Consider the following 57,671-nt stretch of genomic DNA (forward strand, 5'->3'; position numbering starts at 1 on the left):
GGTACGACCGTGGCTGGTGGCGCCGGTACGGCGGTTGGCGGGCCGACCGTGGGCGGTACGACCGTGGCTGGTGGCGCTGGTACCGGTGGTACGGCGGTTGGCGGGCCGACCGTGGGCGGTACGACCGTGGCTGGTACCGGTGGTACGGCGGTGGGTGGGCCGACCGTGGGCGGTACGACCGTGGCCGATGGCGGCGGCGGTACCGCGGTTGGCGGGGCGACTGTGGGTGGTACGACTGTCGCCGGCTGAAAATCGCGTGGATGATTGAGACCGCGCTGACCAACGGCCCTCCCTCCGCCTCTGCCGGCGTCAAGCAGGCAGTGGGCGGGGGAGGGCCCGTCGGCGTGATGCGGGCTCGGCATCAGCCGTCGGGGTGCCCCTGAGAGACACCGCGCGCCGACGTTTTTCGCGGCCAACGCCGATCTTCTGGGGACTGGTGAAGAAGTCGAACTGAAAACCGATCCTTGTCAGGGTTGCCGCGCAGCTAAACATGAGACCGTACGTCGAGGGAAACCCGGGGGGGTCGGCGTGCGGAACTATAGATACCTGGCTGCGGATGAGCAGACAATTGTTCAGATTCGACTGCACTGGGTGGTAATCGCCCGGTTGGTTCTCGGCACGGCGGCCATCCTCGTCGGTGTCCTGGCCCTCTCCATCTACTCGAGGGCCCATGGCACGGGTGCCGGTTTCCTGCTCACGCTGCTGTGGTGGGTCGCGCTGGCCGCGGTCGTACGACTGCTGTGGCGCCTGCTCGACTGGCACCGCACCAACCTGCTGATCACGAGCTCGCGGATGATCAAAGTTTCCGGGATCATCTCCTTGCGGGTCCAGAGCATCCCGCTGTCGAAGATCACGGACATCTCGTACACCCTGGATCCCAACGGCCGGGTGCTTGGCTACGGCAAGTTCGCGATGGAGACCGAAGGGGACCACGCGAGCGAGCTGGAGAAAATCGATCACGTTCCCCGGCCCGACCGGTTTTACCTGCTGCTCTGCAACAGCATTTTCGGGGGTTCCCCCGAGCCGGCCGCGGGCGACTGACCGTCCGGCCATCGGCTCCTGTCGGCCCCGGGCCCGGGGTGGAATCGGCGGCAGGCGGCACGGAGCACGGCGTAGCCTCGCACGGTGTCCCTGATCCCGCCGTTTCGGCTGGTGGCAGCCCTGTCCGCGAACCCGGCCGTCGAGCGGCGCACCGCCGTGACGCTGGCGAGCCGCGCGCCGCGCCGGTGCGCGACGTCCGACCTGGTGTCTGGCGGCGGACGTCGATGACCGAACGCAAGCCCGACTTCGCGGACCTGCTGATGTTGGAGTCCGTGGACCGCGACATCTTCCGTGGTCTGTGCCATGACGGGGCGCCGATGCGCGCGTTCGGCGGGCAGGTCGCGGCGCAGGCCCAGGTGGCCGCCGGCCGGACCGTCGAGCCCGACCGGCGGATGCATTCGCTGCACGGCTATTTCCTCCGCCCCGGCCGCACCGACGCACCGATCGTGTATCTCGTCGAGCGCATCCGGGACGGTCGGTCGTTCACGACGCGCCGCGTCAGCGCGGTGCAGGACGGGGAGACCATCTTCTCGATGTCCGCGTCGTTCCAGCGACCGCGCGAAGCCGACGAGACGCACCGGCTGCGTGCTCCGGACGTGCCCGGGCCGGAGACGTTGCCCCGGTGGTGGGGGCCGATCGAGGAGGCCCCCGAGTATCGGCCGTTCCTGCTGATCGACGTCCGCTCGACGACGGGCCCTCTCGGGGGCGCCGAAGCCCGGCAGGCCGCCGCCGCGGCAGGATCGGTCGACGGGATGCCACGGCAGAGTGTCTGGGTACGGGTCGACCAGGTGCTGCCGGACGATCCGCTGCTGCACGTCTGCGCGCTGACGTACCTCTCCGACCTGACCCTGGCCAGCACTGCGCGCCTGCCCTACAACGGCCTGCCGGGGCGGCTCGACATCGTCTCCCTCGACCACGTGATGTGGTTCCACCGGCCGTTCCGCGCGGACGACTGGCTGCTGTTCGCGCAGGACAGCCCGAGCGCCGACAGCGGGAGAGGCCTCTCCCGGGGCATGTTCTTCACCCGGGACGGCCTGCTCGTCGCCTCCGCCATCCAGGAGGCCGGCCTGTTCCGCCGCTGAGGCCCGCCCGCCGCCGGTGGGCGCCGGGTCAGCGGACGACCTCGAACACCTGCTTCTGGACACCGTTCGGGTAGGCGTCGCATTCGACCAGTTTCAGCATGGTCTTGTCCTTGTCGGCCTCGCTGAACAGCCGCTTTCCCGCGCCGAGCAGCACCGGGAACACCAGCAGGTGGTAACGGTCGACCAGCCCTGCGTCGGCGAGGCTCTTTCCCAGCGTCGCGCTGCCGTGCACCGCGATCGGGCCGCCTTCGGTCTCCTTCAGCTTCGCGACGTCGTCGACGGAACGCAGGATCGTCGCCGGCCACCGCGAGTCGTCCTCGGTGAGCGTGCTGGACACGACGTACCGCGGCATCGCGTTGTAGCCGGCGAAGTCGTCCATCGTCGGCCAGACCGGGGCGAAGGCCTCGTAGCTGGTCCGTCCCAGGAGCAGTGCCGTGGTCTCCTCCTGCTCCCGGCCCTTGATCTCGTAGGCGGCGGGGTCGAAGTCGATGTCCTTGAAGGTCCAGCCGGTGTTGCGGTACTCCGCCTCCCCGCCCGGCGCTTCCATGACTCCGTCGACGGACACGAAAGCGGTCACGATCAGTGTGCGCATCCTGAACTCTCCTCAGCCATGTCGTGGACGTCCCGCTCCGCCTCGCTCGTGGCCGTGCCGTCCACCCCGGTGTGTGCTCTGGTTGGACCGACCCGGCGCACGGAACTCATCGGTGCCGAGCCACAGCATGACGACGGGCGCCCGGGACAACTCCGTCCCGTGGCCGTGGCGGGCGGACCCAGGTTCCCGCGGCCCGCTTTGGACGGAGCCGCACCCGCAACCTTGCCTTCGCTACCCGGAACGCGCCAGACCGGGGCCGGCCCCCTACCGTCAGCGGCCGGTCTGGTGCTGTTGCTCGAGGTAGAACTTCGCGGCCGCGCGGACGGCATCCGGTGTGGGGGACGGATCCCAGCCGAGTTCCCGGGTGGCCTTGCTGTGGTCGAGCGGCGGCATGAAGTGCATGAGACGGGTGCTGACGCTGTTCATCACGACGTCGCGGCGCAGCACGCGGCCCGCCACGTCACCGAGGCGGCCGACGGCCTTCATCACGGGCAGCGGGATCCCGAGGCGCGGCGGCTTCGCGCCGCCCGCCTCGGCCGCCGTCGTGACCAGTTCCTTCCAGGTCATGTACCGTTCGCTGATGATGTACCGCTCGCCGACCCGGCCCTTCTCCGCGGCCAGCAGGAACGCGCGGGCGGCGTCGGAGATGCCCACTACCTCCATCGCCGCGTTGCCGAAGTAGACCGGCAGTCTGCCTTTCGCCGCGTCGGACACCAGGCGGCCGTGCGGGGAGCCGTGGTCGGGTGCGCCATAGGTCGTCGACACGCACATGACGATTCCCGGCAGCCCGCGTTCCCGGCAGTAGTCCAGGACGAGGTTCTCGGCGGCGACGCGTGCCTGGATGTATGGCCCGCCGAGGTGCGCCCAGGTGTGCGGAGCGCTCTCGTTGGCCGGGCGGCCGTCCGGCGAGAGGCCGATCGTGCCGACGGTGCTGCAGAACACGAAGCGCCGCACCTGGGCTTCGAGCGCCGCGTCCAGTGCGTGCCGCAGGCCGTCGACGTTCGTCGCGAACAGCGGCGCCGGATCGCGCAGCCAGGCCCGGGTGTCGACGATGCAGTAGTACACGGTGTCGACGCCGTGCATCGCCTCGCGGATCGCCGCGTCGTCGACCAGCTCGCCATAGCAACGTCGCACCGGTAAGTCGTCGAAAGCCCGCGTGGAGCTGGATCGGCGAATCCACACGCGGACGTCGTCACCGCGCTCCGCGAGCTGCCGTGTGACGTGCGAACCGAGGAAACCGCTCGCTCCCATGACCAGGTGTGTGCCGACCATGAAATGACCACCCTTCCGCATTCCTCGGGCCCATTTCCCCTGGGCCCATTGCCTTTCCTGGGCCCATTGTCGCCGCGGCGCGCTACCGGCGCGCCTGTTGCAGCAGCGGGAGCGCTTCGGTGAGGGCACCGACCTCCGCGATCGAGGTCAGGTCGGCGGGGCGGGGCCGTCCTGACCGGTTGACCCAGATGGTGGGGATGCCCAGCGCGTGGGCGCCGGCGACGTCGGAGGTCAGCGAGTCGCCGATGTGGAGCACGGTGTCCGGGGGCAGCCCGAGTAGTCGCGTCGCGGTCTGGAAGATGGCCGGGTGCGGTTTGTAGCAGCGGGCGTCCTCGCTGGTGACCAGCAGGTCGAACGGCAGCTGGTGATGGTCGATCGCGGTGCGCAGATCCGCCCGGTCGATGTTGGACACGACGCATACCGGCAGGTCGAGCGCGTCCAGGAAGGCCCTGCTGTCGGCGCAGAGTTTCGGCTGGCGCCAGAGGTCGAACTGTGGCGTGCACAGCACGTACGGGTCGGCGGTGGAGCCGAAGTGTCGTAGTACGCGGGCCAGCGACGAAAGGGTGATGTCCCGCTGGGTGCGGAACGCCTCCGCGATGCTTCTGCCCGTCTCCTCCTGGAACACCTGTCGCCAGTGGGCGCCGACCTCCGCGGCGGTCAGGTCAGGTCGTCCGGTGGCGGTGGCACGGACCTGTTCGCAGATGATCTCGATGGTGTGGTCGTCTTCGGCCACGACGGTGCCGTAGAAGTCGAGCAGGATTGCGCGCAGCACGCCCGTATCGTCACGTACGGGCGGCGGCGCGTCTGTCTGTTGGGTACATCGGGCTGTAGGGCACGTTGGGCTGTCGGTCGCGTCGGGCTGCGTGAATCCGGCGCGGCTGTGTCTCGGTCGACGAGCGCGTCAGGCCGTCCTGTGGCCGATGCCGACCCGGATCACGGTGGATTCGGGCTCGTTCGCCCGCCACTGCGTCGCGAGGACGACGCCGGGGTCGAGGAGCTCCCAGCCGTCGAAGAACCGGGTGATCTGATCCGCTGTCCGCGCGTGGAAACTGCCGGTGGACGCCTCCCGCATCAGGGCGTGCGCCGCCGCCAGATCCTCGGCCGGTACGTCGCCGGACGGTGCGTCGGTCGCGGGGATCGGATGGGTGAGGACGAAGTAGCTGCCGGGGGGCATCGCATCCGTCAGGGTGCGCACGATGGCGTACGGATCGTCCTCGTCGGGAATGCAGTGCATGACCGCGATGAGCATCAGGGCGATCGGCTGGGTGAAGTCGAGGGTCTCGGCGGCCTTGGCGAGGATCTCGGCCGGCTGGCGGACATCGCCGTGCACGTAGGCCGTGCGGCCCTCGGGGCTGCTGGTGAGCAGCGCCCGGGCGTGCGCGAGCACGATCGGGTCGTTGTCGGCGTAGACGATCCGGGAGTCCGGAGCGGCGCGCTGGGCCACCTCGTGGGTGTTGTCGGCCGCGGGCAGGCCCGTGCCGATGTCGAGGAACTGGCGGATGCCGTGCTCGGTGGCGAGCAGGTTCACGGCGCGGCGCAGGAAAGAGCGGTTTGCGCGGACGCTCTCGATGACCGTGGGCATCGCGGCCATGACCGCCTCCGCCACTTTCCGGTCGGCCGCGAAGTTGTTCTTCCCGCCGAGCCAGTGGTCGTAGACCCGGGCGATGTGGGCGACGTCGGTGCGCAGGTCGACGGGCTCACCGTTGAAGCCCTGGACCGTGCCGCTGGTCGTGACCGACTTGAAGTCCCACGACCTGTCTCCGGGGAAACCGCTCTCGGCCAATTACTCTCGGTCCTTCCAACATCCGTCGGGGCATCGCGCTGGACACCGCTGATCGGTACTCCGGGCGGGGACGGTGGCGTCAGACAGCCGAATACTACGCATTCGAGACGAACTGGGGCGCATCGTGGCATCCGGCGGCTCGGGTCACCACAAACGCCCAGCTCAGAGGCTCGCGCACCCGCTTCGAGCCCACGGTGCCGGGGCCAGGGTCCTGTAGCGGGGAGCATATCGGGAGCTTGGAGTGGTGTCCTGGTTACTTTCTGGTTTTCTTGACTGGTTCCAGAAAACGGGTGACCATGTGGTGGTGGCCACGGCGGAGGAGTTTCAGCGGATGTTGCGCGGGGCCGCGCTGCGCGTCACCCGTCCGCGGGTGGCGGTGCTGACGGCGGTCTACGCGCATCCGCACGCGGACACCGACTCGATCGTCGGTTCCGTGCGCGAGGAGCTTCCTGAGGTGTCCCACCAGGCGGTGTACGACTCGCTGCGGGTTCTCACGACGGCCGGCCTGGTCCGGCGTATCCAGCCGGCCGGCTCGGTGGCCCGTTACGAGTCGCGGGTGGGGGACAACCACCATCACGTCGTGTGCCGGTCCTGCCGTGCCATCGCCGATGTCGACTGCGCGGTCGGCTCGGCGCCCTGCCTGGCCGCGTCCGACGACCGCGGCTTCTCGATAGACGAGGCCGAGGTCTTCTACTGGGGCCGGTGCCCCGACTGCTCCCCGCCGGCGACGCCTGACCGCCCCCGAGCCGCCCCTGACCCGCCCCTGACTCCTTCCGATCTGTCCCTACCCGCTCCCGATCCGACCCCCATCCCTCCCGACCGTTCCTGATCCGTTCCTGTCCGCTTTCGATCCGCTGCTGATCCGCCAACGACGGAGGATCCTGTGTCCGAGAATCACGAGACAGTTGTTTCCGAACTGAACGAGGAAAGCGGTGGCGGCTGCCCGGTCGCGCATGAGCGGGCCCCGCATCCCACCCAGGGCGGCGGGAACCGCGGTTGGTGGCCGAACCGGCTCAACCTGAAGATCCTCGCCAAGAATCCCGCGGTGGCCAATCCGCTCGGTGAGGAGTTCGACTACGCCGCGGCGTTCCGGACGCTCGACCTCCCCGCCGTCAAGCGGGACATCGCGCAGGTGCTGACGACGTCGCAGGACTGGTGGCCGGCCGACTACGGTCACTACGGCCCGTTCATGATCAGGATGGCGTGGCACAGCGCGGGTACCTACCGCATCAGCGACGGCCGTGGTGGCGGCGGCGCCGGGCAGCAGCGTTTCGCGCCGCTCAACAGCTGGCCGGACAACGGGAACCTGGACAAGGCGCGCCGCCTGCTGTGGCCGGTGAAGAAGAAGTACGGCCAGGCGCTCTCCTGGGCAGACCTGATGATTCTCGCCGGCAACGTCGCCCTGGAATCGATGGGTTTCACGACCTTCGGCTTCGCCGGTGGCCGCGAGGACGTCTGGGAGCCGGACGAGGACGTCTACTGGGGTCCGGAGACCACCTGGCTCGGCGACGAGCGCTACACCGGTGACCGGGAGCTCGAGAATCCGCTCGGGGCGGTCCAGATGGGCCTCATCTACGTCAACCCGGAGGGCCCGAACGGCACCCCGGACCCGCTGGCCGCGGCCCGCGACATCCGCGAGACGTTCCGCCGCATGGCGATGGACGACGAGGAGACGGTGGCGCTCATCGCCGGCGGCCACACGTTCGGCAAGACCCACGGCGCGGGCGACCCGGACAACGTCGGCCCGGAGCCCGAAGGTGCCCCCCTCGAGGCGCAGGGCCTCGGCTGGAAGAACGCCTTCGGCACCGGCAAGGGCGCGGACGCGATCACCAGCGGGCTCGAGGGCGCCTGGACTCCCACCCCGGTGAGCTGGGACAACAGCTTCTTCGAGACGCTTTTCGGCTACGAGTGGGCGCTGACGAAGAGCCCGGCCGGGGCCTACCAGTGGAAGCCGAAGGACGGTGCCGGCGCCGGCACCGTCCCCGATGCCCACGACGCGGCGAAGAGCCACGCCCCGACGATGCTGACGACCGACCTCGCCCTGCGGTTCGACCCGGTCTACGAGCTCATCTCGCGGCGGTTCCTGGAGCACCCGGACCAGCTCGCGGACGCGTTCGCCCGGGCGTGGTTCAAGCTGACCCACCGTGACATGGGGCCGGTCGCGCGCTACCTCGGCCCGGAGGTCCCGGCCGAGACGCTGCTGTGGCAGGACCCGGTGCCGGCGGTGGACCACGAGCTCGTCGACGCCGCGGACGTCGCCGCGCTGAAGGCCCGGGTCCTCGCCTCGGGCCTGTCGGTCTCCCAGCTGGTCGCGACCGCGTGGGCGTCGGCCTCGACGTTCCGTGGCGGTGACAAGCGCGGCGGTGCCAACGGCGCGCGCCTGCGCCTCGAGCCGCAGCGCGGCTGGGAGGTCAACGAGCCGGACCGGCTGGCGGCGGTGCTGGGGACGCTGACCGGCATCCAGGAGGAGTTCAACGCCGGCCGGACCGACGGCAGGCGGGTCTCGCTCGCCGACCTGATCGTGCTCGCCGGTGGTGCCGCCGTCGAGCAGGCCGCCCGCGGCGCCGGGTTCGACGTCGAGGTCCCGTTCACGCCGGGACGGACCGACGCGTCCCAGGAGCTGACCGACGTCGAGTCGTTCGCGGCGCTCGAACCGGCCGCCGACGGGTTCCGTAACTACCTCGGGAAGGGCCAGCGCCTGCCGGCCGAGTACCTGCTCGTCGACCGGGCGAACCTGCTGACCCTGAGCGCCCCGGAGCTGACGGTCCTCGTCGGCGGCCTGCGGGTGCTGGGGGCGAACTTCCGGCAGTCACCGCTGGGGGTCCTCACCGCGACGCCCGGGGTGTTGACCAACGACTTCTTCGCCAACCTGCTCGACCTGGGCACGACGTGGCGCCCGAGCGGCGAGGACGACAACGTCTTCGAGGGCCGCGACGCCGCCACGGGCGAGCTGACCTGGACCGGCAGCCGCGTCGACCTCGTCTTCGGCTCGAACTCCGAGCTGCGTGCGCTCGCGGAGGTGTACGCGAGCGACGACGCGCGGGAGAAGTTCGTACGCGACTTCGTCGCGGCCTGGGTCAAGGTGATGAACCTCGACCGCTACGACCTCGCCTGATCCCACCGCCTGGGTGGCCCCGCCGGGCCACCCGGGCGGCCGTCGAGGCGAGAAGCAACCGATGGTTGCTGGATTTCGCCCTGCCGGGTAACCTGACGAGCAACCAAACGTTGCAGGAGGATGTCATGGAACTCGGCACAATCGAGCGGGAGATCTACGTCGAGGCGGCGCCCGAGATCGTCTTCGAGGTGGTGAGCAGCCCCGACCACCTCAGGCAGTGGTGGCCGGACGACGCCCGCTACGAGCCGACGCCCGGCTCGACGGGGCAGATCGTCTTCGGTGACTGCAATGCCGGCGGGACGGCGGTGGCGTTCACCGTCGTCGACGCCCGACCGCCGCGGACGTTCTCGTTCCGCTGGACGCACCCGGCCGGCGAGGCCGCGGTGGAGGGCAACTCGCTTCTGGTCACCTTCGAGCTGACCCCGTCGGGCGCCGGGACGGTGCTCCGGATGACCGAGACCGGCTTCCGCGAGATGGGCTGGGAGGTCGCCGTCCTCGAGCAGCAGTACCAGGAGCACGTCACCGGCTGGGACTTCTACCTGCCGCGGCTCGCGCCGTACGTCGCGACGCTTCAGCTGCGGCCATGAGAACCGCCGTGGCCGAGAATGTCGACGACGACCTCTGGTCCGCGATCGGGGACCCGACCCGACGCCGGATGCTCGACCTGCTGCTCAGCGAGGGCCACGGCACCGCGACCACGCTGAGCCAGCGGCTGCCGGTCACCCGCCAGGCGGTGGCCAAGCACCTCGTCGTCCTCGACCGGGTCGGCCTCGTCCACGCGACCCCGGCGGGCCGGGAGAAGCAGTATCGGGTGGACGGCGCCCAGCTCGCCCGCGCGGTGGCCCAGCTGTCGTCCGTCGGGTCGGAGTGGGATGCCCGACTACAGCGGATCAGGCACATCGCCGAGTCGATCCAGCGCACCCAACGCGCCGTCGTCTTCGAGGATCATGAGGACGACCCTGCTCACCAGACAGGGGACATGCTCCGTCCGGGCCATGCCAGGGAGGATAACGAGCACCGGTAGCCCGCGGCGGCCGTGAAAGCGGCCGCTCGGGTGCGCCTGATACGCACAATGCAACCATGGGTGTGCTGGAAGTGGTGGCGCCGAGTCTGGCTGAGGTCGTCCGCGGCAACGCGCGGTGGATGATGTGGAACACCCTGCTGGCCTGGGCTCCGGTCGTCCTGGCCTGCGGACTGTTCCTGGGTGGCGCCGACCGGCATCCGCCGCGTTCGCCCCTGTGGTGGGCCGGGCTCGTGCTGTTCGCGCTGTTCCTGCCCAACGCCCCGTATGTTGTGACCGACCTCGTCCATCTACGGGACGATGTGTTGGTGGCGGGCGGCGACGGCCCCGTGGTGACCGCGGTGCTGCCTGTCTACGCGGTGTTCATCGGGTCGGGTTTCCTCGCCTATTACCTGTCACTGGCCGGCCTGCGCCGGTATCTCGGCCGCGTAGGCCGGGCGGAGTGGCAAGGCCGGGTCACCGTGGCGGCACACGCCCTGTGCGCCGTCGGGATCTTCCTGGGGCGGTGGGCCCGGCTGAACAGCTGGGAACCGGTCGTCGACCCGCACGGCGCGTTCGAGCGGATCGTCCTCCAGTTGTCCTGGAACTGGGCGCCGATCCTGATCCTGGCCACCTTTCTGGTGGTCTGGATCGGCCATTTCGTGACCAGGGCGGTGGCCGGAGCCGCCTGGGACGCCGCCCTGCGCGGAGCCCGCCTGCTGCGCGCCCTGTGACCTGTCGGCTGGCGAGACGACGACGCCCGGGCCGGGTGAATCCGGCTCGGGCGTCGTCGATTGTCAGGAAGCGGACCGCCGCGTCGCGCAGGGGGACGCGGCCGTGTATCACGCGTACAGCATTATCCCGATCGCGAGACCGATCACCGTCCCGGCGATCGCCACGATTGTCGCCTGACCGGTCTGGTCAGCCGATGGTTGGCGGGTACGCACCCTGCGGGGCAGCCTGGCCAGTTGGCATTGTGCCTGGCCCGCGGCCCTGGCGTGGACGACCGGCATGCCGTGATCGTGCCGCTCAGCCACGTTCGGCGCAGGGCCTGTTCTGACACCATGAGGGCCGGTGTTCCCGCCGCAGCCTGGCACCCTTCGAGAAGGAGACGACCGAATGGTCAACCCGTCGCGCCCCGTACGTGTCGTTCAGTGGTGCACCGGTCGTATCGGCCAGATCTCCATTCGTCATTTCGCGGCCAACTCCGCGTTCGAGCTGGTCGGTGTCTACACGACTTCCGCGGCGAAGGACGGTGCGGACGCGGGCGATCTCGCCGGGATCGCCCCGCTCGGCGTCACAGCGACCACGGACAAGGGGAAGCTCCTCGCCATCGACGCCGACTGCGTGCACTACGCGCCGTTACGGCCCGACCTTGACGACCTCGAGGCCCTCCTGCGTTCCGGGAAGAACGTCGTCACACCCCTGGGCTTCACGTTCCCGCGACCGAACGACGAGCAGACGATCCGGCTACAGGCGGCCTGCCGGGCGGGCGGGACCAGCTTCCACGCCGGTGGCATCCACCCGGGTTTCGTCGGTGACATCTTCGCGCTCGTCGGTTCCCGGCTGCACAGCCGCCTCGACCAGGTGGTCGTGACCGAGGTGGTCGACTTCAGCGGCGCTCCGGCGAGCGAGATGCTCACAGCCTTCGGGTTCGGGCGGGACCCGGACGAGGCCCATCGGACGCACCGGCTCGCCCTGGACGCGTACAGCCAGTCCATCGGCCTGCTGGCCGCAGGCCTCGGCCTTACGGTCGACCGGTACGAGTGTGGCCTCACGGTTGCCGTCAGCGACGAGGACCTCGTCGTCGCCTCGGGGGTCATCCCGACCGGCAAGGTGGCGGGAATGTGCCGGCGCTGGGAAGCGGTCGTCGACGGGCGTTCCGCGATCGTCTTCCAATCGAAGTGGAAGATGGCGGACGATCTCACTCCGGAGATCGTGAACGGCGCGAGTCGGTACATCGTCGAGTTCTTCGGCGAGCCGGCCACCACGTTCACGATCGAAGCGAATCCGTCCGGCGGGTCGGCCCATCCCGGCCAGACCTGGACCGCGATGTCAGTCGTCAACATGATCCACGACGTCGTCGCGGCCCCACCCGGCATTCAGACGCACCTTGACCTTCCGCTGGGAAGATCGCGCGGCCTGTTCCACTGACAGCTGCCCACCCTGGCGACGAGCCCCGTTCCGGGGCCGTCGCCAGGCGACAGGGGCGTGTCCAGGATCCGGTCAGGCCGACCGGATGCTGGACACGGCACACGGCGATCAGATCGTGAACATCAGTGCACGACGACGGGGGTTCCGCCGCTACTGTCGCCGCGCCGGACCAGGAGGGCCAGCCCGGCCGCGACGAGCGTCGCGATGCCGGCGACGACGAGGGAGACGTGCAGGCCGGTCATGAAGGCCGCGTGGCTGCCCGCGGTCACGGCGGCCTGGACGGATTCCGGCGCGCCGGTCACCTGGGGCGCTACTCCCTGGCTGATGAGCTGCTCCGAGTCGGTCAGCCGGTTGGCGACCTCGACGGGGGTGCCGGCGCCGGTCAGCTTGTCGACCATGACCGATGCCACGCGGCTGCTGAGCACCGAGCCCAGGACGGCCGTCCCGACGACCCCGCCGAGCTGCAACGCCGTGGTCTGCAGGCCACCGGCGACCCCGGCGTCGTCGACCGGGGCGTTGCCGACGATCGCCTCCGCGCTGGCCGTGATGACCAGGCCCATCCCGATGCCGAGCATCAGCAGCGACGGCCACAGCGCGTTGAAGCTGGAGCCGGGCTCGAGCCCGGTCAACAGGAGCAGTGCCGTCCCGGACAGCACCAGACCGATCACCATCGGCGGGCGGGGCCCGAACCGCTCGGTGGCGCTGCCTGCGATCGGTGACATGATCATCATTGCCAGGGTCAGCGGCAGAATGCGGACACCGGTCTCGATCGGCGAGGTGTCCTGGACGTTCTGCAGGAACAGCGTGACGAAGAACAGCACACCGAACAGCGCGAAGAAGTTGATGACGAGAACAGCGCTGCCCACCGAGATCGACCGGTTGCCGAAGAGCCGCATCGGCAGCAGGGGAGCGGCCACCCGGGTCTCGATCACCGTGAACAGCACCAGTACGGCCAGCCCGGCGAAGACGCAGGCGAGCGTCTTCGGGTCTGTCCAGCCCCAGGTTGACGCCTTGATCAGGCCGAACACGAGGCCGACCAGGCCGCCGGACAGGGTGATGATGCCGGGGATGTCGTGGCGCTGCCCGGTGCTCTCGCTGCGGGACTCACGCAGCACCGCCAGGCCCACGGCTAGCGCGATCGCGCCCATCGGCACGTTGATGTAGAAGACCGACTCCCAGCTCACGTGCTCGACCAGCAGGCCACCGATGATCGGTCCGCCGGCGATCGAGATGGACGACGCGCCGCTCCAGATGCCGATCGCCCGGTTCAGCTCCTTGGGTGGGAACGCGCCGCGCAGGATGGCCAGCGTGTTCGGCATCAGCATGGCTCCGAACACGCCCTGGAGCGCCCGGAGCGCGATGATCCCGACGATGTCCCCGACCAGGCCGATGGCCAGTGAGGTGAGCCCGAACCCGACCACGCCGATCAGAAAGATCAGCTTGCGGCCGTACCGGTCGCCGAGCTTGCCGCCGAACACCAGCAGGGCGGCCAGGGCGAGCAGGTAGGAGTTCGTGATCCACTGCAGGTCGGTCAGCGAGGCACCGAGATCCTCGGCGATGCGCGGGTTCGCGATCGAGACGACCGTCCCGTCCAGGCCGACCATGATCACACCGAGGGCGACGCTCGCCAGCGTCCACCAGGGATTACCCCGCCGGCCGCCGGTGCCCTCCGCTGGCGCGGACCGCGTCCGCTGATCGTCGGCGATGACGGGCTGTGACATTGCGGAAATCCTTTCGCCGGGCAAGCGGGCGGTCGTGACGATTGGTGTAAACGGAGGAGATATTCCGGATAACCTTAGCAGGTTAAGTGGAGAGATGCCTCCGTATATAAAGGTAGGCTCGTCACATGGACAGTGCGCGACGCGGCGGAAACCGTGTGGCGACGGCTGGGCGAGCCGGGAAGATAGTCCCCGCGCTGCGGGTCGACGCGGAGCGTAACCGCGAACGCATTCTGCAGGCTGCCGAAGAAGTCTTCGCGGAACGCGGTATCGACGTCGGTCTGGAGGAGATCGCCCGCCGGGCCGGGGTCGGGATCGCCACGCTCTACCGCCGCTTCCCGACCCGCGCCGACCTGCTCGAGGCGAGCTTCGAAGGAAAGATCCGCGAGTACCTGGTGGCCGTGGGCCGGGCGCTGGAAAACCCGAGCGCGTGGGCGGGTTTCCGGCAGCTCGTCGAGTACCTGTGCGGCGCTCAGGCGTCCAACGCGGGCCTGCGCGATCTGATCACCCTGCGGTTCCCGTCGTCCAGCGTGGTCGAGGAACTCAAGGCACAGACACACGCCGGCCTGGAGGAGCTCATCGCGCGGGCCCAGCGGGAGGGCTCGCTACGGCCCGATTTCGTCGCCGCCGACATCGGCATCCTGCTGCTCGCGAACGCCGGCCTGGTCACCGCGACCCATGACGCGGCGCCCGACGCGTGGCGCCGCTTCACCGCCTACCTGCTCGACGCCTTCCGTGCCGAGGGCACGGCGCGAACCGATCCCATACCGGTCGCGCCCACCCCGGATCAGATCGAGCGCTCCGTGCAGAGCATGGTCACGACCGTCCGGCGCGGCTAGGAGGCCCGGCCCGGCCCGGAGCCCTGCCCGGCGTGGCGCGGGCGCGGCTCGGGCGCAGGACGGCTCGAGGGCGGCCTGGGCGTGGCGCGGCGCTCGGGTCAGGCCGCCTGGCGCCAGGCTTCGGCCAGCGCGGCGAAGCTGCCCTGGCGGCGGGCCCGGTCCAGGCTCGGCGTGACGATGACGATCTCGTCGACCTGGGCCTGCTGCTTCATCTCCAGCAGCCGCTCGGCCACGGCCTTCGGCTCGCCGGTCACCATCCGGCCGTCGTCGGGGCGGCGGGCGGCCCGGAACCGCTCCGAACGGGCATAGCCGCGGATGTCCTCCGGCCGCAGCGGCTCGCGCACCCCGCGGCTGATGTTCTGGATGGTGAGGGTCCAGGCCGCCTCGAAGTCGAGCGTGGCCTCCTCGTCCTCACTGGCGAAGGCGAGCACGGACATCGCGGAGTACGGCTGCGTGCCCTCGGCCCGCGGGGTGAACTCGCGCCGGTAGGCCCGCAGCGCGTCGAACGCCAGCTCAGGGCTCATGTGGTGGGCGAACACCGCGCTCATGCCGTTGACGGCGGCGAACCGGGGGCCATACGGGCTCGAACCCAGGACGAACATCTCCGGGCGCTCGTCGATCACCGGCGCGGCCACCAGCTGCGCGTAGGGATGACCGGACGGGAAACCGTCACCGAGGAACGCCAGGAGCTCGCCGACCTGCCCGGGGAACTCCGCGCCCGCGTCGGCGGACGCCCCGCGGCGCAGCACGTGCGCGGTCAGCGGGTCGGTTCCCGGCGCCCGGCCGAGCGCGAGATCGACCCGCCCCGGGTACATCGCCAGCAGTGTCCGGAACGTCTCGGCGACCTTCATCGGCGCGTGATTGGGCAACATGATCCCGGCCGCGCCGACCCTGATCCGGGACGTCCGCGCCCCGACATGCGCGGTCAGCAGCTCGGGGGAGCTGCACGCCAGGCTGGTCATGTTGTGATGTTCGGAGACCCAGTACCGCCGGTACCCGGCCGTCTCGGCGGTGCGGGCGACGTCCACCGCCCCGGCGATCGCCGCGCTCGGACTCTCGCCGTGCTCGATCCCCACGAAGTCGAGCACCGCCAGCGGAAGCGAACCCTCAACGACATCCACCTCAGGGTCAATGTCCCCGCCGTCCACGGGCATTCCCTCGTCAGTCGCGAACGTCGTCAGTCGTGGATGTCGTCAGTCACGGACGCGCCGTCCGCAGGCCCGCCCCCGCGACGAATGATCCCGGCCCGGCCCGGCCGAGTTGACAGGGGCGTGGGCCTGACGGGTCATGGATGCTGGAGACGGCAGGCGCGGTCGTCGGTGAACTGGTTGGCCGGGCAGCGGGGCGGGCACACGACGAACCGGGTGGTGGGTGTGGCATGAAGGCGGCCGGGGGTAGCCGGACAGCCGTGCTGGTCTGTCAGGGCCGGGCGGTCGCGGACGGGCGGATCGCTCCCGGCCGGTTCACCGACCCGGTCGCGGTCTCGCTCCTGCGGGCCGACGAGCGGCGCACGGTCGAGCAGGTGCGGGCTGGCACACCGCCCTCCGGCTGGCTCGAACGTGTCGACTACGAGTCGGTGCGGGCCTGCGCGGAGATCGTCGTCCCGCGCACGATCGCGATCGACGACGCGGTGCGCGAGCGGACCTCCCCGCAGGTCGTGCTCCTCGGCGCCGGCCTGGACGACCGGGCGTGGCGCATGCCGGAACTCGCCGACCGCGTCGTCTTCGAGGTCGACCACCCGGACTCCGCGCGCGACAAGCGTCAGCGGCTCGCCGGGCTGCCGGCGCCGACGCGGCCCGGGGAGCCCGGGGAGCGCGTGCGGTTCGTCTCCGTCGACCTCACCCGCGACCGGCTCGAAGGCGCCCTGGCCGCCGCCGGCCACCGGGCCGACACGCCCACGACCTGGATCTGGGAGGGTGTCGTCCCGTATCTCACCCGCCCGGAGGCCGCCCGGACCGTGGCCGCCGTCGCGACCCTGTCGGCCCCGGGCAGCCGGCTGATCGTCAACTATCAGGCCCCGCAGGCCGCGATCGCGATCGGGCAGCTGATCGCCCGCTCGATGGACGTCCTGGCCCGCCGCCGCGGGATCTGGGCGAACGAGCCGTGGCGGTCACGCTGGACGGCCTCCGCGATGCGGGACCTGCTCGGCCGCAACGGCTTCACCGTGCGCAGCGACGATGACCTGCTCACCATCGCGACCAGGCTGACGACGCCCACGCCGCGTCGCGCCTCGCTGCGCAGCGGTCGGGTCGCCGTCGCCGACCGACCGGCCTGAGCGGACGTCCAACCGGCGGGGCGGAATGTCAGGGGAGCGCCCAGCGCAGGCCGTCGCGCAGCGCGGGCCGCCAGACGCCGAAGTCGTGGCCGCCGGGCCGCGGGCGCAGCACGGTGGTGAATCCGGGCCGTCCGTACAGGGCCAGCGCCATTTTCCTGATGTCGCCGAGCGGCCCGAAGTCCATGAGTCCACAGCTCAGCCAGACCCGGGTCGGTGGATTCGGCGGCAGCGTCGCGGAATAGCTTTCCGGGGTGTTGGCCGCGGTGACGGCGGCGAGGTCCGGACGATTCCCGAAAAGGCCGGTCATTCCGCCGGAATGGGTCGGCCTCGCCAACCCGGAGATGTCCACGATCGTCCCCACGAGATCGCGGTGGCGCAGCCCGAGGTTCAGTGCGCAGAAACCGCCCGCGGATATCCCGGCGAAGACGCGGCCCGACCGGTCGGGAACGGCGCGCAGGAGATTGTCGACGGTCGGGAGAACATCCTCGACGAGGTAGGTCTCGATCCGTTCCCCGGGACGGTCGACGCACTCACTGTCATCGAGCCAGCCATGACCCAGCGGCGGGGCGACGAGGATCGCGGGCCGGCCCGCGCGTGCCAGGGCCGCGCCGGTCTTCGCCGCCTGCCCCGCCCGGTACCAGTCGAGCGGAATTCCCGGGGAGCCGTGGAAAAGATAGACGACCGGGAATCGTGCGTCCGGTTCGGTGAAATACTGCGGCGGGACGTACACCAGTGCGCTGTGGGTACCGAACCCGCTGTGAACGCCGGCGATCGGCAGGTGGACGACCGCGCCGTCGGGATGCGGCCGCGGCGCCGGGCCGACGACCTCGCGCACCGACGCGGTCGGCCAGGAGGTCAGCCCGAGGACATCGGCGGCCCGCGGCAGGTAACCGTAGTGGGCGTTGACGGTGTCCGCCGCCGTCGCCAGCATGAGCAGCGCGGCCAGGAAGCCCAGCCCGACGGCCACGGCCCGCCGTCGGCGGGCCATCCACACGCAGCCCGCCCAGCAGATCGCCGACAGCGCCCCGAGGACCAGCAGGAACCACGTCCCGATGATGACCAGCGAACTCAGTGCCGAGCCCACGACCTCACCTCACCCTGGGCGCCTGAACCCCAGGGTCTGATCCCCGGGCAGCCGAGCCGCCGAGCCTGGATGCCCGGCGGCTGTATCACCGCTAGCCGGATCCCGGGTGTCTGAATTCCCGATGTCCGGCGCCGGTCACCCGGGGTGGGAGAGCCGGGAGCCGGGCCGGGAGAGGCGGGAGCCGGGCCGGGGGAGGCGGGAGCACCAGCGTGGCCGGACGAGGAAGGCCTCAGCCCTGAGCATCGCCAGCGTGATCCGGGGCAGCTCCGCGGACGTCGGATAGCAGACGTAGCGGGGCAGCCACACGGGTTGGAACTTCGCGTTGAACCGGTACAGGCTGTCGATCTGGAACCAGCGGGAGAAGAACATCAGCAGGCCGCGCCAGTGACGGATCACCGGCCCGGCGCCGAGGCGCTCACCGCGTTCGAGCGCGGACCGGAAGAACGCGAAGTTGAGGGACAGCCTCTCGACCCCGAGGTCGCCGGCCTGACGCAGGGCACTGACTATCAGGAACTCGTTCAGCCCGTTGTCCGCCGTCCGGTCACGGATCATCGCATCCAGCGAAAGTCCCGTCCGTCCCCACGGCACGAAGTGCAACAGCGCGCGCAGCCGCGGCTCGGCGCTGTCCGGGTCCGCGCTGTCCGGGTTCGGGCCGTCCGGGTTCGGGCCGTCCGGGTCCGCGGAGAAAGCCATCACGGCGACGCAGTCGCCGTCCGACGCACCGCCGATCCGGCCGAGCGCCATGGAGAATCCCCGCTCGGTCTCGGTGCCCCGCCAGGTCGCGGCCTGTGCCTTGAGACGGTCGACATCCTGCGGCGTCAGGTCGCGAACTCGTCGGATGTCCACCGTGTAGCCGGCGCGTTCGACTCGGGCGACGGCCTGCCGGACGTTACGCATCGTCCGGCCCTCCAGGGTGAAACCGGCCGTTTCGACGACGGCCTCGTCGCCGAACTCGAGAACGGACAGGCCGGCCCTGGTCCAGGCGGTTCCGCCCGCCTCCGAGCAGCCGATCACCGCGGGCGTCCAGGCGTGGTCGGCCGCCTCGCGCAGGAACTCCCTGATGGCGCCCGGCCACGCCTCCCGGTCACCCAGCGGGTCGCCGCTGGCGAGCATCACCCCGGAGACCACGCGGTAGGCCACGCAGGACTTCCCGGTCGGCGACCAGATCACCGACTTGTCGGATCTCAGCGCGAAATACCCGAGCGAATCGGCGCAGCCGTGACCGGCCAGCAGGTCCCGCACCCGGGCCTCGTCCGTGTCGGTCAGTCTCGGCCGTGGCTCGGGCGGGCGAAGCGCCAGATAGGCGGTGGACCCGATGGTCAGTACGCCCATCGTCAGCAGCATCCGGTTGGCCAGGTCGGCGAAGCGGGCGGAGCTGAACCCCAGCGGGCCCGGAATGCCGACCAGCCCCAGGACGATCTGCTCCAGCTCCGCGGACAGTGGATGGGGGCCGGCGATCCGACTGCCGCGCAGGTTCAGCAGCAGCAGGCCGACCCCGATCGAGACGACCGTGAGCAGGAGCCCGACGCCGGCCGCCCGCCAGCGCGTCGCCGGATCGCCCTTGGCCTGGAACTGCCTGTGGGCCAGCAGCAGGGCGACGCACAGCGCGGCCGACCCGGCAGCCTCCTCGTAGTCCAGCCCCCGGGCGAGGTGCAGGATCACGCTCGAGCCGAGGAGTATCACGACGGCTCGCCACGCTCGCCGTTTGCGCCGCCGGAGCCCGGCCGAGAGCAGCACCAGCAGCATTCCGACCACGACGGTGAACGCGGCGGCCTGCCGGGAGGCGGCGGCGGGCAGCAGCTCCCGCAGCGCCTCCAGCCGCGAGTGCCACCCCGGCGTCAGCACGGCCGCGATGTCCACGAGGCCGAGCAGCAGTGTCACCAGCGCGGCGATCCGTGGCCCGCTGGCACACCGTGGGCCTTCGGTACGCCGCGGGCTGTCGGTACGCCGTGGCCCGCGGGTGATCCGTGGGCCGTCGGCCGGCCGAGTGCTGTCGGCGGCCCGCGGCCTGTCGGTGCGCCGGTCATCCCGCCGACCACTACCGCGGGCGCCAGGGCCGTCTGGCTCCCGGCGGTCCGACGTCGTCAACGGGCCCGGCAATGGGCCGGATCTGCTCGCGATGGCCACGACCTCCCTCATCCCCGGCGGGTAGTCGTTCCCTTCCGTGGTGCTGTTCCCCGCGGTCGGGTCGGACGGCACCGCGCCCGCCCTCGGACCTCGTCGGGCGGATCGGCAGCAGGCGGCCTGCCGCCGGCGGATCAGTACTGTACGTCCGCGCCGGTGAAGGACTGGGTGCACCCGCCCGGTTCTCCTGTCCGGGCCGGCGGCGCGGGCCGGATCGATGGGCTCACACCGTTTTCACACGGTCGTGGTGGTGTCGTGAAGGCGCCGCTGCCGCTGACAGAAGGACGTCGATGCCTCCCTCGTCCCACAGCCGGGTCCGGATACGCGAGCCCCTAGCCGCGAAGGTCCCCCTCAGCCCGGTGTCCAGCCGGTGCCGGGCGGGTGTTCCGGGCCGGGCCGGGCGTGAATGCCGGCCCACACACTGTCCCGAGCCCTCGTGATGGCGACGTACAGCTGCCGCCGCTCCAGCTGGACGCGTTCACCGAACGCGTCGGCCGACTCGGACGGCCGCTGCGGCCGCGGGAAGAGATTACGGTCGGGAATGCAGACGTGGGCGAAATCGAGGCTTTTGGCGCGGAAGTACGTCCCGACCTTGACCGCCTCGCAGGTGATTCCGTCGTACTGCATGAGGGAGACCGCGGGGATTCCCCGTTCGGCGAGTACCCGCAGCCATCGCCGCTCCGATTCGTTCGTCGGCACGAGCACCGCCATGTCGCCGTAACGCACGTTCCGGCGCTGCCGGAGCTCGACGAGATGGTCGCAGAGCGCGGTGTCCTGTGCCGCCTCGCCGGACACGGTGACCTCGTGGATCTCGCCGCCGGGGCGCTCGACGTCGACCTCGCGGCGTCCCTGCTCCCGAACGCCGTCGAGATCCTCGAAGCTGTCGTCGGCGAGCACCGCCTGGGCGTAGCGCAGGATCCGCTCGCGGTTGCGGTAGTTCCGCGCCAGCACGGTGGAGCGCCCGACGACGGCGACGCCGGCCTCGGCGAGGGTGAAACCGCCGGGATAGATGGACTGCTGGCCGTCGCCGACCACGAGCAGGCCGTCCGGCCGGTCGCCGACGAAGGCGTGCAGCATCTGCAGGCCGACGCAGGTGAGGTCCTGTACCTCGTCGACGATCACCGCGTCGTACCGGGTGTCGGAGCTTTCCCGCACCAGGTCGCGGGCGCGCAGCAGGACATCGTCGCGGTCGAGGACGCCGCGCTCCACCCGGAGCTGCTCGTACCGCTCGTAGAGGTCCCACACCGCGCGGCGGTGGGTCGGCTGTAAGGGGGTGCTGCGCCCGACCCGAGCCAGCTTCGCGTACTGCGCGAACTCGGTCAGGCCCCGGCCCTTGATGACCGTCGCGATCTCGTCCTTCCAGTACCCCGTCACGAGGCCGAGCCCGGGCAGGGTCGAGTACTGCCCGACCTGACCCCACGCGCGCCAGAAGCAGGTGTCGGCGACGTCCTGCTGGTGCTGGTGCGCCAGGCCGTGCTCGCGCAGGCAGCGGGTGGCGACGGCGTGCACGGTGGCGAACTCGACCCGGTCGACATGGTCGGGGGCCATCCGGGCGAGCAGCGCGCGGTAGACCGGGCCGAGGGTACGCACCAGCGTGGTGAACAGCACCCGTTCCCCACGCGCGGCCAGGTATTTGGCGCGGTGCAGGGCGACGACCGTCTTGCCGGTGCCGGCCGCGCCGCGCACGCGGGCCGGCCCCGACCACTGCCGTCCGGCGAGGCGGGCCTGCTTCGGGTGCAGCCAGGTCATCCAGGTCTCGACGGGCTCGCGGTCCGCGGCGTCGCGGAGCTCGCGCCAGAGGTCCTCGCGGCTCATCAGCGCACCCTGACCCGCCTCGCCGTCCACTGAGACCCTGGACGGTGCCGTGGCGATCGGCGCGACTGGCACGAGGGGCAGAAATGGCGTGACCGGCGTGACCGGCGCGGTTGGTGCGTCCATGGCCGCCGTGACCGCGCGGGGAGTCCCAGAGGCGGACGGCGTCGGCGGGCCCGGCAGCGCCGCCTGCCGAGGCGCCTGCCGCGCGGCCTGGCGGCGGACGGGCCGGGCGGCCGGTGCAGGCGGGTCCGTGGCGTGGGGCATCGGAGGGCAGCCGTCCGCGAGACAGGTCAACAGCCGTTCGACCAGGTCCGGTGCCAGACGCGCGCCGCGGCGGGCCAGGTCGCGGGTCAGGTCGTGCGCGCCGAGAACCGTCACCCGGTCGACCTGTTCGCGCAGGTTGGACCGCCCGGCCATCACCAGCAGCGGCACCACCTCGGTCGGCGGCAGGCCCGCGTCCGCGAGGACGTCCTCGACCGCCACGGTCTGGTCCAGGAGCTTGCGGAGATCGTCGTCCGCGTCGGCGTCGCCGCGGCGCAGACGGCCGTTCTCGATCGCGAACTCCCGCCAGTTCTTCACGTCCAGCACGAAGACCCCGCCGGGCCCGACGACGATCACGTCGATGTTGGCCCGGCGGGTTCCCGGCCACTGCCGGTCCGGCAGCAGGTGCCAGCCGGCGTCGTACATCGAGACCAACGCGCGGGCGACGCTCTGCTCGGCCCGCCCACCGGCCTCCCACCGTCGGACCTCGCGCTCGAGCTGCGCCAGCGTGTCGTTGATGTGCCAGAGCTGCAGCTCGAAGCCGTCGATCACCTGCCGGAGCTCGACGGCTCTCCCGAGGGCTGACGGCGTCGGCAGCGCCGCGCTGGAGATCATGTCACTGTCTCCTCGCTCAGGGTCAATAAGCGGCCTCGGTAATCTTTGTTCGTTTGCCTTCGTTTGTCGATGACGGCGACTTTCGAAGTCCGACAAGGCTTGGATGTCGCCGTAGGTGTCCCTAAGCCTTCGAACGCTGGTTCGAACGCGTGCGCCGGACCTTGCGGACGGAACGGAACTGTCGGACCCCGTCGGCAGAATCGCCGTCGTGTCGAACACCACCAGTCCGCCCGTCGAGCGCGGGCAGGCGCTCGCCCTGGCGCCGGATCAGGCGTCCGTGAAGGCGGGCGAGAGGCTCGCGGTCGCCGGGTCCTGGCCGCTGGCGGGCGGCGACGCCGAGGCGCTGTGGGGCGAGTGCCGGGGCAGCGGAAAGTCGCCCTACCGGGTCGTCGTGGCCCTCGCGGATCATGCCTCGAAGTGCTCGTGCCCGAGCCGGAAGTTCCCCTGCAAGCACGCCCTCGGCCTGATGCTGCTCGCCGCGGCCGGCGGCGTGGCCGGTGCCGGCGGCGAGCGCCCGCAGTGGGCCACGGAATGGCTCGACCGGCGGGCCACGCGCTCCGCCGCGGCGGGCAGCGCGGGCGCGCGGGCTGCCACCGGGCCCGCGGCCGAGCGCTCCGCGGCGGCCGCGGCCCGGCGCGAGGCGAGCCGTGAGGCCAAGGTCGACGCCGGTGTCGCGGAGCTGGCCCGCTGGCTGTCCGACCTGGCGGGGGAGGGGCTCGGAGCCGCCCAGGCCAGGCCGGACGACTGGTGGCGGGCCGCCGCCGCCCGCATGGTCGACGCGCAGGCACCCGGCCTCGCCGAGATGATCCACGAGGCCGCGCAGATCGCCGGGTCGGCGGCCCGGCGGTCTGACTGGCCGTCCCGGCTGGTCGACCGCGTCGGGCTGCTGCACCTGCTGTGCGAGGGCTGGGCCCGCCGCGCCGACCTGCCCGCCGACGTCGTGGCGGTCCTGCGCGACCGGATCGGTTTCACCGTTCCCGTGGCCACTGTGCTCGCCGGCGAGCACATCGTCGGCGAGGTCGACGTGCTGGGGGCGCACGAGTTCGGCGCGGGGCGGGCGCGGGGGCGCCGGCAGTGGCTACGTCTGGTCGAGTCGGGGCGGCTGGCGGTGCTCGTCGACTTCGCGGTGAACGGCCAGGGGATGCCACCGCCGCTGCCCCGGGGCTCGCGGGTCAGGGCCGATCTCGCGCCGTATCCCGGGCGCCGCCCGGCGCGGGTGGCGCCCGGCGCGCCGGGCGGCGCCGCGGCCGTCGTCGGCCCCGGCGACACAGATCTCTTCGCGCCCCCCTGGCGGGCCGCGCTGGCCGGCGTCGCGTCGGCCCTGGCGGTCGACCCGTTCGCGGACGTCGTCGCGCTGACCGTCCGCGGTGTCACGGTGCTGCCGCCGGGCGCCGGGGCCGGTCCGCTGCCCAGGAGCGGTCCGTGGCTGCTGCGGGACTCCGCCGGCGAGGCGCTGCCGCTCGCCGACGAGGCCGTGGCGGAGTGGGGCTGGCACATGCTCGCGGCCGGCGGGGGAGCGGGCCTCGACGTGGTCGTCGAATGGGACTCGTTCACCCTGACACCCCTGGCCGCCACGCCGTCGCGCACCGCGTGGGCGGAGGACATGCCCGGCCGGGCCCCCGTCCCGGTAGTCGCGGCACCGGTCGCCCCGGTGCCGACGCCGGGGTGGACGGACCTCGTCGACGCCGCGGTGATCGGCGTGAGCCGCCGCCCGTCGCCGGTGATTCCCGGGCTCCCTGATCCCGGCGGGCGTCCGGGCGAGGAGGAACGCCTGCTCCGGGTCGCGGCGCTGGCCGCGGTGACCAGGCGGGCCGGTCAGCTGGCCGCCGATGCCTCCGCGGTGCCCGCGCCGGCTCCCGCCGCGGCGGACGATCACCCACCGTGCCCACCGACGGCGGTCGTGCCCGTTCCCACCGAGGTGGGCGCCGCCGAGACAGCCGAGCTCGAGGAGTGGCTGGACCTGCTGGCCGAAGGAGGCTGGCGCCCGCCGGACACCCTGCTTCCCGCGCTGGTCGAGCTCGGCCGGCGGTCGACCGCGCTCCGTCCCCGCCTGCTGCGGGTCCTCGGCCCGCGCGGCCGCTGGTTCGCCGCGCTCCACCCGGACGCCGGCTGGGCGGGGCCCGTCGGCGTCGCGGGCTGGCCGAGCGCGAGCGCGCAGCAGCGCCGATCCCTCATCGCCGCGCTGCGGCACACCGACCCGGCGGCCGCCGCCGAGCTGCTGCGCGGCGACGCGGGCGAACCTCCCTTCGTCCCGTTCCGCCGGGCCGGCGGAGCCGAGCGCCTCGCCTTCGTCCAGGCGCTGCGCACCGGCCTCGGCCCGTACGACGAGGAGCTGTTGGAGGCGGCCCTGGACGACCGCCGGTCCGACGTGCGCGACGCGGCGGTCCAGGTTCTGCTGGAACTTCCCGGTACCCGTTTCGCGGCGCGGGCCGCCGCCCGCACCGAGCGGGCCTTCACGGTGCATCGCGGCACCCTGCGCGTGCACCCGCCGGCGGTGCTCACCGACGAGATGGCGCGGGACGGCGTCTCGCCTGACGGGCCGTCCCGCGCCAGGGCGCAGGCCGACGGGCCGGCCCGGATGCTGCTCGCGGAGATCGCCCGGGTGGACCCGCGGCTGTGGCCGGAGCGGACCGGCCTGTCCCCGCAGAATTTCCTGAGCGCCAGGGCGCTCTGGGAGCCCGCGCCGAGCTTCCCCGCGCTGACCCTGGCGCCCTACCTCGTCGGCCCGGTCGTCCGGCACCGTGACCCGGAATGGGCGCTCGCGCTGATCCCGAAGGTCGAACCGCGCTCGCAGGGGGTGCTGATCGGCTGCCTGCCGGAGCCCGACCGGCTGCGCGCGTTCGACCTCGCCCTGAGCGGGACCGGCCATGCCACGCGGCGCTGGGGCCTGCTCCTCGGCAGATCCGGCGGGCACGGCCTCGGCAACACCGCCCTGGGGAACCTCATCACGCTCCTCGCCGGGATACCCGGGCCCTGGTCGGCGGAGTTCACCCGGGCGGCCGGCCCCGCCATCACGGCCGTCGTCACCGCACCGGTCGACGAACCGGGCTCCGATCCCCAGCAGCGGGCAACGGCCCGCACGCTGCACGCCCGGGTGCGGGCGCTGCTCGCCAACCTCGCCTGGCGGGTGGAGCCGTACGTCGGCATCCCCGACCTGGACCCGTCCACCATGCCGGCCGAGACGGTGTCCGGCTACCAGCGCCTCGCGGCCGTGCTCGCCCAGCGGCGAGCCCGCCGCGACACCCTGCTCTCCCGTTCGAGCTCGAAGAAAGGCTCGTCATGACGACATCGACCCAGCCGCCCGCCGGGATCGCGCCCGAGACCACCGCCGTCCCGGCGCGGCCGGTCGGTGCCGCCCCGCAGGGCTCCGGCGACCAGCTGCTGCGCCCGCACGCGGAGCAGGCGTTCGCCGCCGAGCTGGCCGCGCTCGCCGCGACCGACCGGCGCCGCCGGCCGCCGTCCTGGCGGCTCTCGCCCTGGGCCGTCGTCACCTACGTGCTCGGCGGCACGCTGGACGACGGGACGGTCGTCACGCCGAAGTACATCGGCTCGCGGCGGCTCGTCGAGGTCGCCGTGGCCACCCTCGCGACCGACCGGGCGCTGCTGCTCCTCGGCAGCCCGGGCACGGCGAAGTCGTGGCTGTCCGAGCACCTCGCCGCCGCGATCTCCGGCGACTCGACCCTGGTCGTGCAGGGCACGGCCGGCACCTCCGAGGACGCTGTCCGCTACGGCTGGAACTACGCGCGGCTCATCGCCGAGGGGCCGTCCAAGGACGCGATGGTGCCCTCGCCGGTGATGCGCGCGATGGCCGGGGGCTCGCTCGCCAGGGTCGAGGAGCTCACCCGGATGGGCGCCGAGGTACAGGACGCGCTGATCACCGTGCTGTCGGAGAAGACGCTGCCCGTCGCGGAGCTCGCCAGCGAGGTGCAGGCCGTCGCCGGGTTCAACATCATCGCCACCGCCAACGACCGGGACCGGGGCGTCAACGAGATGTCCTCGGCGCTGCGCCGGCGGTTCAACACCGTCGTGCTGCCGCTGCCGGCCACGGAGGACGTCGAGGTCGAGATCGTCAGCCGCCGCGTCGCCCAGCTGGGCCGCGCGCTGGACCTGCCGGCCGAGCCGCCGGCGGGCGCCGAGGTCCGCCGCGTCGTGCGGATCTTCCGCGAGCTGCGCTCCGGGGTCACCAGCGACGGCCGCACCACGGTGCGGACACCGTCGTCGACCCTGTCCACCGCCGAGGCGATCAGCGTGATCACGGGCGGGCTGACCCTGGCCGCCCACTTCGGCGACGGCAGGCTGTCGGCCGAGGACGTCGCCGCCGGGCTCGTCGGGGCCGTGGTCAAGGATCCCTCCACCGACCCCGTGGTCTGGCGGGAGTACCTCGAGGGCGTCGTGCGGGACCGCGACGGTTGGAAGGACCTGTACCAGGCCTGCTGGGATCTCGACACGGAGGCGCGCGGCAGATGAGCGTCACCGTCCTGGGCATCCGCCACCACGGGCCGGGCTCCGCACGGGCCGTCGAGGCGGCGCTCGCCGAGCTCGACCCGGACCTCGTCCTCGTCGAGGGCCCGGCGGAGGGCGACGCCGCCCTCGCGCACACCGGCTCGCTCACCCCGCCGGTCGCGCTGACGGTCTACGCCCGCGACGAACCGCGCGACGCCGCCTTCTGGCCGTTCGCAGAGTTCTCCCCCGAGTGGCGGGCGCTGCTGCACGGCGCCGCCACAGGCGTCCCGGTGCGTTTCGTCGACCTGCCCTTCGGGCTCTCCCTGGCGCTGCGGCGCCAGGAGCAGGCCGAGGCAGCGGCCAGGGCCGTCGACGCCGATGCCGAGGCCGGCGGCCCGGACGGCGCCGGTTCGCGCAGCGCCGACCCGCCCGGTGCCGGCTCCCCCGGTGATGCCGCTGGCGGTGACGGCGGTGACGGCGCGGGCGGCGCGGGCGGCGCGGGCGGTGAGGGCGGCGAGGGCGAGCCCGCGCACCTGGTCGAGGACGACCCGCTCGGATGGCTGGCACGGGCCGCCGGGCACGACGACCCGGAGCGATTCTGGGAGGACCTCGTCGAACACCGCCGGCTCGCCCGGGCCGGTTCGGGTGAGCCGGGCCGGGACGGCGCCCTCGAGCTGTTCGCCGCGGTCGCCAACGCGATGACCGAGCTGCGCGACGAGGCCGGCCCGGGCGACCGGGTGTCCCCCACGCGGGTGGAGCACCGGCGGCGGGAGGAGATGCGCGAGGCGCACATGCGCCTGGAGATCCGCCGGGCCGGCTCGGGGGCGGACGCGGCCGCGCGGATCGCCGTCGTCTGCGGGGCCTGGCACGTGCCGGCGCTGACCGGGGCGGCGGGGCGGACGTCGGCCACCGCCGACCAGCGCACGCTGCGCGGCGTGCGAGCCGTGCGCACCGACACCACGTGGGTTCCTTGGACGCACGCGCGGCTCGCCGCGGAGTCCGGGTACGGCGCCGGGGTCGTGTCACCCGGTTGGTACCACCATCTGTGGACCTCGCGTGACCAGGTCACGACCCGCTGGGTGACCCGGGTGGCGGGGCTGCTGCGCGCCGCCGACCTGCCCGCGTCCTCCGCCTCGGTGATCGAGACCGTCCGTCTCGCCGAGGCGCTCGCCGCCGTGCGTGAGCGGGCCGTCCCCGGGCTGACCGAGCTGAACGACGCCGTGCTCGCCGGTCTGTGCGGGGGCGACCCGGTTCCGCTGGCGGTGGTGCGCGAGCAGCTCGTCGTCGGGCGGGTGCTCGGCGCCGTCGGCGAGGATGTTCCGACCGTGCCGCTCGCCGCCGACCTCGCGCGCCTGCAGCGCCGGCTGCGGCTGCGGCCCGGGGCCGACGACCAGAAGATCCGGCTGGACCTGCGCAAGGACGTCGACCGGGAGCGCGGCCAGCTGCTGCGCCGGCTGCGCCTGCTCGACGTGCCATGGGGGACGCCCGCGGCGACGTCGGGCACCGGGACCTTCGCCGAGGCGTGGACGCTGCGCTGGGAGCCGGAGTTCTCCGTCGCGGTGGTCGCCGCCGCCCGGTACGGCTCGACAGTCGCCGACGCGGCCACCGCGGTCATCACCGAGCGGACGGAGGCCGCCGCCGACCTGCCGGCCGTCACCGCCCTGCTCGAGGCCGCGGTGCTCGCCGGGCTGCCCGCGGCGATGGCGGTCGTCGCGGCCGGGCTGGAACGCCGCGCCGCCGGCACCGGCGACGTCGCCCACCTGATGGCGGCGCTCGCCCCGCTGGCCCGCATCCACCGGTACGGCGATGTGCGCGCGACCGACACGACGGGCGTCGCCGCCCTCGCCGAGAGCCTCATGGTGCGGATCTGCGCGGGGCTCCCGCCCGCCTGTGTGAGTCTCGACGACGACGCGGCGGACGCGATGGCCGCCGCGATCGACAGCGCCGACGGGGCGTTCCGACTGATCGCCGACCCCGAGCACGTCGAACGCTGGCACGTCGCCGTCCGCGCCGCCGCCGACATCCACGGTGGCAACAGCCTGGTCAACGGCAGGTGCACGCGGATCCTCTCGGACGCGGGTGACATCGACCAGGCCGAGGTGGCCCTCCGCCTCGACCGGGCGCTGTCCGCGGCGGGCGTCGCGCCGGCCGACGCCGCCCGCTGGCTGGAGGGCTTCCTCGGCTCCACCGGATCGGTGCTGGCCCGGGACCCGCGGATGCTCGGGCTCGTCGACGCCTGGCTGGCCTCGCTCACCGCCGACGCGTTCACCGTCGTCCTCGCGCCGTTGCGGCGGGTGTTCGCGGCCTTCACGGCACCGGAGCGCCGCATGATCGCCGAACGGGCCGGGTCGGGGCTGCCGCGGCCGGCCGGTGGCGGCACCGGCCCGACGACATCCACGGGCGGTCCGGCGGCGGGCGGTCCGGCGGCCTGGGACGCCGACCGGGTCGCGCTCGTCCTGCCCGTCGTCGCGTCGCTCCTCACGATCCCCGGCCTGGAAAGGACGGCCACACATGAATGAGCGCACTCCGGCGGGCGAGGGGTCCACCCACGCCGGCACCCACGCCGGTGCCGCCGTCGCCGTCGCCGTCGCCGACGACACGGAGCGGTTGCGGCGCTGGCGCATGGTGCTGGGCGCGCCGGCCGCGCCCGTCCTGGACGGGCGGATCTCCCTGTCCGGCCCCGACGGGGAGATCGACGCGGCGCTCGGTGCCCTCTACGACGCGGACGCGGACGCGGCCGGGGAGGGGCGCCGGCGGCGCTCGGGCGGTCTGGGCGCGTCGGTGCCGTCCGTGGCCCGCTGGCTGGGAGATATCCGGACCTACTTCCCGACCTCGGTCGTGCGCGTGCTGCAACGCGACGCGGTCGCTCGCCTGGGGCTCGGTCAGCTCCTGCTCGAGCCGGAGCTGCTCGCGGCCGCGGAACCGGACGTCCACCTCGTCGGGACGCTGCTGTCGCTGCGCTCCGCGCTGCCCGAACGCACCAGGGAGACCGCCCGCGCCGTGGTCCGGCGCGTCGTCGAGGACATCGAGCGGCGGCTGGAACAGTCGCTGCGCAGCGCCGTCCTGGGCGCCGTGGACCGGACGTCCCGCACCCGCACTCCCCGCCTGCCCGACGTCGACTGGGATCGCACCATCCTCGCGAACCTGCGCAACTACCAGCCTGAGCAGCACACCGTGATCGTCGACCGGCTCATCGGCCACACCAGGGCGCGGCGCACCGCCGCCCTGCGGGACGTCATCCTGCTCATCGACCAGTCCGGGTCGATGGCGTCGTCCGTCGTCTACGCGGGGGTGCTCGGCGCGTCACTGGCGACGCTGCGGGCCGTGTCCACCCGGCTGATCGTCTTCGACACGTCGGTGGTGGACCTGACCGACCAGCTCGACGACCCGGTCGACCTGCTGTTCGGCGTCCGGCTCGGCGGCGGAACCGACATCGACCGTGCCGTCGGCTACGGCGCGTCGCTCGTCACCCGGCCCACCGACACGGTCTTCGTCCTGATCAGCGACCTGATCGAGGGTGGTGACCAGTCGTCGCTGGTGGCCCGGCTGCGGGCGCTCGTCGAGGCCGGGGTGTGCGTCGTCGTTCTGCTCGCCCTGTCCGACGACGGCACCCCCGCCTACGATCACCAGCTCGCCGCCACCTGCGCCGAGCTCGGGGCGCCCGCGTTCGCCTGCACCCCGGACAGGTTCCCCGAGCTGCTGGCCACCGCGCTGCGCCGCGACGACGTCGGCCGCTGGGCCTCCGTCCAGGGGCTGGTGCGCCCGGCCTGACCGGGCCCCGGGGGCCCCGGGGGCGCCGGGGCCGCCCGGATGCCGGGTCCGCGGGTTGGAATCTGTTGTCGGTTGAGCGCCAGATAGCGCCAGATAGCGCCAGTAAGTGCCGTATGGTCGTAGGTGTGAACCTCAAGGAGTGGGCTGTCGTGAACGGGGTCGGGTACTCGACCGCCCGGCAGTGGTTCCTTGACGGCAAGCTGCCGGTGCCGGCTCGCCGCGTCGGGGGGCTGATCCTCGTCGAGGAACCCGCGCCGTCGGCTACCGGCGCGACGGCGGTGTACGCGAGGGTGTCGTCCGCCGAGCAGGAGTCGGACCTGGACCGGCAGGTCGCGCGGGTCGTGACCTGGGCGGCCGGGCAGAACCTGCCCGTCGGCAAGGTGGTCACCGAGGTCGGGTCGGCGTTGGGCGGCGACCGGCGGGAGTTCCTCGCGCTGCTGGGTGACCCGCGGGTGTCCACGATCGTCGTCGAGCACCGCGACCGGTTCGCCTGTTTCGGCGCCGAGTACGTCGAAGCCGCCCTCGCCGCCTCCGGTCGGCGGCTGCTGGTCGTCGATCCGGCGGAGATCGACGATGACCTTGTCCGGGATGTCACCGAGATCCTGACGTCGCTGTGTGCCCGGCTGTACGGGCGCCGCGGCGCTGCGAACAGGGCCCGTCGGGCTGTCGAGGCCGCTACCGGGGCCGTCGAATGAACACGCTGCAGGCGTACCGGTTCGCTCTCGACCCGAACAACACTCAGCTTGCGGACCTGCACCGGCATGCCGGGGCGGCCCGGTTCGTGTTCAACTGGGGTCTGGCCCGGGTGAAGGCCGCCCTGTCGCAGCGGGAGGCGGAGCAGACCTATGGCCTGACCGGGGACATGCTCACCCCCGTGCCATGGACCCTGCCCGCGTTGCGCCTGGAATGGAACAAGGCCAAGCCGAGGGCCGCTCCCTGGTGGGCCGAGTGTTCCAAGGAGGCGTTCTCCGCCGGGCTGGACCGGCTTGCCCAGGGGCTGAAGAACTTCACCGACTCCCGGAAGGGGAAGCGGAAGGGCCGCCGGGTCGGGTTCCCCCGGTTCAAGAAGCGCGGGAAGGCCCGTGACAGCTTCCGGTACACCACCGGTGTCTACGGCCCGGCCGGGGACCGGCATGTGAAGCTGCCCCGGATCGGCCGGGTGAAGGTCAGCGAGGCGATGGGCGCGTTGACCGGCCGGCTTGCTGGTGGCGTGGCCCGGCTGTTGGGTGCGACCGTGTCGAGGACCGCGGGCCGCTGGTTCGTGTCGTTCACGGTGCAGGTCGCCCGGGAGGTTCCCCCCGGCCCGTCGGGGCGACAGCGCACAGCCGGGCCGGTCGGTGTCGACCTCGGGGTCAAGCATCTCGCTGTGCTCTCCACCGGAGAGATGATCGCAAATCCGAAGCATCTGACCGCTTCGCTGCGCCGGCTGCGCACCGCATCGCGGGCCTACGCCCGGTCGAAACCCGGGAGCGCGGGACGGGCGAAGCGGGCCGCCCGGCTCGCTCGTATCCACGCCCGGGTCGCCCACCAGCGCCGTCACGGGCTGCACACGCTCACCACCCGGCTCGCGAAAACCCACGACACGATCGTCGTGGAGGACCTGCATGTGGCCGGGACGGTACGTAACCGTCGGCTGGCCCGTGCCGTCTCCGACACGGGGATGGCCGAGGTCCGCCGCCAGCTCTCCTACAAGACGTCGTGGTACGAGTCGGCACTGGTCGTCGCGGACCGCTGGTACCCGAGTTCGAAGACCTGTTCCGGCTGCGGCTGGCAAGACCCAAACCTGTCGCTGTCGGACCGCACCTTCGCCTGCCAGTCCTGCGGGCTGGTGATCGACCGTGACGTGAACGCCGCGGTCAACCTGCGTCACCTCGTCGCCGCCAGTACGTCGGAGACGGTAAACGCCCGTGGAGCCGACCGTAAGACCCGCGCAGGCGGGCGGGTGGCAGGGAAGCGGGAACCCGGCACCGCGCAAGCGGATCAGACCGGGGGTGCCTCGCCGAGAGGTGAGGCGGCGTGACCGCGTGCTACCCGGCGCTCTCATGCAACGGTGAGAGCGAGCAGATCGTCGGTAAGGCCACCAAGTGCTTCAACCCGATGGGCGGGGACCGCAACCGCCGCGGCGCCTCCCGCCGGTGGATCACGCGCGCCGTCGAGGACAGCCTCCGCCGCCTCGACACCGACTACATCGACCTCTTCCAGATCCACCGGCATGACTGGAACACCGACCTGGAAGAGACCCTCGGCGCGTTGAACGACCTCGTGCACCAGGGCAAGATCCGTTACCTGGGCTCGTCGACGTTTCCCGCGGACTGGATCGTCTGACCCGGCGCCGGCCGTCCGGCCGCGGTCAGGGCGCCGCCGGGGGATCGGTCGCGGGGGGCGTCCCGGGCGCGTCGCCGGACGCCTCCGCGTGCCGCTCGAGGAGCCGGGCGCGGATCTCGTCCGGGGTGTAGGCGCGGCGGGTCCGCTCGGAGCGTGCCAGCACAGCCCCGCCGGCGGCGACCCCGACGACGCCGGCCAGCCCCAGCACCTTCCACCAGCGGCCCGCGCCCGATCCGAAGCTCGGTTTCCACCTCTGCATCCGCCCAGGCTACGGAGACGGGCGCGACCTCCTACGCTGGGGGACATGGGCGGACGTCCGCTGACCCTCGACCAGGCGGTGGAGCTCAGCCGCACCGGTGACGTGTGGATCTTCCGTGGCCGGAGTCCCGCCGACCGGGCGATCCAGATGACGACGAACAGCCCGGTGAACCACGTCGGGATGGCCGTCGTCCTCGACGACCTCCCGCCGCTGATGTGGCACGCGGAGCTCGGTCGGTCGCTTCGTGACGTCTGGTCCGGCAGCCACCACCGCGGAGTGCAGCTGCACGACCTCCGCGAGGCCGTCGTCGTGTGGGGCGCGCGGTACGGCCAGCGGGCCTGGCTGCGCCAGCTCGAGCCGACGGCGGGCCGTGAGGCCGAGGAGGCCGTCCTGCGCACGGTGGCCCGGCTGGACGGCACACCGTTCCCGTCCACGGCCCGGCTCGCCACCCGGTGGCTGGGGGGCCGGCTGCCGGCGCCGCGGACGTTCCGGCGCCGCCGGGCCCGGACCGGTCCGGATTCCACGCCGGCCGCCGGCCCGGAGCCGGCCGCCGGCCCGGAGCCGGCCGCCGGCCCGGAGCCGGCCGCCGGCCCGGAGCCGGCCGCCGGCCCGGAATCCGGTGCCGGTGTCGAGACCGGGGGTGGGCTGGAGTCCGCCTACTGTGCCGAGGTCGTCGCGCTCACCTACGAGGCGATGGGGCTACTGGAGCCGGGCCGGCGGCTGAACTGGTACGACCCGGGCCGGTTCTGGAGCGGCGACGACCTGCGGCTCGCCGGCGGCCACCGCCTCGGGGTCGAGATCGCCGTCGAGCTGCCGGCCCCGCCGAGCCGTGGGTGAACACCGCGAACACCACGAAGTCGAAGCCGACACCGAGCCCGGGGGAACGCGTGCCGCCCCCGAAGCCCGTGGCGGTCCGCCACGGGCTTCCCGCATCACGGACCGGTCAGGAGTTGCCGGCGGGGACGAGCTCGACGACGGGGATGACCCTGGACGTCGCCTCCTGCAGCACCTCGAACTGCGGGTACCGCCGCGCCTGGCGGGCGTACATCGAGCTGCGCTCCGCACCGTGCAGCTCGGTGGCCGTGACCCGGAGGACCTGGCCGTCGACCTCGATCGTGGCGTTCGGGTTCGCCCGCAGCTGTTCCAGCCAGTGCGGATCCTCGTCCGCGCCGTCGTTGGCCGCGAACACGAAGTAGCGGCCGCGTTCGGCGTAGAAGTTCAGCGGGCTCACGTGCGGCGACCCGTCGGCCTCCGGACCACTGTCCAGCAGCAGCAGGGTGGCGCCCTCGAACCTGCCGGCGGGCCGACCGCCGTTGGCCCGGAACTCCTCGATGAACTCCTTGATCTCCTGCGCGCTGTACATCTTCCTGCTCATCGTCCTGCTTCCTTCTCGTTGTGCCAGGGCCTGGCACCTGCTCGCCGTCCCAGGCCCTGAAGCCGTACCGACTCCGCGCGAAGCACTCTGATTACGTCCCGGGCCCGGCCGGCCACTGTGCGACGTCCTTCACGCGACGTGAGCCACGCTGCATCCGGCAGGCCGGTATCCGGCCACGGGGTCACGCGGGGGCGCGTTCGGAGGCCTGGGCCGTGCGCTGTCCGCCCGAAGGTGGCGACACGCGACGCAGTGCTCCAATCCGACCTCGCGCTCCAGGTCAAGATCAGCTAATTACCGTTCGAAGTCGCCGCGCCAGGCGCAGGACTTCGGGAGGAAAAGGTGCGTTTCCGCAGGACGCTGGTCTCGCTGGCGGCCGGAGGGATGCTGTGCTCCGCAACGGCCCCGGCCGCCGCCGACGCGATCTCACCGCCGAAGATCCAGCCCTTCGATGAATGTTCTGCGGCGGACTACCAGAACGATCCCCGACTGGGGCCGGCGAAGCTTCCGTTCTTCGGCGACGTCGGTGATGAGGTCGACGAATACTCGCGGACCGGTGGCCATTCGACCGATCAGTTCCTGGGTACCTGGTGGGACCCGTCCGCCAGTTTCTCGCCGTTCCCGTCCATACCGGGGAACTGGATCTTCCCGCCGGCGGACGGCTATTACATCAACCCGGACGGCTCGCCGATCAGGACCGAGGTTTCGCTGGTTCCGGGCCAGCGGATCGACCGTTTCGGCCTGCCGCGCGGCAGCTTCCTCTCACCTCGGGGAACGGACTACGAGAACAGGTCGATCCCGCCGTCCAACCTCGACGACGCCGCGGATCCGGGCGACTGCAATTACCACACCTACCAGGTGGTCCGGGAGTTCCGGGTGTTCTCCGGGGCGATCCGCCCGTGGTTCGACCAGCCCGGTAACGGCCTGCAGTACCAGGTCGTGTGTTCGCTCGTCCCGGGGGGGACCGCGTCGCCACGGTGCAACCAGACGACGGGAAACCTGCAGGTCCAGTACCTGCTGGACAAAAAGTACCTCGTGGAAGTTCCCACGGACGACCGGATCGTCTGACCCGCCGGCCCGCCTCGGTGAAACGGGCTCGGCCGGCGGGCCCGGTGGGCTACCGGCCGAGCATGGCCTCCAGCGCGATGTTGTCGGCGTCACGGAAGGCGAGGATCCATCCGAACGGAAGCTCCCGGGTGGGGGCGAACACGGCCCCGGCCTTGGCCAGCCTTTCCTCGAGGACGTCGAGATCGGTCATGCTCTCGACGGAGAAGGACAGGTGGTCGAGGCCGGGCCGGGTCTCGTCGAACAGGTCCGCGCCGCCGCCGTCGTGTTCGCGCAGAACGATGCTCAGGCCGCCGGGAAGAACACCGTGGGCGAAGGACGTCGTGTCACCGCGGCCCCGCACCAGCTCCTTCCAGTCGAGAATCTCGGTGTACCAGCGGCAGCTGATGTCCAGGTCCCGCACTGTCAGGCTCACGTGTGACACACCGCTGAGCGGCATTTCCGTCCTCCAGGTCTCGGACAACCGGACCGGCGTGCTTCGGCCTGCGCCGGCCCGCCGGGGTGTTTCGTGCCTCGGCGGCTCATGCGGCCGTCCGGGCAGGCCCGACTGTAGGGAAGGGCGTCAACGGGTGCGCGATCCGAACGGCCTTCCCGTACACCGGGCCGGCCGCGTCCGCGACGGCTGCGCCCGCGACGGCCGGTCTCAGCGCGGGGCGCCGGGGTGCGCGCCGAGTTCCGCGGTGAGCGCGGCGACGAACCGGTCCCGCCGCGGCGCGGGGAGTTCCGGGTAGGCAGGCAGGAACACCAGGCCGTTCAGGACTCGCCGAGCGCCCGGTGGGGCGGGTTCGACGGCGCCTATCTGACTGGTGGTCGGCGCCGCGTCGACGCCCGCCGCCCGCAGCGCCTCGACCACGCGGGCCGGGTCGTCGACGATGACGGGGAACAGCCAGTAGGTGTGGTGTTCCGCGGCACCGCCGGGACGGAACACCTCCGGTGGCAGCGCGCCGGCGAGCGCCTCGCCGGCGGCGGCGCGCCGTCGCAGCCGGTTCGCGGGGAACCGGGCCAGGCGCCGGGTCACCGTGCGGGCGAGGGCCGGGCAGGGCCGGCGCTGCAGCCAGCCGGTGAACCCCCGTTCGTCCCGTGGCACCCGGGAGCGCACCAGTGCCTGCGGGTCCCGCCGTCGCGCACCGCCGAAGAGCAGGCCGTAGGGCCGGGGACGGGACAGCGCCAGCGCGACGACGCATACGACGGCCCGTCTGGCGTACTCGCGCCGGGACTGCGCGGGCCACCGCTCCTGGCGGGCGCGCATGTCGGCGGCGAGGTCGGGTCGGCGGGTCCAGGCGACGGCGCCGCCGAGCGCGGTGGCGGTCTTGAGCAGGCCGAAGCTGAACAGGGACACGTCGGCGCGCGGGTCGCCGCGGTCGGCCGGCCCCTGGATCGACTGGGCGCAGTCCTCGATGAGCAGCAGGCCGTGCGCGCGGGCGGCCCGGGCGGCGGCGTCGAGGCTGGACCGCGCGCCGAACAGGTGGGTGACGACGAGCGCGCGCGTCCGATCGGTGATCGCCGCGTCGAGCGCCGCCTCGTCGACGGCGAGCGTGAGCGGATCGATGTCGACGGGGACGGGGCGCAGGCCGTGCAGCTCGATGATCCTGATCATGTCCGGGTGGGTGACGGCGGAGATCGCGACGTCGCTGCCCGCCGGGAGGCGCGCGGCGCTCAGCAGCAGGTGGAATGCGGACCGCACGGACAGGCACAGGAGGCCGTCGGCGCCGGGGCCTGGGCGGTCGCGGGGGCTGCCGAGGTCTGGATGTGGCCCGTGGCCCCTCCGGCCGATCACGGACGGTGCGCCGCGCCGCCTGACTCCGGCGGTCAGCGCGTACATCGCTCCGGCCACGGTGCAGTCGATGCGGTGCGTGGGGAAGAGGTTCACAGGTAGTACTTACCAGGACATATGGGTTATCCATCGTACGAAGTGCTTGTCGTGGAGCATGCGCGCCCGGCGCCGCGCCGCCCGCGGGCCGACCGCCACCATCCGCGGCGGCGACGGAACAGCGCGGTTGTGGAACATTGCGGACAGGTGGACAGCCGGGCGTCGACTCAATGAGATCCATGGACGCCCCGAGAACAGCGAGCCGGACCAGCCCCAGCCGTCGACTGATCAAGGCCACGCAGAGGCACTGCTAACCGGCCGTATTTGCCCTGGCCGCAGTCGTGATCTTGCGTAGTGGACGGGCGGTCGGGCAGTCACTGGATAACAACGCTGCGGGTAGTCCGGTCCCCGGGTAGCCTCCCCACGTGCATTCCGGCATCTGTGTGCCCAATCTCGGTGAATTCGTGGATCCGCGCCGGGTCATGGATCTGGCTCGGCGAGCCGAGACCGCGGGGTGGGACGGCTTCTTCGTCTGGGACCACGTGGTCTTCCCCTACGGCCCCGCCCAGGAGGTGGCCGACCCCTGGGTGCTGCTGACCACGGTGGCGCTGGCGACCGAGCGGATCAGGTTCGGCCCGCTGGTCACCCCGGTGGCGCGACGGCGTCCCGGGTCGCTGGCCCGCCAGACCACGTCGCTGGACCGGCTCTCCGGGGGGCGGCTGGTGTTCGGCGCGGGGCTCGGCTGGACGCTGCCGGCGGAGTACGGCACCTGGGGTGAACCGGTCGAGCCCCGGGAGGTGGCGCTGCGGCTGGACGAGGGCCTGGCGGTGCTGGCGGGGCTCTGGTCGGGGGAGCGCGTGGACTTCCGCGGCGAGTACCTGACCGCCACCGACGTCACGTTCCTGCCCACCCCGGTGCAGCGCCCGCGGCCGCCGGTCTGGATCGGCTGCAACTGGCCGAACCGGCTTCCGCTGCGTCGCGCGGCCCGGTGGGACGGCATCGCCCCGATGATCATCAACCCGCGGGACGGTTCCGCGGAACCGACGGCTGCCGCGGTGGCCGAGATCGTCGCCACCGTCAGCGAGTACCGGGCCGCCGCCGGGCAGGGCGCCGGCAGTGAACCCGGCAGTCGGCAGCGGGCCGGCGGCGAGGTGTTCGACGTGGTGATCACCGGGCGGACCGGGCCGGATGAGCCGGGCGCGGCGCGGGAGACGGTCGAGTCGATCGCGGCGGCCGGCGCGACCTGGTGGCTGGAGGGCTTCCGCCCGGCGCCCGGGGAGTACGCCGCCGCCCTGCGGAGAATCGAGGCGGGCCCGCCGCTCTAGAACGGGCCAGCCGCGGTGATTCGCTGGCCGTCGGAACGGTTGGCGGATCACCGCGGCTGGGATGACCGGGCGGCGGGCGCTTCGGGCCGGCCGGCACGGAGAGGCAGGCCGGGCCCGAACGGCCTCAGACGCGGTAGAGCTTGGTGGCGTTCTCGCCCATGACCTTGCGCTGTGTCTCCGGGCGCAGCGAGCCGACCTGCTCGGCGACCATCTCGAGCGGGTTCGGGTGCAGGCTGGTCGGGTGCGGGAAGTCCGTCTCGAACATGATGTTGTCCTCGCCGACGGTGTCGACGAGGTGCTGGAGGTCGCCGCGGCCCTTCTCGAACCAGAAGGTCGCGTACCAGTTCGACGCGAAGTACTCCGACGGCCGCTTCTGCAGCTTGTGGAAGTACTCCGGTGCGTTCTCCTCGAGCTCGTAGTCCATCGCCTCGAGCATGAACGGCACCCAGCCGATCCCGCTTTCGACGGAGACCATCTTCAGGTCGGGGTGACGGTCGAACATCCCGGAGTAGGCGCTGTTGAGCAGTACCCGGGAGTTGTTCTGGAACAGCGACGCGCCGCCGATCGCCGGCTTCACGTAGTCGTCCTGGCTCGGCCAGTAGGTCGTGCCGAAGTAGGACAGCGAGGTCTGGCTGGCGCCGATGTGGAAGTGCACCGGCAGGTTCAGCCCGGCACAGACCTCCCAGAACGGGTCCCACGCCGGGTCGCCCAGGTCCGGTGAGCCGGAGTCCTGCGGGTCGGCGGTCATGTTGACCCCGCGGTAGCCCATCTCCGCGCAGCGCTGGGCCTCGCGCACGCAGGCCGCGATGTCCCACGCCGGCATGATCGGCATGGGGAGCAGCCGGTCGCCCGACTCCGCCTGGACCTGCGCCATCGCGTCGTTGTAGAGCTCCACGCAGAGCCGGACGATCGTGGGGTCGGCGACCGCGTTGAACAGGTTCTGGCCGCCGATGCCGATGGCGTTCGGGTAGACCACCTGGGTGTCGATGCCGAGCTCGTCCATCAGGGTGATCCGCCGGCCGGCGTCCCACGCCGCGGGGTGGACGCTCTCGATGCCCCAGTCCCCGCCCTGGGAGTCCTTCCACGGGTGCTTCTTGCCGTCGTGGTCGATCGTGCCACCGGAGCCCGCGCGGCCGAAGGACTTGCCGGCGACGACCCACATGTCCAGGCCGTTGATCCGCTGGACGTGCGGGACCTTGTCCTCGTAGCCCTTGGGGGCCCGCTCGGTGAACAGGTCGTGGCGCTCGGTCATGTGCGAGTCGGCGTCAACTACTCGTAAGCCTTCGACCAACTTGACCACCGCGTGCCTCCTGGTGTCGACGAAGCGCCCCCACCTGTCCGGGCGCTCCAGCCGAACGTAACTCACTACGGCATGACTGGCAATTTCCAATTTTTAATCTACGATCAAGCATGTGAGTCGCCGGGGCTGCGACCATGAGGGCGTGGCCGAACATGCCTTGAAACGAGCCAGGACGAGCCGCGCCGTGGTCGAGTGGGTGCACCGGCAGATCTTCGACGGGCGGCTGCGCCCCGGCGACCGCATCGACGTCGAGAGCATCAGCGCGACCCTCGGCGTCAGCCCCACGCCCGTCCGCGAGGCCCTGGTACTGCTCGAGCGGGACGGCGTCGTCTCCACCCAGGTGCACCGGGCCGCGTTCGTCGAGCACTTCGACGCCCGTACGCTGCGCGCCGACTTCCACGTCTTCGGCCTGCTCAGCGGCGTCACGGTCTCCCGGATCGCGCGTGGCCGTGACCCGGGCGTCCTCGCCGAGATGCAGCGCATCCTCGGCGAGCTGCGGGCCACGCCGGCGGAGGCGCGCACCCGCTGGTACGAGCTCACCACCGAGATGGTCCTGTTCCAGCACCGGGCCGGCGGCACCCCCCGGCTGCGCGCCGACCTGCGCGGCTTCGGTGACTTCCTCGACTGGACGGCCCGCCAGAGCGACCAGCGCGACCACGCCGAGGTCGTCCGGGCGCACGAGCTCGTCATCGACGCCATCGCCGCCGGCGACGAGCACGGCGCCGCCCAGGCCCGTCTCGCGGACGCCCGGGCCGTGGCCGAGGAGGTCATCCGCGAGTTCGTCCGGCGGGGGGTGCTGTCCGCCGAGGCGGGCGCGGTCGGAGCGGGCTGAGACCCGCTGCCGACGGCTGTCGGGAAGCGGCCGCCGGTAGCCGCGCCGCCGGCGGCGCGGCTACCGGACGATGCGGTTACCGGACGACGACCCGGACGCGGGCGAGGTTCTGCACGAGGCCGTAGGGCGCCTTCGGGTCGCCGTTGCGCTCGGAGGTCACCCGTACGACCGGGAAGTAGGTCCCGGGCCTGGTGAAGGTGTGGGCGATGGTCAGCCGGGCCGAACGGTCGATCCTGTCGAGTTCGGAGCGCTCCGGGTAGCGTCCGGTGCCGTCGAAGTCCCACTCCACCCTGATGATCTTCCCGGCGTCCGGCGGTGTCTCCGCCTGTACGGAGAGGGCGACCGGTTGGCCGGTGGCCGCGTCGGCGCGGGCGGCGGGGGTGATGTTCCGGGTCCCGACCCTGCTGACGGCGAGGGTGACGGTCGGCTGCACGCCCCTGCGCTCCGTGGCGGTCGCCGCTGGGTGCAGCTGCGTGTCGCCGTCCACGGTGTACGCGGTGCTGGCCGGTGGCGCGGTCCCGTTCACGACCCACTCGTCGAGGTGGAGCAGGGCCTGCTGGAGTTCGCCGTCGTAGCTGACGAGGTGGGTTTCGGCCGCCGGGTTGAGCGGCTGGGTGTGTCCGGCGTTGTCCATGAGCCACACGCGGTAGCTGTCGTCCAGCTTCGATCCGAGCGTGGCCTTCGCCTGCCTGGCGTACCAGTCCGCGGGCCAGGGGAACGCCTCGACGTCCATCAGTGACGCCAGCATGATCATCTTGCCGTGGAACTTCCCGGTGGGAACCCCGCCGCTCACCGCCTGGGTGAACGTCGGCCCGGCCAGGATCGGCCGCTGCGGATAGATCGGCGCGCCGCCCGCGTCGCGGAACTGGTTCCAGCCGTACAGGTCGCGCGACGGGACCTGGTAGCGCTGGTAGTACTGCAGCGCGAGGAACCACGAGTTGTCGACGCGTACCCGGTCGCCCGGCCTGATCGCGCCGGTCACCGCGGAGTCCGCGTTGTCGCCGAAGGTCACGGTGTCACCGTCCGAGCCTCCCAGCGGGACGGTCCTGCCGGCGGCGGCACCGCTGAGGACGACGATGTCCGCGCCGGTCAGGTCACCGGTCGGTGCGGCGGAGAGCCTCAGCCCGCTGGCCGGGTCGCCGGTGAGTGCGGTGACGTCGGCCTCGAACCGGACCCGAGCCGTCCCGGCCGACGACGCCGGGTCGGTGCCCGCGTAGCCCGGTCTGGTCCAGAAGTCGTCGACGTAGCTCGCGTCGAGGATGCGGACACCCCCGCCCACCGCGGAGAACGCCCCGCCGTCCAGGTTCGCGTAGTTCCACCAGCCACGAAGCGGGAATCCAAGCCGTGTCGCCTCCCGGAGCACCGCCTGCTGCTCCTTGTTCAGGCCGGCATAGGGGTCGCCGCTGCCGCCGGGCTCCATCGCGTCGACGATCTGGGGGAACTTGTCGTGGAGCACCCGTAGCCCCAGCAGTTCCACGGTCATGCTGCTGGGGATCGAGTTCCCGGTCCCGGGCACCATGGGCACTCCGCCGTCCCACACGCCGTCGGTCTTCTCCAGTGCGCCCATCGTCTGGTACGCGCCGCCACTGGCTCCGTAGATGTACCCGCGCGGCCGGGTGGAGTCGCCGTACACCCGCGCCGCGACGACGCGGGAGAACTTCGCCGACGCCGCGTTGACGCGGTACCCCCCGAGCTCACCGGCTCCGGGCAGGCCACCGGCGTTGTTGGTGGCCACGGCGTAGGCGCCGTTCGTGACGGCGAAGGCGATGGTTCCCGGCAGGGCGTCCTCGGTCCCCAGCGTGGGGTAGGTGTACTCGAAGAAGCGCCCCTCGTACCGATCCGGGAAGTAGAAGGCGAACTTGGCCTTCGTGTCCCGGAACCCGCCGTGGACGTAGCGAAAGCTCACCGTGACGTCCGTCGCCGGATCGGTGGCCTTCCGGCGCTCGTCCACATCGACGTACGGCCGGGTCAGCTCGGGGTCGACGCACGACCCGGTCACGATCAGGGGGCCGTCCGGCGCGGCCGGCTCGCAGGACGGGCCCACGAGCGGCCCCGCGTCGATGTCCAACGGGTGCCCGAGGTTGGTCCACACCGGTCGCGGGGCGGGCGCCGCGTCGTCCGATGACGACGAGCAGGAGGCCGTCATCGAGACCGCGCCGGTGATCAGCAGTATCGCGGAGCCCGTCAGCAGCGGCCGGGTGCGACGCCGGCGCGTACCGGCGCCCGAGTCCCCTCGGGAGCCTCGTAAGTCTCCGTCGTCTTCCGTCGTCTTCGGTCGGGCCTGTGCCGCCCGTGTGCCTCTGGTTTCGAGGTACCTGGCCAACGCTGTCACCGCGTTCCCTTCGATCCGGCGCCGCCGATGTCGCCAAAGCGCCAGCCGGCCGGGCGCGCTGGGAAGTGCTGCCGCTGGTCGGACGACCAGGACATGGGCGAGGTCCTCCGTTGGCTGGCAGGCGTTCCCTACGCGCCCCGCGGCGCCTCGGATCCGGGACCAGCCACGGCGAAAAGGATCTTTCCCCCAACAAAAATTGAGCAAAGCATAAAGACAAGGCCCGAACAAGGCCGAGACTCGCCGGTGGGTGGGGTAGGGCGTGTCGATGGGGAGCAAAAGTTAGCTCGAACTCAATGTTGGGATGCGTATCGTCTGGGCATGGCTTCCACGGCCGGTCGCGCACGCGGCCGCTACGCGCGGACGGCCGGGCGTCGGCGGGAGATCGCCCAGGCCGTCCTCGACCTGGTTGAGGAGAAGGGGCACGCGGGGGTGACGACCGCCGAGGTCGCGAGGCGGGCCGGCACCAGCGAGGCCACGGTGCTCTACCACTTCCCGAGCCGGGATCACCTGCTGGTCGCGGCGCTGGAGCGGGACGAGGAACTCACGGTGCTCCAGGCCGAGCGGGATGGCGTGCGGCCGGCCGCCGGCCTCGCGGGACTCGACCTTGACGTCCTCGGTGAGCATGCGCAGGCCGCGGCACGGCGGGAACCGCTGCTGCGGCTGCGCGTCGCCCTCGCCGGTCTTGCCGCGACCCCCGGCCATCCGGCCGCGGACTACTTCGCCCGCCACCGCCAGGTCGCAGTCGAGACCTACGCCGGCCTCGTCGCCGAACGCCAACGGCGCGGCCAGGCGCACCCGAGCCTCGACCCGGTGGAGGTGGCGCGGCAGGTCATGGCCATCTGGGAAGGCCTCAACGCCCAGTGGCTCCTCGCACCGGACTTCGACCTCGGGGCCACCCTCGTCAGCGCGTTCCGCCGACTCTCCGGCCAGAACTGGATGGAGGCCGCCCGCGCGGTGCTGGAGCCCCCCACGGGCATCTGACGGCCGTGCCCGCCTGCCCGCTCCCGTCGGCCCGTGTATGTACCTCGGCGATGTCGCCGCCGCGCAGCGCGATCCGCGGCGGGCGGCCGAGCACTACGCCGCGGCGGCCCGGCTGGCCCGCCGGGCCGCCGCCGTGCACTACGCCGTCCGAGCGGAGGCGTCGCTTCGCGGGTGCGAGACGGGGCCGCCATGAACCGGAGCCGCCATGAACCGGATCATGATTTGGTGCAGGCCTTCGCGACCAGCGGTCACAACCCGCGTCGGATCATCCCCGGCCGTTGCTCAGGACACCGGGCTCCCGGTCCGCGCGAGGTGCTCGTGCAGGAGCCGGATGGCGGTCGCGCCGTCGGCGACGGCTGAGGCGACCCGCCGGACGGCGCCGACGCGGACGTCGCCGACGGCGAACACACCCGGCCTGCTGGTCTCCAGCACCTGGGGTGGCGGGTCTCGGTCGGTCGCCCGTCCGGCGTCGTGGCCGGTGAGGACGAAACCGTCGGCGTCGAGCGCGACGGCGCCCGCGAGCCATCCGGTGTTCGGCCGCGCGCCGGTGAGGATGAACAGCGCCTGGGCAGGGAGCGTGCCCCGCGCCCCGGAGTGGTTCTCCCGGACGACGACCTCCCGCAACGTGCCGTCCCCGACGACCCCCGCGACCTCGGTGTGCGCCAGGACGACGACCCGGGGATGACGGCTGATCCGGTCGACCAGGTAGCGGGACATGCGCTCACCCGGCTCGTCCTCCCGCACCACCAGGTAGACCTCGGTGGCCACGTCGGCGAGCAGGAGGGTGGCCTGCCCCGCCGAGTCGCCGCCGCCGACGACCGCGACCGGACGTCCACCGCACAGCCGGGCCTCCACGAGGGTCGCCGCATAGTGGACGCCGGCGCGCTCGAACCGCTCGATACCCGTGAGATCGGCACCCGTGAGATCGGCACCCGTGGGATCCGTGCCCGTGGCATCGGTGCCCGCGATGTCGAGACCGTTGTACCGGGCGCCGGTGGCGATCACCACCGTCCGGCTGACGATCTCGCGGGGCAGCCCGCCAGGGTCGTAGCGGACGACGTGCAGATCGCCGTCCGGCCGCAGGGCGAGGGCCGTGGCGGGGACGCTGATCTCCGCCCCAAGCCTGTTCGCCTGGACGACGGCCCGGTCGGCGAGCTCCCGGCCGGAGATCCCGTCCGGGAACCCGAGGTGGTTCTCGACGCGGGACGAGTCGCCGGCCTGCCCGCCCGTCCCGACCGCGTCGAGGACCGTGGTGGTCAGCCCCTCCGCGGCCGCGTGGACCGCGGCCGCGAGCCCGGCGGGCCCGGCCCCGACGACCAGCACGTCCCGGATGGGGGCTCCCGGCCGCGCCGCCGGCAGGCCCAGGGCCCGGGCCAGCTCGGAGTTGCTCGGGTTGCGTAGCACCAGCCCGCCGAACCAGATCACCAACGGGGTGTCGCCGGGCGGCACGCCGGCGGCGCGCAGCATCCGCTCGCCGTCCCGGTCCTGTTCCAGGTCGACGAAGCGGTACGGCAGCCGGTTGCGGCAGGCGAACTCGCGCAGCCGGCGGCTGTCCGGGCTGAACCGGGAGCCGATCATCCAGAACCCGGCGTCCAGGCCGACCGGCATCGCCCGGCGCTGGAAGTAGGCGCGCACGATGTCGTCGCCGAGCGGGGCATCGGCCGCGGGCGGCGCCGGATGCGACACGGCGCTCGGTCAGCCGGTGCCGGATGAGTCGGCGGCTCCGAAGGAGCTCTGCCCGAAGGGCGTCGGAGCGTCCGGCAGGCCGCCGCCGGACTCCTCGGCCCGCCGCGCCTTCCCGCCGCCTCCCTTGGACTCGGCTCCCTTCGACCCGGCTCCCGAGCGGCCGCCCCGCGAGGACCCGGCCCGCACGGAACCAGCCTTAGCGGAGTCCGTTCGCGGGGAGTCCGCTCGCGCGGAGTCAGCCTGCGGGGAGTCCGAATCTTCGGAGTCGTCCTGGGAGAGTTCGCCGGCCGAGCTGGCCGAGCTGTCGATGGTGCGGCCCGGCTCGGCCGACGGCGCGGAGATCTCGATACGGCGGGGCTGGCTGCGGCGGGCCTTCGCCAGCCGGACGGTCAACAGGCCGTCGTCGAGGCTGGCGTTCACCTCGTCCGGGTCCACCTCGCCGGGCAGCAGGATGACGTGCTCGAACTGCCCCACCCGGCGGGTCTGGCGGCGCAGCGTGCCGCGGCGCTCCCGTTCCCTGATCTCTCCGGTGACGAACAGCTCGCTGTCCCGGAGGTCGATCGAGAGATCCTCGGCCCGGGCCCCGGGCAGCTCGAGCTCCACGACGAACTCGTCGGCGGTCTCCTCGACGTCCACCGCCGGCGCCAGGCCGGCCAGCACGCCGTAGGGCCGCCGTTCGCCGCCGCCGGTGACGTCGCCGAGCAGGCTGCCCATGCGGGTCCAGGCGTCCTCGATCTCGCGGAGCGGATCCCATCGGATGGTCGGTACCTGGCGGCCGGATCCTGCGCGCACGGGGTTGGTCATGATTCACTCCCTGGCCATTACTCATGTTCCTGGGCGGCCTACCCGTCAATCGTCGGCGGGGTCCGCCCGGTCGGCAAGCCGCCCGGCCGTGACCTGTTCAGGCGGCCATTTCTGATCTCCTGTTCGGGCAACCATTTCTGATCTCCCGGCCCGGTACGTGGTGTTGCGAGGTCCGTCGGGCTGGTCCTACCGTTAGTCGAAAGTGCTTTGTGTAGCCGAAGGTACTTCGCCGCGTCCCCGCCACCTATTTGCCGGAAGAGCTCCCACCGGGAGGACATCGTGGGAAAGGCAGTTGGAATAGACCTGGGGACGACCAATTCGGTCATCGCGGTCGTCGAGGGCGGCCAGCCGACGGTCATCCCCAACGCCGAGGGCTCGCGCACGACGCCGTCGGTGGTCGCGTTCACCGAGGGTGGCGAGCGGCTGGTGGGGGAGCTGGCCCGACGGCAGTCGATCCTGAACCCCAAGGGCACGATCACCTCGGTCAAGCGCTTCGTCGGACGTCGCCACAGCGAGGTTGCCAGCGAGCTGCGGACGGTCACATTCGATCTCACTCCGGGCAAGGACGACGCCGTGCGGATCACGGTGCGCGGGCGGCAGTACGCGCCCGAGGAGATCTCCGCGATGGTGCTGCGCAAGCTCGTCGACGACGCGGCCCGCTTCCTGGGGGAGAAGATCACCGAGGCCGTGATCACCGTCCCGGCCTACTTCAACGACGCCCAGCGCCAGGCGACCAAGGACGCCGGCCGGATCGCCGGCCTGGAGGTGCTGCGGATCATCAACGAGCCGACCGCCGCGGCGCTCGCCTACGGGATGGACAAGCGCTCGCACGAGACCGTCCTGGTTTTCGACCTCGGTGGCGGAACGTTCGACGTGTCCGTTCTCGACGTCGGCGACGGGATTGTCGAGGTGCGGGCGACCGCCGGTGACACCCACCTGGGCGGAAACGACTGGGACCGCCGCCTGGTCGACTTCCTCGCCGACGACTTCAAGAACCAGAACGGCATCGACCTACGTGACGATCCGCAGGCGTTGCAGCGGTTGTTCGAGGCCGCGGAGAAAGCCAAGATCGAGCTTTCCTCGGTGAGTCAGACCCAGGTCAACCTGCCGTTCATCACCGCCGACTCGAACGGCCCGAAGCATCTCAACACCACGGTAACCCGGTCACAGTTCGAAATGAACACGTCCGACCTGCTCGAGCGGTGCATGCCGGCGGTGCGGCGGGCGATGGCCGACGCGAAGATCGCCGAACCGGACGTCGACGAGGTCATCCTGGTCGGCGGTGCCACCCGGATGCCCGCGGTGCAGGCCGCGGTGCGCCGGCTCACCGGCGGCAGGGACCCGAACATGACCGTCAACCCGGACGAGGTCGTCGCCGTCGGCGCCGCCATCCAGGCCGCGGTCCTCAAGGGCGAGGTCTCCGACGTGCTGCTGCTCGACGTCACCCCGCTCTCCCTCGGGGTGGAGACCCTCGGTGGCGTCAGCACGAAGGTGATCGAGCGCAACACGACGATCCCCGCCCGGCGCAGCGAGACGTTCTCCACCGCGGAGGACGACCAGTCCGCGGTGGACATCGTGGTCCTGCAGGGCGAGCGTGAGATGGCCGCGGACAACCGGACCCTCGGCCGGTTCCGGCTGGAGGGCATCCGGCCCGCGCCACGCGGGCAGGCCAAGGTGGACGTCACCTACGACATCGACGCCAACGGCATCCTGAACGTCACCGCGCGCGACACCGACACCGGCGCCGAGCAGCGCATCACCATCTCGGACAACACCAATCTGCCCGCGAACGAGATCGAGCGGATGGTGGCCGACGCCGAGCGTAACCGCGCTGAGGACACCCGGCTGCGAGAGAACGCCGACGCCCAGAACCAGCTCGACACGATCGCCTACCAGGTCCAGCGTCGGCTGTCCGAGTTCGGCGACGACGTTCCGGCGCACGAGCGGGCCCGCGCCGAGCAGCTCGTCGCCCACGCCCGCCGGGCCCTGGCGGAGAACGCCGGCGCGGACCGGGTCCGCCCGATCGTCAACGATCTCCAGCAGGTGCTGTACGCGCTGCCCGCCCCCGGCACGCGTGAGTCGGCGGCCGCGCCGGGCGGCGGTGGACGTTCCGCGGCGGCCGGGCCGGGTACCGGCGGCGCGGGTGGCGCCGGGCCGGGCGCGGGTGGCACCGGTTCGGGCGCGGGTGGCACCGGTTCGGGAGCCGGCGGGCACGGCACCGGCGGGGACGATGTGATCGACGCCGAGTTCACCACCCGCGATGATGACTGACCACCCCACCGGCGCGGACCTGGCGGCCGAGCTGGAGGAGTCGCAGGCCAGACATCTGCGGACGCTGGCCGACTTCGACAACTACCGCCGCCGGACCGGACGGGAGATCAGCGCCGCCACGGCGGCCGAGCGGGACCGCGTCGTCCTCGCCTGGCTGCCGGTGCTCGACCATCTGGAGCTGGCCCTCGCCCACGCGGACGCCGACCCCGACTCCCTCATCGACGGCGTGCGCGGGGTGCGCCAGCTCGCGCTCGACGCGCTGCGGATCTCCGGCGTCGCCCGGCTCGACGACGAGACCGGCCCCTTCGACCCGGCCCGGCACGAGGTCGGCGCCGTCGTCGACAGCGCCTCGACGCCGCAGCCGCCCCCGGCGGGCACCGTCGTCGAGGTCCTGCGCCCCGGCCTCGAGGCCGGCGGGCGGGTGCTGCGGCCGGCGTCGGTAGCGGTGAGCGCCGGCCCGCGGACGGCGACATGAGCGCCGGGACGACGGGACGCGCGAGCCCGGACTTCTACGAGCTGCTCGGCGTGCCGCGTGACGCCGACACCGACGCCATCCAGCGTGCGTACCGCAAGCTCGCCCGCAGGTACCACCCGGACATCAATTCCGACCCGTCCGCCGAGGAGCGGTTCAAGGACCTCTCCGAGGCGTACGACGTGCTGTCCGACCCGGACACCCGCGCACGCTACGACCGGTTCGGCCGCGATTTCCGCCGGGTGCCGGAGGGCGCCGAACGCTGGGCGGACGCCCCACGGGGCGGCTTCGGGCCAGGTGCCGGGCCGGGCGCCGGCGCCGCCGGGACCGCCGGGACCGCCGGGCGCGGCGGGGGCTTCGGCTTCGAGGGGTTCCAGGGCTTCGACTTCGAGGACCTGTTCGGCGGGGTCCGCGGGTTCGCCCGCCGGCGCGGCCGGGTGGGCCCGGTGCCCGGCGCCGACCAGGAGGCGGAGATCGAGATCCTGCTCGCCGAGGCCTACCGCGGCGCGCGGCGACGGATCACGCTGCCCGGGCCACGCGGCCTCCGGGAGGTCGACGTGGCCGTCCCGGCCGGCGTTCGTGACGGCCAGCGGCTGCGCCTCGCCGGGCAGGGTGGGCGCGGCCGGGACGGCGGAAGCCCCGGCGACCTCTACCTCGTGGTGCGCCTGGCTCCCGACCCGCGGTTCCGGGTCGAGGGCCGCGACGTCCACACCGACCTGCCGCTCGCCCCGTGGGAAGCCGCCCTGGGAACGGCGGCCGGGCTGGACACACCGGCCGGTGAGCGGGTGACGGTCACCGTCCCGCCGGCCACCTCCAGCGGCCGCCGGCTCCGCCTGCGCGGCCGGGGCCTGCCGGCGCCTGGCCGGGACGCGGGTCGGGACGCGGGTCGGGACGCGGCCCGGGAGGCCACGGGTGGCAGCGCCGGCGCCGCTGGCGGTGGTGGCGGTCCCGGTGGCGCGGCCGGCGACCTGTACGCGCACGCGCGGATCATGGTGCCGCCCGACCCCGCGGAACGGGAGACCGAGCTGTTCCGCGAACTCGCCCGGGTCTCGTCCTTCAACCCCAGGGAGCGGTCATGACCATGACGCTCGTCCGCACCCGCCCGCGGGACCGCGAGCTGGACCTGGAGTCCTTCTGCGCCGCCGCCCAGCTGCACCCCGACCTCGTCCACAGGCTGGTGACGCTCGGCCTGCTCGACGCCGGGCCCGGCCCCGGCGTCGGTGGCCGCGGTGTCGTGCTCGCGGCGGGCGCGCTGGCGCGCGTCGGGCGTATCGAACGGCTGCGCCGCGACCTCGGGATCACCTACACCGCCACCGGGGTCGTGCTCGACCTGCTCGACCGGATCGACGAGCTCGAGCGGCTGCTGCGGCAACCCCAGCGGGGAAGGTGAGCGCCATGCGCGCAGTCGTCTACCGGAAACCGTTCCAGGTGGCCGTGGCGGACGTCCCCGACCCGCGCGTCGAGCATCCGCAGGACGCGATCGTGCGCGTCTCCTCGACGAGCATCTGCGGTTCCGATCTGCACGTGTACGAGGGACGTACCAGCGCGCGGCCCGGCACGGTCCTCGGCCACGAGAACATGGGCACGGTCGTCGACCGCGGGTCGGCGGTGAGCCGTGTCCAGCTCGGCGACCGGGTCTCTGTTCCCTGCACCGTCTCCTGCGGGACGTGCGCGAACTGCGAGCGGGGCCGGACCGAGTTCTGCCTGCGCACCAACCCCGACCCGCACCGGGCCGGAGCGGCCTACGGCTGCCCGGGCATGGGCCCCTACCCCGGCGGGCAGGCCGAGTACCTCCGGGTGCCGTTCGCCGACTTCAACCTGCTGCGGCTGCCGCCGGGCGACGACCAGGAGCTCGACTTCGCGACCCTCTCCGACGTCTTCCCCACGGGCTTCCACGGCACCGAGCTGGCCGACGTCCAGGCCGGGAACACGGTCGTCGTGTTCGGCGCCGGGCCGGTCGGCCTGCTGGCGGCGTACTCGGCCGCCCTGTGCGGCGCGGCCACCGTGCTGGTGGTCGATCCCGTGCCCTCCCGGCTCCGCCTGTGCGAGCGGATCGGCGCCACCGGGATCGACTCGTCCACCGAGGACGTCGCGGAACGGGTGCGGGAGGAGACCCGTGACCGCGGCGCCGACTGCGGCATCGACGCCGTCGGCTACCAGGCCAGGACGGCGTCCGGCGAGGAGCAGGCCGGCCTCGTCCTGAACCAGCTCGTCGACTGCGTGCGCTGGACGGGCTCGATCGGTGTCCTCGGCGTGTACCCCACCCGCGATCCCGGTGCCGCCGACGAGAGCGGCGCCCGCGGCCGACTCCCGTTCGACATGGGAGCCTTCTTCGCGAAGGGGCTGCGGATGGGCAGCGGGCCGGCCAACGTGAAACGGTACAACCGGTTTCTGCGCGATCTCATCATCACCGGCCGGGCGCAGCCGTCCTGCGTCATGTCCCATCAGCTGCCGCTGGCCGACGCACCCGACGCCTACGCCCACTTCGACCACCGGGACGAAGGCTGGATCAAGATCACCCTCCAGCCCTGACTCCTGGCCCGGCCCGGCGAGCTGTGGCGGGTGAGTGAGCCCTGGGTGTCACTCGCCCGCCACACTTCTCAGCCCAGGGGCTGGCTGGTCACGGGCGCAGGGCGGCCATGACCAGGCCCGCGTAACGGCGCCACTCCTTCGGGTCCCGGATCCCGAGATCGGACAGGACGCGCGCATAGCCCCCGACCAGGATGCGGACGTCCAGGGCGGTGACGTCGGAGCGCAGCGTGCCCTGCTCGCGGGCGGCGTCGACGATGCCGGCGAGCACCCTGCTGACAGGCGCCTCCGCCGTCCGGGAATCCTTCTTGGGCAGGACCTCGGCCAGGAGCACCTGGTCGTCGGCCAGCCGTTCGGAGACGTCGTAGAGGAAGCCGCACAGCGCCGCGTAGGGGTCGCTCTCCTCGGCGGCGGCGGCCAGCCGAGCCTCCACCCAGCGGACCTGGTGCTCGGCGACGGCCCTGATCAGGTCGGCCTTGGTGGGGTAGCTGCGGTAGACCGTCGCCTTGCCCACGCCCGCCCGGGCCGCGACCTCGGGCACGGTGGCACTGAGGCCCTTCTCCGCGAACACCGCGATGGCCGCCGCGATGATCTGCTCGTGGTTGCGCCGGGCGTCCGCGCGGCGCTCGGACCAGTCGGGGCACCCGCGTTCCGCCGTGTCGCCGGACGGGGAGGACATGGCTGTCAGTCTGCCTGATCACCGACGGTGCGGGTGACTGATGCGCCGGGGGCCGGGGCCGGGGCCGCGGCCGGGGCCGGTGACGGGGTTGTGGTTGTGGTTGTGGCCGGGGTCGCGGCCGTCACCGTCGCGGTTGCCGTCACCGTTGCCGCTGCCGTTGCGATCGCCGCCACCGGCGGCGCCGACGGAGTGGCAGGGGCCGATGAAGCGGCAGGGGCGCCGCCCCCGGACCGCCGTGGGATGAACACGGCGGACACCGCCGCGGACACCGCCCCGCCGCCGCCCAGCAGGAAGGCCAGGGTGAAGGCCCCGTCGGTCGGCAGCGGGTGCGTCGCGGTGACGTTCGCGGCCAGCAGGGTCGCCGCGACCTGGGAGCCCACAGCGGAGCCCACGGAGCGCACGAGCGTGTTGACCCCGGTCGCCTGCCCGGTCATCGCGGGCGGCACCGCGCGCACGATGATGTTCGGCACGGCCGCCATGATCATGCCGATGCCGCCGAAGAGGACCACCGACAGCGCGATCACCACGCCTTCTGAGCTGTGTTCGAAGGCGAGCGCGGTCAGGCCGGTGGCGGAGATCAGGAATCCGGTGATGAGCGCGTCTCGCGAGTCGACGCGGAGGGCCAGCCGCCCCGAGACCCCGGCTGTCACGAGCATCGCCCCGCACGCCGGCAGCAGGAGCAGACCGGCCCCGGTGGCGTCCAGCCCGAACCCGTAGCCCGAGGACTCGGGGGTCTGCGAGAGCCGCGGGATCAGCACGAACGCACCGAACGTCCCGAAGCCGACCAGCGCCGTCGCGAAGTTCGTAGCCATGACCTCCGGGCGGCCGAGCAGCCGCATGTCGACCAGAGGTTCGGCGACCCTGCGCTCGTACCATCCGAAGAACACCAGGACGACCAGCCCCGCCGCGATCATGCCCAGCGTGCGCGGACTGCCCCACCCCCACGATGTCGTCCTGGTGATCGCGATGAGTGGAGCGGTGAGCCCGAGCGCGAGCAGGACCGCGCCGGGTAGGTCGATCCGCCCGGGGGTGCGCCCGGCGGAGTCCCGCAGCCGCAGTGCGCCGAGGGCCGCGCCCCCGGACATGATCGCCCCAGCCCAGAAGACCCACTCCCACGAGGCGTGGTCGACCAGGAGACCGCCCATGATCAGGCCGCCGCCGGCGCCGATTCCCGAGATCGCCGAGACCAGCCCGAGCGCGCCGGGCCGGCGCTCCGCGCTGAACGTGTCGTTGATGAGGCCGAAGCACAGTGGGAAGATGCCGCCGCCCGCCCCCTGCACCACCCGCGCCAGGATCAGCAGCCAGACGTTCGGTGCCAGCGCCGCCAGCGCGTTGCCGACGGCGAAGGCCGCGAGGGCGACGACCAGCATCCGCCGCTTGCCGAACATGTCACCGAGCCGGCCGACGATCGGTGTGAGGATCGCGGCCGAGACCAGGTAGGCGCTGAGGACCCACGAGATGTTCTCGGAGGTCGTGTGCAGCGCTTCGGTCAGGGCGCCCAGACCCGGCACGATGGCGGTCTGTGCCAGCGAGAACGCCGCCGACGCCAGCGCGAGCACGGCCAGCGCCCCGCCGCCGGTCGGCGTCTCCGGCCGCGCCTGTCTGCTCCGCATCCCCGCACCCCGCGCTTCCGCCGTAGAAGTGGACCCTAAGGTCCGCTTGCTCGGGGGCATCCTAAGTCAAGCGAACCTTCGGGTCCACTTGGTGGCTTCACGGGCAGGGGGTACTGGGGTGGCCGTCGAGATGCCGCCCGCCGGGGGACGGCCGGCGGGCGTGAACGTCTACGGGCGCCAGGACGCCGGTGGGTGGTGTCAGCGGCGGCTGATGACCTGCGCGGAGGATCTGGCCGGGTGATGGAGCTGGTCGTGGGTGCTGGCCCACGAGTACGCCTCCGCGGCGATCTGGGTGAACGAGGCCGGTCCGAGGCGGCATTCGGCGCAGGAGACGCCGAACATCCGGCTCAGGGTCCGCGCGCTGCGGCTCGGGGCCACCGGGGCCTGCCCCCGGCCGAGCTCGGCGACCGCGCGGCCGCGTTCGGTGGTGGGGCGGCCGTGTTCGGTGCTGGGGCGGCCGCGGTCCGAGGAGGAGCGGCGGCGGAAGAGCCCCATCAGTCGGTCCCCGGTGTCGGCAGCGCGGCGACCGCGGGTGGAAGGCCGTCGCCGTTCACCGCCCCTCCTCCGAAGTGAGGGTGGCCGGCGACGGGAGCCTTGTCGCCGCTCGCGTTACCGGGAGCTGGCAGCGTGGTCGTGCACCGCGGGTTCACCAGCCGATGGTAGGCCGCCGGCGTCCGAGACTCGACCAGAAGTCCTGTGAGGCATGTTGATGACAGGCCCCAGCCGTCGAAGGTCGACGCAGCGTCTCCATGGATGTCGGATTCCCCGATCGAGTCAACCCTGGTTAGCCCGCTTAGGTGGCCTTCGGCCTGCTTCAAACGTCTTGGGCGTGCTTAAGCCCGTTTAGGGCGTGCTCGACCTTGTTTGGCGACGGACGGTCTGGAAGGCCTCGACCTGGACCACCACTTAGGTCTAACTTGTCCAAAATGAGCGGAAAGTCGGATCTCGCGGGTGATGGTGTCAGGGCTTTCGCGGCCATGTGCGCGCGACATCGCTGGATCGTCGTCGCCCTGTGGGTGGCCGGCCTGGCGACGCTTCTCGTCTTTGTGCGGGACTCCGGCGCGCGCTTCAACACCGACGTCGCCGTCCCCGGGACGGACTCCGCGCGGGCCATGGATCTCGTCGGCGAGGTCGTGCCCGGCGGTGGTCTCCCGGACACCGAGTCGATCGTGTTGCACGCCCGCCGCGGGACGGTCGACGACCCGCTGGTTCGCGAGCAGATCGCCGCGATGGCGACGGAGCTCGGCAAGCTGCCCAAGGTGGGCGGGGTCATCGACCCGTTCAACCCGGCCGGCGCGGTCGTCCTCGGCGTCGAGCCGATCAGCGCGAACCGGCGCACCGCGGTCACATCCGTGATCATGAAGGGTTCGGCGCTGAACCCGGACCGGGCCGCCGCGCGGCGCCTCATCGACACGGCGCGGGCCTACGACGGGCCGGACCTCCAGGTCGAGGCCGCCGGCCCGGGCGCGACCGCGCTGAGCGCGACCACGATCTCACCACGACCGATCATCATCGCGCTCGTCGCCGCCCTGCTACTGCTCGGCGTGACCCTGCGCTCCCGCGGCGCGGTCGCCGTCTGCGCCGCGACGTCCGCGGTGGCGACGGTGGCCGCCCTCGGCGCCATCGTCCTGATCTCCCACACGATCACGACCACCGCCTTCGCTCCGCTGCTCGCGGCCGTCGTCGCGGCCGGCACCAGCCTCGGCGGCGCCGTCGTCGTCGTGCACCGGGCCCAGTCCGCGCTGCGCGAGGGAGTCGGCCCGGTCGAGGCCGCGGCCCAGGCCACCGCCCGCGCCGGATCCGCCGTCGCCTACGGTGGCTTCTGTGTCACCCTCGCGATGGACGGGGTGGCACTGCTGGGGCTCAGCTTCTTCGACGGCGTCGCGCTGGGCCCCGCCGCCGCGGGGGCGGCGACCGGCCTGGTGATCCTCACCCTGCTGCCCGCGCTGCTGGCGCTGAGCGGCCCGCGGCTGCTCGGCTGGACCGAACGCCAGCACCTGACGACCAGCGGCCGTGGCCTGCCGCACCGCCCGGGGCTGCGGGCCTGGTGGGCCCGGCAGGTGGACCGCCGCCCGGCCGCCATGGCGCTCGCCGCCGGCCTCGGGTTGGTCCTGCTCGCCGTCCCCGCCGTGACCCTCGACCTCGGCGGCGCCGACGACGGGGCCGAGTCGACGTCCCTGAGTACCCGGCGGGCCTACGACCTGCTCAGCGCCGACTTCTTCCCCGGGCTGAACGGCCCGATGCTCGTCGCGGTCGAGCGGGGCGACGGGCCGTCCGCCGTGCCCGTGGCGGACGTGGTGAGCGCCATCGCGAAGACCCCCGGCGTGGTCAAAGCGGCTGTCAACCTGGAAAAGGCCGACGCCGGGCTCGCCGTGATCCGGATCGCGCCGCGGGAGGGCCCGCGATCGCCGGCGGCCGTCGAGCTGCTGCACCGGCTGCGCGACGACGTCATCCCGCGCGCCGTGGCCGGCACCGGCTCCCGGGTGTACATCGGCGGCTCCACGGCACTGTTCGTCGACATGGCGGCGGACTTCCGCGGCGCGACGACGCTGTTCCTGCTGGTGATCCTGCTCGTGGTCGGGGTCCTCGGCCTGCTGATCCTGCGCTCGGTGGAGATCGCGGCCGCGCTGGCGGTGACCAGCGTGCTCGCCGTGCTCGCGGCGGCCGGCGTCCTCGCCATCCTGTTCCAGACCGACCTGCTCACCACGGCGCTGGGGCTGGAGACCGGGCCGGTGGAGCCGTCCATGCTGGTACTCGTGCTGGTCGCCGTGTTCGGCTTGTTGCCGGGCCTGAACCTCAGCCTTCTCGTCCGGCTCATGGAACCCGCCGACCGCGCCGGGAACGAACCGCCCACGCGGGACGCGGAGGGCACGGAGGGCACGGGGGATACGCAGAGCGCGGAGGGCACGGAGAGTACGCGGAACACCGGCGGGACACGGCGCGCACGGCGGCGTCGGCGTGCCGACACCGGGCCCGTCCGCCGCCGATCCGCCGGTTCCCGGCTCCGTGGACGTCGCGGCGGCACGCCGGGC

The 57,671-nt window shown here is 72.5% G+C and carries 47 protein-coding genes and 2 pseudogenes (1 of these 49 cut by a window edge); 29 read left to right on the forward strand and 20 right to left on the reverse strand.

What is annotated here, in order from left to right:
• Window positions 1-528 precede the first annotated feature (528 nt).
• Window positions 529-1,041, forward strand: a complete 513-nt coding sequence (locus MXD62_RS15775; protein ID WP_248830009.1) for a PH domain-containing protein — start codon at window positions 529-531, stop codon at window positions 1,039-1,041.
• 224 nt (window positions 1,042-1,265) lie between these two features.
• Window positions 1,266-2,123 (forward strand): acyl-CoA thioesterase II, encoded by an 858-nt coding sequence (locus MXD62_RS15780; RefSeq protein ID WP_248830010.1) that lies wholly within the window; start codon window positions 1,266-1,268, stop codon window positions 2,121-2,123.
• 28 nt (window positions 2,124-2,151) lie between these two features.
• Here MXD62_RS15780 and MXD62_RS15785 read toward each other — a convergent pair whose 3' ends face one another.
• The 4 genes from MXD62_RS15785 to MXD62_RS15800 form a co-directional block, all read right to left on the reverse strand.
• Window positions 2,152-2,715, reverse strand: coding sequence for a dihydrofolate reductase family protein (locus MXD62_RS15785; RefSeq protein ID WP_020459127.1), 564 nt, complete (start codon window positions 2,713-2,715; stop codon window positions 2,152-2,154).
• Between the two features lie 270 nt (window positions 2,716-2,985).
• Window positions 2,986-3,987, reverse strand: a complete 1,002-nt coding sequence (locus tag MXD62_RS15790; protein ID WP_248830011.1) for an NAD-dependent epimerase/dehydratase family protein — start codon at window positions 3,985-3,987, stop codon at window positions 2,986-2,988.
• Between the two features lie 82 nt (window positions 3,988-4,069).
• Window positions 4,070-4,759 (reverse strand): HAD family hydrolase, encoded by a 690-nt coding sequence (locus MXD62_RS15795; RefSeq protein WP_248830012.1) that lies wholly within the window; start codon window positions 4,757-4,759, stop codon window positions 4,070-4,072.
• Between the two features lie 129 nt (window positions 4,760-4,888).
• Window positions 4,889-5,770 (reverse strand): SAM-dependent methyltransferase, encoded by an 882-nt coding sequence (locus MXD62_RS15800; protein ID WP_248830013.1) that lies wholly within the window; start codon window positions 5,768-5,770, stop codon window positions 4,889-4,891.
• 304 nt (window positions 5,771-6,074) lie between these two features.
• Between MXD62_RS15800 and MXD62_RS15805 the strand changes: the two are divergent.
• The 6 genes and pseudogenes from MXD62_RS15805 to MXD62_RS15830 form a co-directional block, all read left to right on the forward strand.
• Window positions 6,075-6,488, forward strand: a pseudogene (locus tag MXD62_RS15805) (Fur family transcriptional regulator); the annotation flags it as partial.
• Between the two features lie 165 nt (window positions 6,489-6,653).
• Window positions 6,654-8,885 (forward strand): catalase/peroxidase HPI, encoded by a 2,232-nt coding sequence (gene katG / locus MXD62_RS15810; RefSeq protein ID WP_248830014.1) that lies wholly within the window; start codon window positions 6,654-6,656, stop codon window positions 8,883-8,885.
• Between the two features lie 125 nt (window positions 8,886-9,010).
• The gene (locus tag MXD62_RS15815; RefSeq protein WP_248830015.1) at window positions 9,011-9,472 is read left to right on the forward strand and encodes an SRPBCC family protein; all 462 of its coding nucleotides are present in this window, start codon (window positions 9,011-9,013) and stop codon (window positions 9,470-9,472) included.
• Window positions 9,469-9,909, forward strand: coding sequence for an ArsR/SmtB family transcription factor (locus MXD62_RS15820; RefSeq protein ID WP_368862407.1), 441 nt, complete (start codon window positions 9,469-9,471; stop codon window positions 9,907-9,909). Before MXD62_RS15815 ends, MXD62_RS15820 begins: the two co-directional genes overlap by 4 nt.
• 56 nt (window positions 9,910-9,965) lie before the next feature.
• Entirely contained in the window at window positions 9,966-10,619 is a 654-nt protein-coding gene (locus MXD62_RS15825; RefSeq protein ID WP_248830017.1) for a DUF1361 domain-containing protein, read from the forward strand.
• A gap of 385 nt (window positions 10,620-11,004) precedes the next feature.
• Window positions 11,005-12,039 carry a dihydrodipicolinate reductase gene (locus MXD62_RS15830; RefSeq protein ID WP_248830018.1) on the forward strand — a complete coding sequence of 345 codons (1,035 nt, stop codon included), beginning with the start codon at window positions 11,005-11,007 and terminating at the stop codon, window positions 12,037-12,039.
• 122 nt (window positions 12,040-12,161) lie between these two features.
• On the opposite strand, the gene MXD62_RS15835 is transcribed toward MXD62_RS15830, so the two are convergent.
• Window positions 12,162-13,760: an MFS transporter gene (locus MXD62_RS15835; RefSeq protein WP_248830019.1), complete on the reverse strand. Its 1,599-nt coding sequence runs from the start codon at window positions 13,758-13,760 to the stop codon at window positions 12,162-12,164.
• 155 nt (window positions 13,761-13,915) lie between these two features.
• On the opposite strand from MXD62_RS15835, the gene MXD62_RS15840 reads away from it, so the two are divergent.
• Window positions 13,916-14,596, forward strand: a complete 681-nt coding sequence (locus MXD62_RS15840) for a TetR/AcrR family transcriptional regulator (protein WP_248830020.1) — start codon at window positions 13,916-13,918, stop codon at window positions 14,594-14,596.
• 98 nt (window positions 14,597-14,694) lie between these two features.
• Here the strand turns inward: MXD62_RS15840 and MXD62_RS15845 are convergent, their stop codons facing one another.
• On the reverse strand, window positions 14,695-15,750 hold the full coding sequence (locus MXD62_RS15845) for an LLM class flavin-dependent oxidoreductase (protein WP_248830021.1): 1,056 nt from the start codon (window positions 15,748-15,750) through the stop codon (window positions 14,695-14,697).
• A gap of 224 nt (window positions 15,751-15,974) precedes the next feature.
• Here MXD62_RS15845 and MXD62_RS15850 point away from each other — a divergent pair, with 224 nt between their 5' ends.
• Window positions 15,975-16,871 (forward strand): class I SAM-dependent methyltransferase, encoded by an 897-nt coding sequence (locus tag MXD62_RS15850; RefSeq protein WP_248830082.1) that lies wholly within the window; start codon window positions 15,975-15,977, stop codon window positions 16,869-16,871.
• A gap of 28 nt (window positions 16,872-16,899) precedes the next feature.
• Here the strand turns inward: MXD62_RS15850 and MXD62_RS15855 are convergent, their stop codons facing one another.
• From MXD62_RS15855 to MXD62_RS15865, 3 genes are all read right to left on the reverse strand, one after another.
• On the reverse strand, window positions 16,900-17,955 hold the full coding sequence (locus MXD62_RS15855; RefSeq protein ID WP_248830022.1) for an esterase family protein: 1,056 nt from the start codon (window positions 17,953-17,955) through the stop codon (window positions 16,900-16,902).
• A gap of 135 nt (window positions 17,956-18,090) precedes the next feature.
• Window positions 18,091-20,082, reverse strand: a complete 1,992-nt coding sequence (locus MXD62_RS15860; protein ID WP_308301266.1) for a phosphatidylglycerol lysyltransferase domain-containing protein — start codon at window positions 20,080-20,082, stop codon at window positions 18,091-18,093.
• Window positions 20,083-20,430: 348 nt separating this feature from the next.
• Entirely contained in the window at window positions 20,431-22,770 is a 2,340-nt protein-coding gene (locus MXD62_RS15865; protein WP_248830023.1) for a nuclease-related domain-containing DEAD/DEAH box helicase, read from the reverse strand.
• A gap of 208 nt (window positions 22,771-22,978) precedes the next feature.
• Here MXD62_RS15865 and MXD62_RS15870 point away from each other — a divergent pair, with 208 nt between their 5' ends.
• The 7 genes and pseudogenes from MXD62_RS15870 to MXD62_RS15900 form a co-directional block, all read left to right on the forward strand.
• Complete coding sequence (locus tag MXD62_RS15870) at window positions 22,979-26,053, forward strand: DUF5691 domain-containing protein (protein ID WP_248830024.1); 3,075 nt, start codon at window positions 22,979-22,981, stop codon at window positions 26,051-26,053.
• Complete coding sequence (locus MXD62_RS15875) at window positions 26,050-27,237, forward strand: AAA family ATPase (RefSeq protein ID WP_248830025.1); 1,188 nt, start codon at window positions 26,050-26,052, stop codon at window positions 27,235-27,237. Before MXD62_RS15870 ends, MXD62_RS15875 begins: the two co-directional genes overlap by 4 nt.
• Window positions 27,234-29,732 carry a DUF5682 family protein gene (locus tag MXD62_RS15880; RefSeq protein ID WP_248830026.1) on the forward strand — a complete coding sequence of 833 codons (2,499 nt, stop codon included), beginning with the start codon at window positions 27,234-27,236 and terminating at the stop codon, window positions 29,730-29,732. Before MXD62_RS15875 ends, MXD62_RS15880 begins: the two co-directional genes overlap by 4 nt.
• Window positions 29,725-30,984, forward strand: a complete 1,260-nt coding sequence (locus MXD62_RS15885; RefSeq protein ID WP_248830027.1) for a VWA domain-containing protein — start codon at window positions 29,725-29,727, stop codon at window positions 30,982-30,984. The genes MXD62_RS15880 and MXD62_RS15885 overlap by 8 nt, the downstream gene beginning before the upstream one ends.
• Before the next feature lie 125 nt (window positions 30,985-31,109).
• Complete coding sequence (locus tag MXD62_RS15890; RefSeq protein ID WP_248830028.1) at window positions 31,110-31,679, forward strand: IS607 family transposase; 570 nt, start codon at window positions 31,110-31,112, stop codon at window positions 31,677-31,679.
• The gene (gene tnpB / locus MXD62_RS15895; RefSeq protein ID WP_248830029.1) at window positions 31,676-33,004 is read left to right on the forward strand and encodes an IS607 family element RNA-guided endonuclease TnpB; all 1,329 of its coding nucleotides are present in this window, start codon (window positions 31,676-31,678) and stop codon (window positions 33,002-33,004) included. Before MXD62_RS15890 ends, tnpB begins: the two co-directional genes overlap by 4 nt.
• A gap of 56 nt (window positions 33,005-33,060) precedes the next feature.
• Window positions 33,061-33,306 (forward strand): annotated as a pseudogene (locus tag MXD62_RS15900) (aldo/keto reductase); the annotation flags it as partial.
• 28 nt (window positions 33,307-33,334) lie between these two features.
• Here the strand turns inward: MXD62_RS15900 and MXD62_RS15905 are convergent.
• Window positions 33,335-33,568: a hypothetical protein gene (locus MXD62_RS15905; RefSeq protein ID WP_112108163.1), complete on the reverse strand. Its 234-nt coding sequence runs from the start codon at window positions 33,566-33,568 to the stop codon at window positions 33,335-33,337.
• A gap of 45 nt (window positions 33,569-33,613) precedes the next feature.
• On the opposite strand from MXD62_RS15905, the gene MXD62_RS15910 reads away from it, so the two are divergent.
• Window positions 33,614-34,405, forward strand: a complete 792-nt coding sequence (locus MXD62_RS15910) for a hypothetical protein (protein ID WP_248830030.1) — start codon at window positions 33,614-33,616, stop codon at window positions 34,403-34,405.
• 106 nt (window positions 34,406-34,511) lie between these two features.
• Here the strand turns inward: MXD62_RS15910 and MXD62_RS15915 are convergent, their stop codons facing one another.
• Window positions 34,512-34,943, reverse strand: coding sequence for a nitroreductase/quinone reductase family protein (locus MXD62_RS15915; protein ID WP_248830031.1), 432 nt, complete (start codon window positions 34,941-34,943; stop codon window positions 34,512-34,514).
• 339 nt (window positions 34,944-35,282) lie between these two features.
• Between MXD62_RS15915 and MXD62_RS15920 the strand changes: the two genes are divergently transcribed.
• Window positions 35,283-36,008: a TNT domain-containing protein gene (locus MXD62_RS15920; RefSeq protein WP_248830032.1), complete on the forward strand. Its 726-nt coding sequence runs from the start codon at window positions 35,283-35,285 to the stop codon at window positions 36,006-36,008.
• Between the two features lie 49 nt (window positions 36,009-36,057).
• Here MXD62_RS15920 and MXD62_RS15925 read toward each other — a convergent pair whose 3' ends face one another.
• Both MXD62_RS15925 and MXD62_RS15930 read right to left on the reverse strand, forming a co-directional pair.
• Window positions 36,058-36,444 (reverse strand): VOC family protein, encoded by a 387-nt coding sequence (locus MXD62_RS15925; protein ID WP_251081783.1) that lies wholly within the window; start codon window positions 36,442-36,444, stop codon window positions 36,058-36,060.
• A 204-nt stretch (window positions 36,445-36,648) separates the two neighbouring features.
• Entirely contained in the window at window positions 36,649-37,875 is a 1,227-nt protein-coding gene (locus MXD62_RS15930) for a DegT/DnrJ/EryC1/StrS family aminotransferase (protein WP_248830034.1), read from the reverse strand.
• A gap of 365 nt (window positions 37,876-38,240) precedes the next feature.
• On the opposite strand from MXD62_RS15930, the gene MXD62_RS15935 reads away from it, so the two are divergent.
• Window positions 38,241-39,140: an LLM class flavin-dependent oxidoreductase gene (locus tag MXD62_RS15935; RefSeq protein ID WP_248830035.1), complete on the forward strand. Its 900-nt coding sequence runs from the start codon at window positions 38,241-38,243 to the stop codon at window positions 39,138-39,140.
• Window positions 39,141-39,264: 124 nt separating this feature from the next.
• On the opposite strand, the gene MXD62_RS15940 is transcribed toward MXD62_RS15935, so the two are convergent.
• Complete coding sequence (locus MXD62_RS15940; protein WP_248830036.1) at window positions 39,265-40,440, reverse strand: amidohydrolase family protein; 1,176 nt, start codon at window positions 40,438-40,440, stop codon at window positions 39,265-39,267.
• A gap of 184 nt (window positions 40,441-40,624) precedes the next feature.
• On the opposite strand from MXD62_RS15940, the gene MXD62_RS15945 reads away from it, so the two are divergent.
• Entirely contained in the window at window positions 40,625-41,272 is a 648-nt protein-coding gene (locus tag MXD62_RS15945) for a GntR family transcriptional regulator (protein WP_248830084.1), read from the forward strand.
• A gap of 76 nt (window positions 41,273-41,348) precedes the next feature.
• Here MXD62_RS15945 and MXD62_RS15950 read toward each other — a convergent pair whose 3' ends face one another.
• Window positions 41,349-43,418: a PKD domain-containing protein gene (locus MXD62_RS15950; RefSeq protein ID WP_248830037.1), complete on the reverse strand. Its 2,070-nt coding sequence runs from the start codon at window positions 43,416-43,418 to the stop codon at window positions 41,349-41,351.
• Window positions 43,419-43,922: 504 nt separating this feature from the next.
• On the opposite strand from MXD62_RS15950, the gene MXD62_RS15955 reads away from it, so the two are divergent.
• Both MXD62_RS15955 and MXD62_RS15960 read left to right on the forward strand, forming a co-directional pair.
• A complete protein-coding gene (locus MXD62_RS15955) occupies window positions 43,923-44,585 on the forward strand; it encodes a TetR/AcrR family transcriptional regulator (protein ID WP_248830038.1) in 663 nt (220 codons plus the stop codon).
• A 37-nt stretch (window positions 44,586-44,622) separates the two neighbouring features.
• Window positions 44,623-44,778 (forward strand): hypothetical protein, encoded by a 156-nt coding sequence (locus MXD62_RS15960; RefSeq protein ID WP_248830039.1) that lies wholly within the window; start codon window positions 44,623-44,625, stop codon window positions 44,776-44,778.
• An 89-nt stretch (window positions 44,779-44,867) separates the two neighbouring features.
• On the opposite strand, the gene MXD62_RS15965 is transcribed toward MXD62_RS15960, so the two are convergent.
• Window positions 44,868-46,271 carry an FAD-dependent oxidoreductase gene (locus MXD62_RS15965; protein WP_248830040.1) on the reverse strand — a complete coding sequence of 468 codons (1,404 nt, stop codon included), beginning with the start codon at window positions 46,269-46,271 and terminating at the stop codon, window positions 44,868-44,870.
• A gap of 9 nt (window positions 46,272-46,280) precedes the next feature.
• Complete coding sequence (locus tag MXD62_RS15970; protein ID WP_248830041.1) at window positions 46,281-47,075, reverse strand: Hsp20/alpha crystallin family protein; 795 nt, start codon at window positions 47,073-47,075, stop codon at window positions 46,281-46,283.
• Between the two features lie 279 nt (window positions 47,076-47,354).
• Between MXD62_RS15970 and dnaK the strand changes: the two genes are divergently transcribed.
• Genes dnaK through MXD62_RS15995 form a run of 5 tightly spaced genes read left to right on the forward strand, consistent with a single transcriptional unit; the run spans window position 47,355 to window position 52,350 of the window.
• Window positions 47,355-49,346, forward strand: a complete 1,992-nt coding sequence (dnaK, locus tag MXD62_RS15975; protein WP_248830042.1) for a molecular chaperone DnaK — start codon at window positions 47,355-47,357, stop codon at window positions 49,344-49,346.
• Window positions 49,336-49,821, forward strand: coding sequence for a nucleotide exchange factor GrpE (locus MXD62_RS15980; protein WP_248830043.1), 486 nt, complete (start codon window positions 49,336-49,338; stop codon window positions 49,819-49,821). The genes dnaK and MXD62_RS15980 overlap by 11 nt, the downstream gene beginning before the upstream one ends.
• Window positions 49,818-50,897: a DnaJ C-terminal domain-containing protein gene (locus tag MXD62_RS15985; RefSeq protein WP_248830044.1), complete on the forward strand. Its 1,080-nt coding sequence runs from the start codon at window positions 49,818-49,820 to the stop codon at window positions 50,895-50,897. Before MXD62_RS15980 ends, MXD62_RS15985 begins: the two co-directional genes overlap by 4 nt.
• Complete coding sequence (locus MXD62_RS15990) at window positions 50,894-51,208, forward strand: chaperone modulator CbpM (protein ID WP_248830045.1); 315 nt, start codon at window positions 50,894-50,896, stop codon at window positions 51,206-51,208. Before MXD62_RS15985 ends, MXD62_RS15990 begins: the two co-directional genes overlap by 4 nt.
• 5 nt (window positions 51,209-51,213) lie before the next feature.
• A complete protein-coding gene (locus MXD62_RS15995) occupies window positions 51,214-52,350 on the forward strand; it encodes a glutathione-independent formaldehyde dehydrogenase (protein WP_248830046.1) in 1,137 nt (378 codons plus the stop codon).
• A gap of 88 nt (window positions 52,351-52,438) precedes the next feature.
• On the opposite strand, the gene MXD62_RS16000 is transcribed toward MXD62_RS15995, so the two are convergent.
• The 3 genes from MXD62_RS16000 to MXD62_RS16010 form a co-directional block, all read right to left on the reverse strand.
• Window positions 52,439-53,026, reverse strand: a complete 588-nt coding sequence (locus tag MXD62_RS16000) for a TetR/AcrR family transcriptional regulator (protein WP_248830047.1) — start codon at window positions 53,024-53,026, stop codon at window positions 52,439-52,441.
• A gap of 5 nt (window positions 53,027-53,031) precedes the next feature.
• On the reverse strand, window positions 53,032-54,639 hold the full coding sequence (locus MXD62_RS16005; protein ID WP_248830048.1) for an MFS transporter: 1,608 nt from the start codon (window positions 54,637-54,639) through the stop codon (window positions 53,032-53,034).
• A gap of 198 nt (window positions 54,640-54,837) precedes the next feature.
• Window positions 54,838-55,134 carry a hypothetical protein gene (locus MXD62_RS16010; RefSeq protein ID WP_248830049.1) on the reverse strand — a complete coding sequence of 99 codons (297 nt, stop codon included), beginning with the start codon at window positions 55,132-55,134 and terminating at the stop codon, window positions 54,838-54,840.
• A 482-nt stretch (window positions 55,135-55,616) separates the two neighbouring features.
• Between MXD62_RS16010 and MXD62_RS16015 the strand changes: the two genes are divergently transcribed.
• On the forward strand, window positions 55,617-57,671 hold the 5' portion of the coding sequence (locus MXD62_RS16015) for an MMPL family transporter (protein ID WP_248830085.1). Its footprint extends 498 nt past the window's final position; 2,055 of the gene's 2,553 nt are visible here — the first part of the coding sequence; the start codon lies at window positions 55,617-55,619; the stop codon falls past the right edge of the window.

It is taken from the genome of Frankia sp. Mgl5, from assembly GCF_023242985.1.
GTDB lineage: Bacteria > Actinomycetota > Actinomycetes > Frankiales > Frankiaceae > Parafrankia > Parafrankia soli.

Excerpts from the sequence above, each read along its gene's own strand:
- MXD62_RS15990 (WP_248830045.1), top strand. The coding sequence starts at position 50,894 with ATGACCATGACGCTCGTCCGCACCCGCCCGCGGGACCGCGAGCTGGAC.
- MXD62_RS15995 (WP_248830046.1), top strand. The coding sequence starts at position 51,214 with ATGCGCGCAGTCGTCTACCGGAAACCGTTCCAGGTGGCCGTGGCGGAC.
- MXD62_RS15950 (WP_248830037.1), bottom strand. The coding sequence starts at position 43,418 with ATGACGGCCTCCTGCTCGTCGTCATCGGACGACGCGGCGCCCGCCCCG.
- MXD62_RS15790 (WP_248830011.1), bottom strand. The coding sequence starts at position 3,987 with ATGGTCGGCACACACCTGGTCATGGGAGCGAGCGGTTTCCTCGGTTCG.
- MXD62_RS16005 (WP_248830048.1), bottom strand. The coding sequence starts at position 54,639 with ATGCGGAGCAGACAGGCGCGGCCGGAGACGCCGACCGGCGGCGGGGCG.
- MXD62_RS15985 (WP_248830044.1), top strand. The coding sequence starts at position 49,818 with ATGAGCGCCGGGACGACGGGACGCGCGAGCCCGGACTTCTACGAGCTG.
- MXD62_RS15960 (WP_248830039.1), top strand. The coding sequence starts at position 44,623 with ATGTACCTCGGCGATGTCGCCGCCGCGCAGCGCGATCCGCGGCGGGCG.
- MXD62_RS15845 (WP_248830021.1), bottom strand. The coding sequence starts at position 15,750 with ATGCCCGTGGACGGCGGGGACATTGACCCTGAGGTGGATGTCGTTGAG.
- MXD62_RS15835 (WP_248830019.1), bottom strand. The coding sequence starts at position 13,760 with ATGTCACAGCCCGTCATCGCCGACGATCAGCGGACGCGGTCCGCGCCA.
- MXD62_RS15885 (WP_248830027.1), top strand. The coding sequence starts at position 29,725 with ATGAATGAGCGCACTCCGGCGGGCGAGGGGTCCACCCACGCCGGCACC.
- MXD62_RS15780 (WP_248830010.1), top strand. The coding sequence starts at position 1,266 with ATGACCGAACGCAAGCCCGACTTCGCGGACCTGCTGATGTTGGAGTCC.
- MXD62_RS15905 (WP_112108163.1), bottom strand. The coding sequence starts at position 33,568 with ATGCAGAGGTGGAAACCGAGCTTCGGATCGGGCGCGGGCCGCTGGTGG.
- tnpB (WP_248830029.1), top strand. The coding sequence starts at position 31,676 with ATGAACACGCTGCAGGCGTACCGGTTCGCTCTCGACCCGAACAACACT.
- MXD62_RS15910 (WP_248830030.1), top strand. The coding sequence starts at position 33,614 with ATGGGCGGACGTCCGCTGACCCTCGACCAGGCGGTGGAGCTCAGCCGC.
- MXD62_RS15970 (WP_248830041.1), bottom strand. The coding sequence starts at position 47,075 with ATGACCAACCCCGTGCGCGCAGGATCCGGCCGCCAGGTACCGACCATC.
- MXD62_RS15830 (WP_248830018.1), top strand. The coding sequence starts at position 11,005 with ATGGTCAACCCGTCGCGCCCCGTACGTGTCGTTCAGTGGTGCACCGGT.
- MXD62_RS15880 (WP_248830026.1), top strand. The coding sequence starts at position 27,234 with ATGAGCGTCACCGTCCTGGGCATCCGCCACCACGGGCCGGGCTCCGCA.
- MXD62_RS16010 (WP_248830049.1), bottom strand. The coding sequence starts at position 55,134 with ATGGGGCTCTTCCGCCGCCGCTCCTCCTCGGACCGCGGCCGCCCCAGC.
- MXD62_RS15925 (WP_251081783.1), bottom strand. The coding sequence starts at position 36,444 with ATGCCGCTCAGCGGTGTGTCACACGTGAGCCTGACAGTGCGGGACCTG.
- MXD62_RS15865 (WP_248830023.1), bottom strand. The coding sequence starts at position 22,770 with ATGATCTCCAGCGCGGCGCTGCCGACGCCGTCAGCCCTCGGGAGAGCC.
- MXD62_RS15785 (WP_020459127.1), bottom strand. The coding sequence starts at position 2,715 with ATGCGCACACTGATCGTGACCGCTTTCGTGTCCGTCGACGGAGTCATG.
- MXD62_RS15815 (WP_248830015.1), top strand. The coding sequence starts at position 9,011 with ATGGAACTCGGCACAATCGAGCGGGAGATCTACGTCGAGGCGGCGCCC.
- MXD62_RS15980 (WP_248830043.1), top strand. The coding sequence starts at position 49,336 with ATGATGACTGACCACCCCACCGGCGCGGACCTGGCGGCCGAGCTGGAG.
- MXD62_RS15825 (WP_248830017.1), top strand. The coding sequence starts at position 9,966 with ATGGGTGTGCTGGAAGTGGTGGCGCCGAGTCTGGCTGAGGTCGTCCGC.
- MXD62_RS15915 (WP_248830031.1), bottom strand. The coding sequence starts at position 34,943 with ATGAGCAGGAAGATGTACAGCGCGCAGGAGATCAAGGAGTTCATCGAG.
- MXD62_RS16000 (WP_248830047.1), bottom strand. The coding sequence starts at position 53,026 with ATGTCCTCCCCGTCCGGCGACACGGCGGAACGCGGGTGCCCCGACTGG.
- MXD62_RS15955 (WP_248830038.1), top strand. The coding sequence starts at position 43,923 with ATGGCTTCCACGGCCGGTCGCGCACGCGGCCGCTACGCGCGGACGGCC.
- MXD62_RS15850 (WP_248830082.1), top strand. The coding sequence starts at position 15,975 with ATGAAGGCGGCCGGGGGTAGCCGGACAGCCGTGCTGGTCTGTCAGGGC.
- MXD62_RS15820 (WP_368862407.1), top strand. The coding sequence starts at position 9,469 with ATGAGAACCGCCGTGGCCGAGAATGTCGACGACGACCTCTGGTCCGCG.
- MXD62_RS15875 (WP_248830025.1), top strand. The coding sequence starts at position 26,050 with ATGACGACATCGACCCAGCCGCCCGCCGGGATCGCGCCCGAGACCACC.